42 protein-coding genes (1 of these 42 running past the window's edge) are annotated in these 57,671 nt (G+C 60.9%); 23 read left to right on the top strand and 19 right to left on the bottom strand.

The window, feature by feature from the left end:
• The 5 genes from ACP7D4_RS22645 to ACP7D4_RS22665 form a co-directional block, all read left to right on the top strand.
• Positions 1–644, top strand: a 644-nt coding sequence (locus tag ACP7D4_RS22645) for a transposase (RefSeq protein ID WP_426211441.1), incomplete at its 5' end; no start/stop codon positions are given.
• Positions 645–910: 266 nt separating this feature from the next.
• Positions 911–1,345, top strand: coding sequence for an EamA family transporter (locus tag ACP7D4_RS22650; protein ID WP_426106128.1), 435 nt, complete (start codon positions 911–913; stop codon positions 1,343–1,345).
• A 155-nt stretch (positions 1,346–1,500) separates the two neighbouring features.
• Positions 1,501–2,436, top strand: a complete 936-nt coding sequence (locus ACP7D4_RS22655) for a sterol desaturase family protein (protein WP_426211442.1) — start codon at positions 1,501–1,503, stop codon at positions 2,434–2,436.
• Positions 2,408–3,541 carry a sensor histidine kinase gene (locus ACP7D4_RS22660; protein ID WP_426211444.1) on the top strand — a complete coding sequence of 378 codons (1,134 nt, stop codon included), beginning with the start codon at positions 2,408–2,410 and terminating at the stop codon, positions 3,539–3,541. Before ACP7D4_RS22655 ends, ACP7D4_RS22660 begins: the two co-directional genes overlap by 29 nt.
• Complete coding sequence (locus tag ACP7D4_RS22665) at positions 3,538–4,350, top strand: LytR/AlgR family response regulator transcription factor (RefSeq protein WP_426211446.1); 813 nt, start codon at positions 3,538–3,540, stop codon at positions 4,348–4,350. The genes ACP7D4_RS22660 and ACP7D4_RS22665 overlap by 4 nt, the downstream gene beginning before the upstream one ends.
• Here the strand turns inward: ACP7D4_RS22665 and ACP7D4_RS22670 are convergent.
• Positions 4,337–5,257: a LysR family transcriptional regulator gene (locus ACP7D4_RS22670; protein WP_426211447.1), complete on the bottom strand. Its 921-nt coding sequence runs from the start codon at positions 5,255–5,257 to the stop codon at positions 4,337–4,339. The two genes, ACP7D4_RS22665 and ACP7D4_RS22670, sit on opposite strands and share 14 nt — an antisense overlap.
• Positions 5,258–5,383: 126 nt before the next feature.
• Between ACP7D4_RS22670 and ACP7D4_RS22675 the strand changes: the two genes are divergently transcribed.
• The 3 genes from ACP7D4_RS22675 (at position 5,384) to ACP7D4_RS22685 (ending at position 9,533) form a co-directional block, all read left to right on the top strand.
• Positions 5,384–6,781 (top strand): MFS transporter, encoded by a 1,398-nt coding sequence (locus tag ACP7D4_RS22675; RefSeq protein ID WP_426211449.1) that lies wholly within the window; start codon positions 5,384–5,386, stop codon positions 6,779–6,781.
• A gap of 112 nt (positions 6,782–6,893) precedes the next feature.
• A complete protein-coding gene (locus ACP7D4_RS22680; RefSeq protein ID WP_426211451.1) occupies positions 6,894–7,364 on the top strand; it encodes a YkvA family protein in 471 nt (156 codons plus the stop codon).
• Positions 7,365–7,517: 153 nt separating this feature from the next.
• Positions 7,518–9,533: a hybrid sensor histidine kinase/response regulator gene (locus tag ACP7D4_RS22685; protein ID WP_426211453.1), complete on the top strand. Its 2,016-nt coding sequence runs from the start codon at positions 7,518–7,520 to the stop codon at positions 9,531–9,533.
• 9 nt (positions 9,534–9,542) lie between these two features.
• Here ACP7D4_RS22685 and ACP7D4_RS22690 read toward each other — a convergent pair whose 3' ends face one another.
• Positions 9,543–10,439 (bottom strand): LysR family transcriptional regulator, encoded by an 897-nt coding sequence (locus ACP7D4_RS22690; RefSeq protein WP_426106119.1) that lies wholly within the window; start codon positions 10,437–10,439, stop codon positions 9,543–9,545.
• A gap of 469 nt (positions 10,440–10,908) precedes the next feature.
• Between ACP7D4_RS22690 and ACP7D4_RS22695 the strand changes: the two genes are divergently transcribed.
• The 3 genes from ACP7D4_RS22695 to ACP7D4_RS22705 all read left to right on the top strand — a co-directional run bounded on the left by ACP7D4_RS22695 (position 10,909) and on the right by ACP7D4_RS22705 (position 14,443).
• Positions 10,909–11,319, top strand: coding sequence for a hypothetical protein (locus tag ACP7D4_RS22695; RefSeq protein WP_426106610.1), 411 nt, complete (start codon positions 10,909–10,911; stop codon positions 11,317–11,319).
• Positions 11,320–11,332: 13 nt separating this feature from the next.
• Positions 11,333–12,820, top strand: coding sequence for an RAD55 family ATPase (locus ACP7D4_RS22700; protein WP_426106611.1), 1,488 nt, complete (start codon positions 11,333–11,335; stop codon positions 12,818–12,820).
• 78 nt (positions 12,821–12,898) lie between these two features.
• Complete coding sequence (locus ACP7D4_RS22705) at positions 12,899–14,443, top strand: diguanylate cyclase domain-containing protein (protein ID WP_426106613.1); 1,545 nt, start codon at positions 12,899–12,901, stop codon at positions 14,441–14,443.
• A 129-nt stretch (positions 14,444–14,572) separates the two neighbouring features.
• Here the strand turns inward: ACP7D4_RS22705 and ACP7D4_RS22710 are convergent, their stop codons facing one another.
• Positions 14,573–17,338 (bottom strand): TonB-dependent receptor, encoded by a 2,766-nt coding sequence (locus ACP7D4_RS22710; protein ID WP_426211454.1) that lies wholly within the window; start codon positions 17,336–17,338, stop codon positions 14,573–14,575.
• A 419-nt stretch (positions 17,339–17,757) separates the two neighbouring features.
• Between ACP7D4_RS22710 and ACP7D4_RS22715 the strand changes: the two genes are divergently transcribed.
• The 4 genes from ACP7D4_RS22715 to ACP7D4_RS22730 are packed head-to-tail and all read left to right on the top strand — an operon-like array spanning position 17,758 to position 24,735.
• The gene (locus ACP7D4_RS22715; RefSeq protein ID WP_426211455.1) at positions 17,758–18,678 is read left to right on the top strand and encodes a hypothetical protein; all 921 of its coding nucleotides are present in this window, start codon (positions 17,758–17,760) and stop codon (positions 18,676–18,678) included.
• A 2-nt stretch (positions 18,679–18,680) separates the two neighbouring features.
• Positions 18,681–20,336 (top strand): serine protease, encoded by a 1,656-nt coding sequence (locus ACP7D4_RS22720; RefSeq protein WP_426211456.1) that lies wholly within the window; start codon positions 18,681–18,683, stop codon positions 20,334–20,336.
• Positions 20,326–23,451: a TIR domain-containing protein gene (locus ACP7D4_RS22725; RefSeq protein ID WP_426211458.1), complete on the top strand. Its 3,126-nt coding sequence runs from the start codon at positions 20,326–20,328 to the stop codon at positions 23,449–23,451. Before ACP7D4_RS22720 ends, ACP7D4_RS22725 begins: the two co-directional genes overlap by 11 nt.
• A 36-nt stretch (positions 23,452–23,487) precedes the next feature.
• Positions 23,488–24,735 (top strand): tetratricopeptide repeat-containing protein, encoded by a 1,248-nt coding sequence (locus ACP7D4_RS22730; RefSeq protein WP_426211460.1) that lies wholly within the window; start codon positions 23,488–23,490, stop codon positions 24,733–24,735.
• Between the two features lie 58 nt (positions 24,736–24,793).
• Here ACP7D4_RS22730 and ACP7D4_RS22735 read toward each other — a convergent pair whose 3' ends face one another.
• From ACP7D4_RS22735 to ACP7D4_RS22755, 5 genes are all read right to left on the bottom strand, one after another.
• Positions 24,794–26,404 (bottom strand): response regulator, encoded by a 1,611-nt coding sequence (locus ACP7D4_RS22735; RefSeq protein WP_426211462.1) that lies wholly within the window; start codon positions 26,402–26,404, stop codon positions 24,794–24,796.
• 96 nt (positions 26,405–26,500) lie between these two features.
• A complete protein-coding gene (locus tag ACP7D4_RS22740) occupies positions 26,501–28,858 on the bottom strand; it encodes an ATP-binding protein (protein WP_426211464.1) in 2,358 nt (785 codons plus the stop codon).
• Entirely contained in the window at positions 28,855–31,143 is a 2,289-nt protein-coding gene (locus tag ACP7D4_RS22745; protein ID WP_426211466.1) for an ATP-binding protein, read from the bottom strand. Before ACP7D4_RS22745 ends, ACP7D4_RS22740 begins: the two co-directional genes overlap by 4 nt.
• Before the next feature lie 68 nt (positions 31,144–31,211).
• The gene (locus ACP7D4_RS22750; RefSeq protein ID WP_426211468.1) at positions 31,212–31,808 is read right to left on the bottom strand and encodes a biliverdin-producing heme oxygenase; all 597 of its coding nucleotides are present in this window, start codon (positions 31,806–31,808) and stop codon (positions 31,212–31,214) included.
• Positions 31,809–32,180: 372 nt separating this feature from the next.
• The gene (locus ACP7D4_RS22755) at positions 32,181–33,323 is read right to left on the bottom strand and encodes a GGDEF domain-containing protein (protein ID WP_426211470.1); all 1,143 of its coding nucleotides are present in this window, start codon (positions 33,321–33,323) and stop codon (positions 32,181–32,183) included.
• A gap of 382 nt (positions 33,324–33,705) precedes the next feature.
• Here ACP7D4_RS22755 and ACP7D4_RS22760 point away from each other — a divergent pair, with 382 nt between their 5' ends.
• Positions 33,706–34,158, top strand: coding sequence for a hypothetical protein (locus tag ACP7D4_RS22760; protein WP_426211472.1), 453 nt, complete (start codon positions 33,706–33,708; stop codon positions 34,156–34,158).
• A 731-nt stretch (positions 34,159–34,889) separates the two neighbouring features.
• Here ACP7D4_RS22760 and ACP7D4_RS22765 read toward each other — a convergent pair.
• Positions 34,890–35,318, bottom strand: a complete 429-nt coding sequence (locus ACP7D4_RS22765) for a beta-lactamase hydrolase domain-containing protein (protein WP_426106626.1) — start codon at positions 35,316–35,318, stop codon at positions 34,890–34,892.
• Between the two features lie 21 nt (positions 35,319–35,339).
• Positions 35,340–36,089, bottom strand: a complete 750-nt coding sequence (locus ACP7D4_RS22770) for an MBL fold metallo-hydrolase (RefSeq protein ID WP_426106627.1) — start codon at positions 36,087–36,089, stop codon at positions 35,340–35,342.
• 107 nt (positions 36,090–36,196) lie between these two features.
• On the opposite strand from ACP7D4_RS22770, the gene ACP7D4_RS22775 reads away from it, so the two are divergent.
• The 6 genes from ACP7D4_RS22775 to ACP7D4_RS22800 all read left to right on the top strand — a co-directional run bounded on the left by ACP7D4_RS22775 (position 36,197) and on the right by ACP7D4_RS22800 (position 39,056).
• On the top strand, positions 36,197–36,514 hold the full coding sequence (locus ACP7D4_RS22775; protein WP_426211474.1) for a metalloregulator ArsR/SmtB family transcription factor: 318 nt from the start codon (positions 36,197–36,199) through the stop codon (positions 36,512–36,514).
• A 9-nt stretch (positions 36,515–36,523) separates the two neighbouring features.
• Complete coding sequence (locus ACP7D4_RS22780) at positions 36,524–36,955, top strand: YeeE/YedE family protein (protein WP_426106630.1); 432 nt, start codon at positions 36,524–36,526, stop codon at positions 36,953–36,955.
• A gap of 11 nt (positions 36,956–36,966) precedes the next feature.
• Entirely contained in the window at positions 36,967–37,404 is a 438-nt protein-coding gene (locus ACP7D4_RS22785; protein WP_426211476.1) for a YeeE/YedE family protein, read from the top strand.
• Positions 37,405–37,420: 16 nt separating this feature from the next.
• The gene (locus tag ACP7D4_RS22790) at positions 37,421–38,230 is read left to right on the top strand and encodes a sulfite exporter TauE/SafE family protein (protein ID WP_426211477.1); all 810 of its coding nucleotides are present in this window, start codon (positions 37,421–37,423) and stop codon (positions 38,228–38,230) included.
• A gap of 89 nt (positions 38,231–38,319) precedes the next feature.
• A complete protein-coding gene (locus ACP7D4_RS22795) occupies positions 38,320–38,571 on the top strand; it encodes a hypothetical protein (protein ID WP_426106634.1) in 252 nt (83 codons plus the stop codon).
• Between the two features lie 95 nt (positions 38,572–38,666).
• Positions 38,667–39,056 carry a TlpA family protein disulfide reductase gene (locus ACP7D4_RS22800; protein WP_426106635.1) on the top strand — a complete coding sequence of 130 codons (390 nt, stop codon included), beginning with the start codon at positions 38,667–38,669 and terminating at the stop codon, positions 39,054–39,056.
• A gap of 279 nt (positions 39,057–39,335) precedes the next feature.
• On the opposite strand, the gene ACP7D4_RS22805 is transcribed toward ACP7D4_RS22800, so the two are convergent.
• Together ACP7D4_RS22805 and ACP7D4_RS22810 are read right to left on the bottom strand one after the other, a co-directional pair.
• Positions 39,336–40,013: a response regulator gene (locus tag ACP7D4_RS22805; protein WP_426106637.1), complete on the bottom strand. Its 678-nt coding sequence runs from the start codon at positions 40,011–40,013 to the stop codon at positions 39,336–39,338.
• 48 nt (positions 40,014–40,061) lie between these two features.
• On the bottom strand, positions 40,062–40,985 hold the full coding sequence (locus ACP7D4_RS22810; protein WP_426211479.1) for an alpha/beta fold hydrolase: 924 nt from the start codon (positions 40,983–40,985) through the stop codon (positions 40,062–40,064).
• Between the two features lie 111 nt (positions 40,986–41,096).
• Here ACP7D4_RS22810 and ACP7D4_RS22815 point away from each other — a divergent pair, with 111 nt between their 5' ends.
• Positions 41,097–42,029: a LysR family transcriptional regulator gene (locus ACP7D4_RS22815; RefSeq protein WP_426211481.1), complete on the top strand. Its 933-nt coding sequence runs from the start codon at positions 41,097–41,099 to the stop codon at positions 42,027–42,029.
• Between the two features lie 61 nt (positions 42,030–42,090).
• On the opposite strand, the gene ACP7D4_RS22820 is transcribed toward ACP7D4_RS22815, so the two are convergent.
• From ACP7D4_RS22820 to ACP7D4_RS22850, 7 genes are all read right to left on the bottom strand, one after another.
• On the bottom strand, positions 42,091–42,804 hold the full coding sequence (locus ACP7D4_RS22820) for a 4'-phosphopantetheinyl transferase family protein (RefSeq protein ID WP_426211482.1): 714 nt from the start codon (positions 42,802–42,804) through the stop codon (positions 42,091–42,093).
• Positions 42,804–43,571, bottom strand: a complete 768-nt coding sequence (locus tag ACP7D4_RS22825; RefSeq protein WP_426211483.1) for a thioesterase II family protein — start codon at positions 43,569–43,571, stop codon at positions 42,804–42,806. The genes ACP7D4_RS22820 and ACP7D4_RS22825 overlap by 1 nt, the downstream gene beginning before the upstream one ends.
• An 8-nt stretch (positions 43,572–43,579) precedes the next feature.
• A complete protein-coding gene (locus ACP7D4_RS22830) occupies positions 43,580–44,794 on the bottom strand; it encodes a hypothetical protein (protein WP_426106645.1) in 1,215 nt (404 codons plus the stop codon).
• 79 nt (positions 44,795–44,873) lie between these two features.
• On the bottom strand, positions 44,874–45,677 hold the full coding sequence (locus tag ACP7D4_RS22835) for an outer membrane lipoprotein-sorting protein (protein ID WP_426106647.1): 804 nt from the start codon (positions 45,675–45,677) through the stop codon (positions 44,874–44,876).
• Positions 45,678–45,710: 33 nt separating this feature from the next.
• Positions 45,711–48,080: an efflux RND transporter permease subunit gene (locus ACP7D4_RS22840; RefSeq protein WP_426211485.1), complete on the bottom strand. Its 2,370-nt coding sequence runs from the start codon at positions 48,078–48,080 to the stop codon at positions 45,711–45,713.
• Positions 48,081–48,130: 50 nt separating this feature from the next.
• Entirely contained in the window at positions 48,131–52,273 is a 4,143-nt protein-coding gene (locus tag ACP7D4_RS22845; protein WP_426211487.1) for a non-ribosomal peptide synthetase, read from the bottom strand.
• A gap of 44 nt (positions 52,274–52,317) precedes the next feature.
• A protein-coding gene (locus ACP7D4_RS22850) for an SDR family NAD(P)-dependent oxidoreductase (RefSeq protein WP_426211489.1) crosses the window boundary here: on the bottom strand, positions 52,318–57,671 show its 3' portion. Its footprint extends 1,189 nt past the window's final position; only the last 5,354 of its 6,543 coding nucleotides appear in the window; the start codon falls outside the window, past its right edge — the gene reads right to left on this strand; its stop codon occupies positions 52,318–52,320.

The following is a 57,671-nucleotide window of genomic DNA, read 5'->3' on the forward strand; positions in this document are numbered from 1 at the left end:
ACAGCATGCCGAACATTGACTTCATCTTCGGTTTCTCCTGCAACGTCAAGCTGCTTGCGATGGCTGAGCCAACAAGGCTTCGTGCCTGCGATCTTTGGGCACAGGTGCAAACACAGGACGTAGTGCCAAATGCGGTGCGCCTGTTCGATGAATTCAGTTACAAGGCTGGCTCATGGCCGAGGGCCTGGCGCGTGCTATTGAAGGCGGAGGTCATGGCGCCTGGCGAAAACACGCGTTTCATCGTAACGTCGCTCCCTGGACTTGATGCCGGCACGCTGTACGAAGACGTTTATTGCGCGCGTGGTCAATCCGAAAATTACATCAAGCACCTCAAGGGCGATCTGGCGTCAGACCGCACTTCCTACACGAGCTTTCTTGCCAACTGCATGCGTCTGCTTCTGCATGCCGCTGCTTATGTCCTACATCAACAGATGCGCACCGAAGCACTGCAGAATACGGAGCTGTCGCAGGCGCAACCGTCAACCGTGATCAAGAAACTGTTCAAAATTGCTGTGCAGGTCCGGCAATACAAGAATGAAATCGTTCTTCATCTACCAAGCTCGTGCGCTCTCAAACATCTCCTACAGACATTGACCGAGCGACTCTATCTGCCGACTCCGGCAAAGATCCTCAACTCGTCCTGAACAGGGCACGTCGGGTCTGCCGAGAATTGACCGCCCACCATCAACCGCTAACCCTCATGCCGCTTCATTCCTTTCCCGTTCGCTCGGGTAGGGCAGATTTCGTCCGAGACATCCGAACTACGGTCAGCGCCAAGCGATGCCGAAAAACCGTAAGCGCGATGGAGATTCATGCAACATTCGGGCTAGCCGAGGCCGGCCAGCAGTGGCGTTTCTAGCCAGAAGTGGCTATGCTGATAAAAAATCACCATAAACCAAAAGGAAACGTCATGGCCGCACCGGCTGGATGGTTGTACTGGGCGCTGTTGTCGGCCGTGTTCGCCGCGCTGACCGCCATCTTTGCCAAGATCGGCATCGAAGGCGTCGATTCCGACATGGCCACGCTGATTCGCACCGGCATTATCCTGATTGTCCTGTCCGCCTTCATTGCCTATGCGCGCAAATGGAGCAATCCCCTGGATCTGTCGCCCAGGACCTGGCTGTTCCTGGGCCTGTCGGGGCTGGCGACGGGCGCCTCCTGGGTCTGCTATTTCCGCGCGCTCAAGCTGGGCGAAGCGTCCAAGGTGGCCCCCGTCGACAAGCTGAGCCTGGTGCTGGTGGCCGTGTTTGCGTTTGCCTTTTTAGGCGAGCGTCCGTCGCTGCGCGAATGGCTGGGCATTGCGCTGGTGGCCGGTGGCGTGCTGCTGCTCGCGTGGAAACGCTGAGCAACGCTGAACAACGCGGAACAACGCGGAACATTGGCGCAAGCTGCGCCGCACCGGCAGCATTTCGCGCCGCTTGCACGCGTTTTGGCGCATGGCACTGGCGCACCAGCGCTACGCCGCTCACCATGTGACCTCTCATCCATACGCGAGTTCCCATGAATACTACCGATAAAATGTTGCTGCTGTGGGGCCCCAGCGCTGTGCTGATCATCGCCCTGGTCGAGGCTATTGTGCTGTCGCGCCGCGCGCGCTACGACTGGCGCGCGGCCGGCGTTTCGGCGCTCGATCTGGTGGTGCGCCTTGGCGTCGGCTTCCTGCTGCCGCTGTCGATCGCGACGCCCTTGATCCGCTGGGCCGTGGCGCACCGCTTCGCCACCATCGAACTGAACGGCGCCGCCACGCTGCTGCTGCTGTTGTTCCTCGGCCAGGAGTTCTGCTATTACTGGTTTCATCGCAGCGCGCACAGGGTGCGCTGGTTCTGGCTGAATCACTCGGTCCACCATTCCCCCAATCAATTGAACCTGTCGGCCGCCTTTCGCATCGGCCCGTTCGGCAAGCTGTCCGGCACCGCGCTGTTCTTCGTGCCGCTGATGTGGATTGGCTTTGACGTGCGCGCCGTCTTCACCCTGCTCATGCTCAACTTGCTGTACCAGTTCTGGATCCACGCGACCTGGATTCCCAAATTGGGCTGGCTGGAGGGTATTGTCAATACACCGTCAGCCCATCGCGTGCACCACGCCGCCAACGTGGAATATCTGGACGCCAATTTCGGCGGCGTGCTAATGGTGTTCGACCGCCTGTTCGGCACCTATGTCAAGGAGCGCGACGATCTGCCGTGCCGCTACGGCCTGGTGCAGCCGATCACCAGCTACAACCCCTTGATCGTCGAGTTTTCAGGCTGGGCCAGCCTGGTGCGCGATCTGTCAAGCTCGCGCAGCGTGGGCGCCGTGGCCGGCCACCTGTTCATGCCGCCGGGCTGGGCGCCCAACGGCCAGGGCAGCACAACGGCCCAGCTGCGCGCCCGCCATATCGATATCGATACCGATACCGATACCGATACCTATGCCGATGCCGATGCCGCCGGCGCCTGAGCCGATGGCGCTGCGCTCGCCGCTGATGGACTGGCTGTGGCGCGAGCTGCGCATCGGCATCCCGGTGCCGATCCTGTGCGCGGTTTTTTTCAGCGCCTTGTTCAACGAACCTTTCTTGACGACGCTGGTGCATGCGTTTTGCATTGGCCTGCTGATCCAGTTCCTGATCGAGGGGGGCCGCTACGGCATGTCGTGGCTGCTGCGCCGCTTCAATCCCGCCCATGTCGACGCCCGCAACCACTGGCCCGGCTGGCGCCTGATGGGGCCGTGGGTGGTAATCGCATCGGTGGCGGCTTACTTTCCCGGCCATCTCAGTGCCGACTTACTGCTTGGCATCGACCATGGCCAGGGCCGCCTGTTCCCCCATCCGCGCGCGTTGCGCCTGATCCTGGGCACGGTCATTGCCATATCGGGCTGCTGCGTCTACGTTCTCTACATGCGCGCACGCATCGCCATCCTCGACGCGCGCGCGCAACTGGCCATGCGCAGCGCCGCCGAAAACCAGCTCAAGCTGCTCGAGTCGCAGCTCGAACCGCATATGCTGTTCAACACCCTGGCCAACTTGCGCGTGCTGATCGGCATCGATCCACCGCAGGCGCAAGCCATGCTCGACCACTTGAGCGCCTTTCTGCGCGCCATGCTCGACGCTTCGCGCACCGGCTCCCATGCGCTGGGGGCCGAATTTGCGCGCACTGCAGATTACCTCGAGCTGATGCAAGTGCGCATGGGCGAGCGGCTGCAAAGCACGCTCGAGCTGCCCCCTGACCTTGCCGCCCTTCCAGTGCCGCCGCTACTGCTGCAACCCTTGGTCGAAAACGCAATCAAGCATGGCCTGGAACCGCAGGTCAGCAATGGCTTGATCCACGTTGGGGCCCGCCGCGACGGCGCCACGCTGGTGCTCACCGTGCGCGACAATGGCGTGGGGCTGGGCGGACAGGCGGGCGAGGGCAGCCGCTTTGGCCTGCAGCAGGTGCGCGAACGGCTCGCAGCGCTGTACGGCGCGGCGGCCTCGCTGCAATTGCACTCCCCACCCGAAGGCGGCGCGCTCGCCATCGTGCGCCTTCCCATTAAACCTGAAACAATGACAGCATCCGCACAACCTTGAACATCGCCACCGCCCTGATTGCCGAAGACGAACCCATGCTGGCCGCCAACCTGCAGGCTGAACTCGCCCGCGCCTGGCCGCAGTTGCACATCGCGGCCAATGTGCGCCATGGCGAAGCTGCGCTCGCGCGCGCGCTGGCCCTGCAGCCGGACGTGCTGTTCCTGGACATTCGCATGCCCGGCATGTCCGGCCTGGATGCGGCCCAAGCCCTGGCCGACGCCTGGCCGGCGGCCAAGCCGTTCCCGCTGCTGGTGTTCGTCACGGCCTACGACCAGTACGCGGTGCAAGCGTTCGAGCGCGCCGCCGTCGACTACGTATTAAAACCGGTGCTGCCGGCGCGCTTGCAAGATACCTGCCGGCGCTTGCAGGCGGCGCTGGCGCAACGTGCGCTGTGCGCCGCGCCCGCGCTCGACAGCGTGGTCGGCCAATTGCGCGCGCTGCTAGGCGAAGCGGCGCCGGCTGCGCCCGCCGCGCCTGCCGCGCCACTCTTGCGGGTGCTGCAGGTCAGTTCGGGCAACGCCATCACCATGGTGCCGATCGACGACGTGATCTACTTCGAGGTGGCCGACAAGTACATCCGCGTCATCACCGCCACGCAGGAACACCTGATCCGCGTGTCGCTGCGCGAGCTGCTGGCCCAGCTCGACCAGCAGCGTTTCTGGCAGATTCACCGCGGCACGGTGGTGCGCCGCGACGCCATCGCCAGCGCCGTGCGCGACGAAGCCGGCAAGCTGACGCTGCTGCTGCGCGGGCACCGGGACAAGCTGGGAGTAAGCCGCTTGTACGCGCCCCTGTTCAAGGGAATGTAGGTGGCGCCGGCGTCAAAGGCGCGGCGCAGCAGTCGGCAAGCAGCGCGCGCAGCCAGCGATGGGCCTGGTCGGCATCGAGCCTTGGATGCCACAGCAGCGAGACCGTCATGTCGGGCAGATCGACAGGCAAGGCAAAGCTGTGCATCCCATCGCGCAGCATGCCCGTATGGCGCGCCGGGACGGTAGCGACCAGGTCCGAGCCGCGCGCCAGCGCCAGCGCGCTGGAAAAGCCGCCCACGGTGGCCACCACGTCGCGCGCCAGGCCAAGGGCCGCCAGGGCCGCGTCGACGGCGCCCTTGTACTGGCCGCCCATGGACAGGCCCACGTGCCTGCCTTGCGCATAGCGCGCCGCGCTTAATTTCCCCTGGCACAGCGGGTGTCCCGCCCGCACCACGCCGATGAAGCGGTCGCTAAACAAGGCGCGGGTGCGCATGTGCGCTTCTGTCGTGTTGTCGATCACGCCCGTTTCGAGGTCAGCGGCGCCGTCGCGCAGGGCGGCGCCGTCCTTGTCCGGTTTTTGCACGAAACGCAGGTGCACGCCCGGCGCCTGTTCGCCAACGCGCTCGATCAGGGCGGGCCCGAAGTTTTCGGCAAAGCCATCGCGCGTGCGCAGCGTGAACGTGCGCACCAGTTGCCGCAAATCGAGCCTGGCCTCGGGGCGCAGCACCACCTTGGCCTCCTGCACCAGCTCGCTGACCTGCACCCGCAGTGCGAGCGCGCGCGGCGTGAGCACCATCGCGCGCCCCACGCGCACCAGCAGCGGGTCGCCCGTGCTCTCGCGCAGGCGCGCCAGCGCGCGGCTCATCGCGGACGGGCTCAGCCGCAAACGCCTGGCGGCGCCGGCGACGCTGCCTTCGGCGAGCACGGCGTCGAGCGTGATCAGTTGATTCAAGTCTGGCGTGGACATGGCGCCATTCTAGCGCGTTCGGCGTTTGACATGGCGTCCGCTGCACGTATCAAGTGTAAACGCTGCGTCTTCCGCTATGCCAAATGGGGGCGCATCATGTCTTCTCGCTCAACGAAAGGGACCATCATGAATCGCCCCGCCACCATTGACTTGCCCGCCGCCAACGGCGCCCTTGCCAGCTTGTCGCTGTGCGCACTGTTTGCTGCGCTTGGCGTAAGCTGCGCCAACGTCGCCTTGCCCACGCTCGCGCAAGCTTTTGACGCCTCGTTCCAGCAAGTCCAGTGGGTCGTGATCGCCTACTTGCTGGCCATGACAACGCTGATCGTCAGCGTCGCTCGCCTGGGCGACGTCGCCGGGCGCCGGCGCCTGCTGCTCGCGGGCATCGCGCTGTTCGCGGCGGCGTCCCTTGTTGTCGGCGTCGCGCCCACGCTATGGGTACTGATTGCCACCAGGGCAGGGCAAGGCCTGGGCGCGGCGATCATGATGGCGCTGACCATGGCCCTGGTGGGCGCAACGGTACCGCAGACACGCACCGGCATCGCGATGGGACTGCTTGGCGCCATGTCGGCTGCCGGCACAGCGCTCGGCCCCTCGCTAGGTGGCGTGCTGATCGGCACTCTGGGCTGGCGCGCCATCTTCCTCGTGAACCTGGCGCTGGCCCTGCTGACGCTGGCGTTGGCCGGCCGCTATCTGCCGCCCGACCGGCCCGACCCGGCCGGCGTCAAATTGCCTGTCGACGTTGCGGGCACGCTGCTGCTGGTCCTGGCGCTGGGCGCCTATGCGCTCGGCATGACGCTGGGACGCGGCACTTTCGGCCCGCTGAACGCGGCCTTGCTGCTGGCGGCGGCCTGCACCCTTGTGCTGTTTGTGCTGGCCGAGGGCAGGGCGGCCTCGCCTATGATTGCCCTGTCGATGTTGCGCGACAGGGCGCTGAGCGCCAGCCTGGCGGGCGGCGCGCTGGTATCGACGGTCATGATGGCCACGCTGGTGGTCGGGCCGTTTTATCTGTCGCGCGCGTTGGCACTCGATGCCGCGGCCGTGGGCCTGGTGATGGCGGTCGGCCCGGTTGCCGCCGCGCTGGCCGGCGTCCCCGCCGGGCGTCTGGCGGACCGGTTCGGCGCCGCGCGCATCGCCGTCGCCGGCCTTGCCGCCGGCTCGGTGGCGCTCTCGCTCATGCCGGCAAAGTTCGGCGTGCCCGGCTACCTGGGCGCCAGCGCCAGCATGACCGTCAGTTATGCGCTGTTCCAGACGGCCAACAACACGGCCGTGATGGCCAGCGCGTCGCCGCAACAGCGCGGCGTACTGTCCGGCCTGCTCAATTTGTCGCGCAATCTCGGCTTGATCACGGGCGCCAGCGTGATGGGCGCGCTGTTCGCCATCGGCGCGGCGTCGCCCAGCCTGCTGACCGCCCAGCCGGGCGCAATGGCGGCCGGCATGCGGCTCACGTTCGGCGTTGCTGCATTCCTGATCGTGCTTGCGCTGTCGATCAGTTGGGCCGGGCGGCGCGGACAAGTGGCACGCTGACAATTAGGCCGCATGGCATGCCAAGTTGCGCGAAAGCGGGCAAAAACCGGGCGTCAGGGGGCCGGGTATTGCGCTAACATGTCCGCTTCGTACAAAGCACCTCGAAAACACTATGGTTGACTTCAAGAAAAAAGATGCATCCCGTCCGGAAGCGGACACGCGCAGCCGGCGCATGCCATGGTCGCTGGGCAGCCGCTCCTATGGGAAATCGACCACCAAGGCTGCCGACTATATCCAGAGCAAGGAAAAGTTATCCGGGCTGATCGACCAGGCCAGCCTCAAGGCCACCGGCAGGCAGGGCAAGCTGAAAGATGTGTGGAGTTCGCTGCTGGCGTTTTTCAGGCTCGTGCGCGCCTACGGCAACGGATCGTACCGGCAGGTAGCGCCGCGCTCGCTGCTGATGATCGTCGCTTCCCTGGTCTACTTTGTCAGCCCGATCGACCTGATTCCCGACTTTATCTTCGGCATTGGCCTGATCGATGACGCCACCGTGCTGGCCTGGACGATCAAAGCGTGCGCGTCGGACCTGGCGGCATTCATCAACTGGGAAAAGTCGCGCGCGGCGCGCAAACCGCGCAGCTGATGCAACGTTGACAAAACGGTCAATACAAAATAGGAACACCGAGAGGAAAACAGGCATGCCATTCATGCCGCCGTGGCTGCCGCCAGAAGCGGCCGTCACTACCATCTGAGCCTGGCATGTCCGACAGCGAAAGGAGCCGCGCGGTGGTGGGACGTGACCGTTTCCCTGGTTGTTGGGCACAACGGTGAAGTGACCAGGATTTTATCGACCTCGCGCGACATCACCGAAGCGCGTTTTGCCAATGAAAAGGTACGCGCCAGCGAAGAACGGTTCCGTTCGCTCGTAACTGCGACGGCAGCGATCGTCTGGAGCACGTCCGGCACCGGAAAATTCGATGTCGAGCAGGCAGGCTGGGCCGGGTTCACGGGTCAACTGTTCGCATCGATGAAATACTTTGGCTGGCTCGAGGCGGTGCATCCGGACGACCGCGACCAAACCACCACTTCCTGGAATGCGGCTATTGCCTCGGGCGTGATGTACGAAACCGAGCACCGTTTGCGCCGTGCGGACGGCCAGTTCCGGCACATGAGCGTGCGCGCCATCCCGATCAGGGCGACGGACGACAATATCATCGAGTGGGTGGGCGTACACGCCGATATTCATGAGCTCAAGACGGCGCAATCGGTTCATCGGGACACGGAAGAACGTGTTCGCCTTGCAACCGAATCGGCCAAGCTGGGCTTGTGGGTATGGTATCCCGGCACCGACCGCGTCGTGTGGGAAAACACGCGCCCATACGACATCTTTGGCATTGCAGTGGACGCGCCACCGGTGGGCGCCCGGCAGTTCCTGACCGACTTCATTCACCCGGACTACATCGCCGAGTTTGGCCACGCCATCGCCAGCACGATCGAAACGGGCGCCCATTTCAACTTCGCGTGCCGCATCAAACGGGCCGACGGCGAACTACGCTGGGTCGAGTTTTTTGGCAACCGGCAGCCGCACGTGAATGGCGGGCCGATGCGTATTATCGGTACCGTGGCCGATATTACTGCCAGCAAGGATCGGGAGGAAGAACTGCGCTGCCTGGCAGCCAACCTGTCCGAGGCGGACCGCCGCAAAACCGAATTCCTGGCAACCCTGGCGCATGAATTGCGCAATCCGCTCGCCCCGATCCGTCACGGCTTGCAATTGCTGCGCATGCAAACGGAAAACGTCGACACCTTCAACCAGGTGCGCGACATGCTCGACCGCCAAGTCAATCAGATGGTGCACCTGGTCAACGATCTGCTCGATATTGCTCGCATTACCAACGGGAAGGTAGAGCTGCGAAAGCAGCACGCGCGTGTTGGCGATCTGGTGAAGATGGCCGTCGAGACCAGCCTGCCGCTCATCAGTTCCTTGGCGCACCGCCTGATCGTCGCCGTTCCCGATGAAGTGATCCACGTCTACGTTGATCCCGGCCGCGTTTCCCAGGTCATCAGCAACTTGCTCAACAACGCGGCCAAATACACCCCCAAAGGCGGCGTAATTGAAGTGAACGTCACGCGTGACGGGCACGACGTGGTAATTGCCGTGACCGATAACGGTATCGGCATCGCGCCCGAATCGATTGACGCAATCTTTGGCCTGTTTCGCCAGGTCGGGCATGACTTCGAACGCTCCCAGGGCGGCTTGGGGATTGGACTGTCACTGGTGCGACAGCTCGTCGAATTACACGGCGGAACCGCCTCGGCGACCAGCGCCGGCAAGGGCGCGGGCAGTACCTTTACGGTGCGGCTGGGATTGGCGGGCGACGTGCCGGCGCCGGCGCCGCTGGAGCCGAGTGTGACCGAGGCGCTTGCAGCACGCAAGCTGAAAATTATGGTGGCCGACGACAATGTCGATGCAGCCGAAATTCTTTCACTGCTGCTGGAGGTTTCCGGCCACGTTACGGCAGTGGTGCATAATGGCCATGCCGCGTTGAACCTCGCGCGTGACTTCCTTCCCGATGTCGCCTTGCTCGACATTGGCATGCCCGGCATGAATGGCTACGAAGTAGCCAAGGCGCTGCGCCAGATACCACCGCTGGCCAACATGACGCTCGTCGCGCTGACCGGATGGGGCGGCGAGCAAGACCGGGCCCTGTCGCGAGAAGCCGGCTTTGACCGGCACCTGATCAAGCCGGTCGACATGCAGGTCATCGACAGCTTATTGGCCGACGTCATCGCTGCGCGCCAGTCCGGATGAGGCGAGCGTTCAGCCTTCCTGGTGCCGGATCGCCTCGATCACAATGGACAACGCCCGTGACGACTGGCGCCGGCTCGGATAGTAAGCGTGCAGACCGGGGAACTTGGGGCACCACTGTTGCATCACGCTGATCAAGGCGCCGCTTTGCACATGCTCGGCGACCAGATCCTCGGTGACGAAGGCCAGGCCCGCGCCGGAAAGTGCCGCATTGACCATATGGTAGCCGCTGGTGAACATGGCTTGGCCGCGCGTGCGGACCTGGATCGCTTGTCCCTCATGCTGCAGCTCCCACGCATAAATGCCGCCGCTGCTGGCTAAGCGCAGCGTGATGCAATTTTGCTTCATCAACTCTTGCGCCGTGGTGGGGACCGCATGCCACTTGAAGTAGCCAGGGGAGGCGACGATCACGGTCGGCACGTCTGGCGTCAAGCGCACCGCGATCATGTCCTTTTCAACCTGGTCGCCGTAGCGCACGCCAATGTCGTAGCGCTCGGCGGCAATGTCCACCATCCGATAATCCGAATTCATTTCCAGGTGCAAGTCGGGGTAGAGCGGCAAGATTGGCGCGAGCCGCGGCCAGAGTACTTTGTCGATCACGTGATCGATGGCCGTGATCCGGACCGTGCCGGCGGGCTTGCCGCTAGCGTCGCTGATGGCGGCGATTTCAGCGTCGATTTCCTCCAGCCGGGGCGCGACGTTTTGCAGCAGGCGTTCGCCGGCCTCGGTTGGCGACACGCTGCGGGTGGTGCGCGTGAGCAGCCGCACACCGAGCCGTTCTTCGAGCGCGCGGATGATATGGCTGAGCGCCGATTGAGTCATGCCCAGCTTGGCGGCGGCGCGGGTGAAGCTGCGTTCGCGCGCCACGGCAATAAAGACAAGGATATCGTTGATGTTGTCGCGCGCCATGTCACCCACCCGAGCATAAAAGGATTCATGATACATGACGTGCAGTATATAAAGCCAAACTCCATTCATGACGCCCCGTCATTAGGCCATGCAATGCGCACCCGGTTTTGCCCCCCGCGCACGCGCTAACATGTTGCCTGTTCATCCGGGCCGACATCATGCCTAGTTCACTCCTGCAAGGGGCTGCAAGCCGTAACGGCCGAAATTTCCGGAATCAACTCAATTTCGTTCGTAGTACATTTCATTGTTGACCATACAACGCGACAAGCCCCATCCTGATCGGCCCGCCGACATTAGCAATGCGAAAAAACCAAAATATCTACACGTCTGTTCGCAAAAAGGGCCATACTGCAAGAAAAAGCAACTGATGCAACCGCATCACACACGCTTGCAGTTTTCGGTATTTCATACTTGCAACTGCTCCGCCAATAGCAACTCACATTCACTTCCCAAGTCATGGCGCTCCCTTATGGAAAACCAACCGGTCAGTTGGGTGATTAATTGTTACTCCGAGGAAGTAAAGCGGGGGCAAGACGCGTCGTGCACCGTTGAAACTATCGTGGCGGCATGGGAGGGTATAGACTCTGTCATGCGGCGAATAATCGGCAAGGGCGGCTTCAATGCGCTTTTTTTTCAAAGCATCGAAGTTACTGGGCAATCGTATCCTTGGCTTGCAACGCTTTCGCAAGACGGTCACCCTGATATGGATTTAATGGCTCTTCGCGCACTCCTCTTAAAACAGGACACGATTGACTTCGCAGCGGCAAGCGATGCTTTACTGTCATCATTTTTGAACAGGCTTGTGGACTTGATTGGCCTTTCGCTTACTGAACGGCTACTTCGGCCGGTACTAGACCCGCTACTAACAGTCAAGTTATGAAGGACACTTCGCTATGCGTACAAAAGTAAAAATCAAACGCCTTTTGACTGGTGTGCCGGGACTGGATGAATTGCTTGGTGGGGGGTTGCCTGAACTTTCCTTCAACCTGATTGCCGGTGAACCGGGATGCGGTAAGACAACGCTTGCCCACCAAATGATGTTTTCGTTGGCTACGACTGAACGTTCAGCTCTGTTTTTAACGATTTTAGGTGAGCCTCCGCTTAAAATGCTGCGTTATCAGCAGCAGTTCGATTTTTTCGATGATGATGCCATTAATAGCTCTGTTCGATTCGTCAATCTTTCTGATGAAACGCTGACTGGTGACCTCGATCTCGTGCTCGCTCGGATCATCGAGGAGGTCAAGAATCACAAGCCGGCTTTTGTTTTTGTAGACTCATTCCGCTCGGTAGTGCGGGCTGCAGCCCAGAACGATAACGTCCGAAATCAGTTAGAGCATTTCGTGCAGCAACTCGGAATGACGATGACAAGTTGGCAAGCAACCACCTTTTTAATCGGTGAATACGCGGAACCTGGCGATGTCAATCCGATATTTACGGTTGCGGACGGTTTAATCTGGCTGCGTCAGAGCAATCATGTTAATTCAATGGTACGTAAGGTTGAGATTGTGAAAATGCGTGGGCAGGCAACGATACCTGGCCAGCATTCGTTTCGCATCAATGAAGAAGGTATCAAAATTTTCGCGCCAGTGCGCATTTCAGAGATCGTGGATGAGATTGAATTGAGTCCTCGCCTGCTCTTTGGTATTGCGCGATTGGACGATATGCTGGGCGGCGGCCTACCACAGGGCTTCTCGCTACTGATCGCAGGGCCATCGGGTTCTGGAAAAAGTGTTTTGGCAGCGGCGTTTCTCGCTGAGGGCGCTCGAGTCGGAGAAACCGGTGTCATAGCAGCTTTCGAGCAACGTCCCGCTAAAAAATCGCGAAATCCTATTTTGGCGAAACTGGTCAATGATGGCTCTGTGACTGTGATAAATACGAGCAGTCCCGATCTTTCTGTCGATGAAATAATCGTCTTGTTGGTCAATGCAATTCGCCAGACCAAGGCGACGCGCGTTCTAATTGATTCACTCTCCGGTTTTGAACTTGCGTTGGCGCCGACTTTTCGAGAAGATTTTCGCGAATCGATGCTGCGTTTAGTGACAACGTTAGCGGATGCGCAGGTAACTGTCGTGATGACATGTGAACTTGAAGACCGCTATTCAGATTTGCGTTTTAGCCCGTACGGCACTGCATTTTTGACAGACGCCATTATCGTACAGCGGTACATTGAGGTCGAGAGCCGTTTGCGACGGCTGATGGCCGTTGTGAAAGTGCGTGCCAGCGAGCATTCTGATGAATTACGGGAATACACCATCGACAAAAATGGTGTTCAAATTGGTGACATGCTTATCGACCAAGAGGGATTGCTTGGTGGTAGACCGACAAAGAAACGCGAGGCAACGCCGTCGAGAAAAGTTTCAAAGTCTACAACTCGTACGTAAGCGTTCTACGGTGACACAAGTGCTACTTCGCGGGGGAGCTTACGTCATGTTCGATAACTACTTATTGCTCGAAAATTCATGAATAGCGAGCGTCAACTGGAGCTTGTCGAAGCCAACGAAAAATTGGTGATGGCCATGTTGCAGGCCCATTCTGAGCGCGACGCCAGCGAAAAAAGGTTGCGCGATATAACGTTCTCGGCCGGGCTTGACGCGCTGACAGGGTTGTCAAGCCGTGTTCTCCTCCTTGATCGGTTTCAACACGCAATTGTAAACGCAAAACGCCGGGGAGAACGACTAGCGCTTCTTTTTCTCGGCTTGGACAAATTCAAGCATATCAACGACACATTTGGACATGCAACAGGCGACCAGGTATTAAAGATCGCCGCGCGTTGCTTCACCGCTGCCAGCCGCAAGGCGGATACGGTCTGCAGGTACGGAGGTGCCGAATTTGTGATTCTTCTTGAAGAGATATCCGAAGTTTCGGACGTAGTCGCTGTCGTAGAACAGATTATTTCATCCCTTCGTGCACCGCACCGAGTTGGCACCTATGCCATTCGCCTCACAGCGAGCATTGGTATTAGTTTATACCCGGACAACGGAGATGAAGCAGAAATGCTTATCGCACTGGCCGAAAAAGCAATGTGTGCAGCCAAGCGTATTGGAAACGGCAGGTTCTTTTTTTGTGGGAAAACAATTTCGCACGAGATTCTGGGAACACACCTCGTACCACCGCTAATGCCACATAAAAATTTGTTGGCAGAAAAAGACCGACGAGAAAAGCTTCGCAGAAGTGCCGATGAACAGTTGGCCAATTCCACGCTAACTGCGCAGGAACTGCGGGCCGGCGCCGATCAGGCGCTGCGTCGGCAAACTGAGTTTCTAGCATTATTCGCGCATGAGTTGCGCAATCCTCTCAGTTCACTTCGCAACGTCTTGTCAGTGTTAAAGCAGGCACCGCCGGAAGCCGCAATCGGAATGAAAGTTCAGGATATCATTGACAGGCAAGTGGTTCACATGTCAACGCTGTTGGACGACGTTCTCGACATGTCGCGCATATCGACTGGAAAATTGCGTCTTAAGCGAACGCTTGTAGACATCTTAGAAGTGATTGCACAAGTCGTCGAAACAACTCATGCTTCTATCGACGAGCGTCGCCAGATACTATGTTGCGATCTGCCTGATTTTCCAGTGGAGATATTCGCAGACCCGACTCGCTTAAATCAAATTTTTGGAAATCTGCTTGATAACGCGTCGAAATATACCCCTAAGGATAAAACGATTGAATTGACAGTCGAGATAAACGAGACGTCGGTTATTGTAGAGATAACAGACACTGGAATTGGTATCACAGCTGAGGCATTGCCGAACGTTTTTAAATTGTTTGTTCAGGATTCTCACGCCACGCGCTTTGATGGCAAAGGGCTTGGTATCGGTTTGGCTCTTGTGAAGGAGCTAGTCGAAGCGCATGGCGGCAGCGTAACCGCAAATAGCGACGGAAGAGGACTTGGCAGCCAGTTTAGAGTCACTTTGCCGAGGCAGTTGGGAGTTAGTTGCAATAGTCAAATTGCCGACAAGGCTTTGTCGCGTTCCGAAAAAATCGAATTTTCCAAAAGAGAGTTGTAAGCCGGAACCGCTGGAAATTCCGACTTTTCAAACTTTAAATTAATAGAAAACTCACTTGGGGCTCTTTGTACTAGCGCTCAATTCCGCGAGCAGGATTGCAAGCGGCCCCCTTTGGCGCCCCTGCGTGGCTTACCGAAACGTGTAATTCGCGCTTGCGTACAGGCGCCGTCCGCGCGGATCGGTATTGCTTGGGTCGTAACCCGACAAAAAGTAATACGCCTGGTTCGAGTAGGGCGGCGCGCGGTCGAACACGTTTTGGACGCCGGCGCGCAGCTTGAGCATGCTGCTTGGCGCGTAAGCGAGCGACATGTCCCACAGCGCATAAGCGCGCACGCGGTTGGGCGCCACCACGCTGCCGTCGTCAGTATTGATGGCCGAATTCTGGTCGGTATAGGCCGACGAAAACGTGTTCGACAGGCTGGCCGACAGCGCGCCCCGTTCCCAGTCCGCGCTGACCGTGTGGCGCCAGCGCTGGACCACGCCGTCGGTGACGAACTTGCCCAGGTTGCTGATAAAGGCGTCGCCGGGGCCGGTCTGGATCTTGGAAGAGAGCGCGTAGGTGCCGTTCAGGCGGGCGCCAAAGCGGCCGGCGGCGGTGTCGATGCGGTGCAGGTCGAGCACCACATCGATGCCGCTGGCCACCTGGGCCCCGCGATTCTCCTTGTGCAGCTCGATGTAGTCGATGTAACCGTCTTCGTCGCGATGCACCAGGTTGCCGTACTTGGCCAGGTTGCCCAAAATGACGTCGTCGCCAATCTCGCTGATCAAGTCGGTGCGCTTGATGTGCCAGTAGTCCAGGCTGGCGTTCCAGTGCTTGCCCGGCTCGATCAAAAGCCCGGCCGAATACTGGCTGCTGCGTTCCGGCTTCAGGTTCGGATTGCTGTAGCGGCGCGTATCCCAGTTGTCGGCGCAGTCGGCGTAGTTGTTCTCAACCGTTGCGCAATACACCGGGTCGGGCAGGGTGGCGGTGGCGCTGTAGACGGTCGGACGGTGCAGTTCGGACATCGACGGCGCCCGAAAGCCGCGCCCGGCCGAGGCGCGCAGCATCACGGATTTGTTGGGTGTAAAGGCCAGTCCCAGTTTTGGACTGAGCGCGCCGCCCACCTGCTGGTAGTGGTCGTACCTGGCCGACAACTGGCCCTGCCAGCGCTTGCTGAACGGGGCCAGAATCTCGCCAAACAGCGCGCCAACCCGGCGCCGGTCGCTGGTGGCCTTGCCGCCTTCGGGGGCGCCGTCATTGTTGATGTTGTCGCTCATCAGCAGGGCCGACGGCGTAAAGTCGGTGCGCTCGCGCCGCACTTCGCCGCCCACCGCCACGCCCAGTTCGCCGCCTGGCAGTGTGGCCAAGGCGCGGGTGGCCTTGAAGTCGAGCGTGTCCATGGTGCCGCGCGCGCGGCGCACCACATCGTTGACCTGGATACTGTCCAGCAGCGCCACGCCTTGCGCACTGGACGGGCCAAACGGATTGACCAGGCCATCGGCAACGCCTTGCAGCAGCCGGTCGTACAAGACGTAACCGTGGGTATCCTTGTCCTTGACGGTGTTGACGCTGTGGTTGTAGCCGACGTCCACATCCCAGCCGGCGGCGCTGGCAGTCAAACCCACCACGTAGCGCTGGCTCTCGCTGGTCAGTTCGCTGGTGCGCCGGCCCGCGTCCGACAGGCGCATGCGCAGTTCGAGTTCGCCCGGAGTGTCGTCGTCGAGCTGGTCCAGTCCGGTGTTAGCCAGCGCCGGCACCTTTCGGTAATCGATGTAGCCGGTCACCCGCGCCGACGAGCCGACGTAGTTGGTGCGCGAACGGCTCAGCGCCACTTCGGCGTAGGCCTGGGCTGTCGCGCCCACCTTGAGCACGCCCCGGCCGAGCAGGTTTTGCTTGGTCGATTCGGGATACAGTTCCGTGTCGCCCATGTAATTGTAGGTGCAGCCATCGACCCCGCCCGTGCCGGCGGGCAGATACAGGTTCGCCGGCGGATTGCAGGCGGGAATCGACAGGTTGATCAGCCGGTTGGTGATGGGCCGGCCGTTCAGCTCAAAGCCGGTTTCCTGCAGGTGGTCGCGCTGGGTGGACGTCAGGCGAATATTCGCCGGGCTGGTAAAGCCGGACAGCAGGTGGCCCAGGCGCTGCGCAATGTCAAGTTCGCCGACGAAGCGGCGCTGCTCCGTGCCCAGGCGCGCGATGCGCTGCACGTCGGCGATGGCAAACACATTGTAGCCATCTTGTTCCAGGTTGCCGGCGCCCAGGCTGAGCGTTGCCGCGCGCTTGCCGGCGCCGCCTTCGCGCGTGCCCATGCCGTAGGCGCTGATCTGCACGCCGCGAAAATCCTTGCGGGTGATGAAATTGATCACGCCGCCGATCGCATCCGTGCCGTACAGCGCCGAGGCGCCGTCGAGCAGCACTTCCACGCGCTGTATGGCGGCGGCAGGAATATTGTTCAAGTCAACGCCGGTATCGTCCCCAGGGGAGGCGAAGTTGGCCATGCGCCGTCCATTGAGCAGCACCAGTGTCGACGAGGTGCCAATGCCGCGCAGGTTGGCGCTGTTAAAACCGCGCTGGTCGCCGCCCACATTGATGCTGGCGCCATCGGTCAGCCCGCTCACGTTCGACGAGATGCGCGCCATCAGTTCGGCAGCGGTGGTGACGCCGGCCTTGTCGATCTGGTCGCGCGTGACGATCTGAACCGGCAACGGCGTTTCGGACGCCAGCTGCTTGATGGCAGAACCGGTGATTTCCACCCGCTGCATGGTGCTCTCGTCAGCGCTCGCGCCGGACTGGGCCCACGCGGCGCCCTGCGCGAGCAGGCCGCCCATGGCGCCCGCGCCAAGCGCCAGGCGAACGGCCCTTCCCAGGCGCGTGCGGTTAAAAGGAAAGGTAGGGCTGTGGTAAGGCTTGCTCATCGTATATTTTTCCGGGAGTGAGGGCGCTAATCGCCTGGCATTTTTGCATAAGAATATTGCAAGATTGTATCTTTACTTATGTTCGCTCGGCAAACATTATCGACCGGCCAGCCATGCCGAGCCTTCCAATGCAATGCAAAAAAAATCGGGTTCAATCTGGCGCCTCTCCTCGCATCGCATTGCCATGGGCCAAGTTGGCCAACCTGGACTACTGAAAGCCACCAATTCTGGCCGCGACCGTAAGCTTTTAGCGACGCCCTCAAATTAGTTGCGCATTCGCAAACTAAGTCAGCTAGCATCTTTGCCATCCCACATGCTGATCAAGGAGAAACTTCATGCCAAAAAACCGGGCTGCAGTCGTATTCATACATGGTCTGTCCAAAAAACCTTCTCCCGCGGAATTAAAACGGATCTGGCTGTTGGGTCTGGAACGCGATAACCCGATGCCGTCCGCGTTCCCCGCGCCCAACCGCGGCGTCAAGCTCGGCAGCAATGGCGTTTCCACCAGCTTTTGCTATTACGCGGACGTGTTTTACGGCGACGACTACGAACAAGACTTCCACGCCTATTACGAACACGCCTCCGCGCAAAGCGAACTGGCCGTCGACGGTCTGGCCGAGGCCGACCCATTGTTCAAGAGCGCCAGCGGCGTCACGCCGCGCGAACAGGCCTTCTTGCAAGCCTTCGAAGCCCGGCTGGAAGCCAATCTGCACCTGAACGACCCGGCCGACGCCGCCCTCATCGCCAGCGGCGCCGCCGGGTACGAAGTGGCCGGCTTCCTGCCGCGCGCGGTGCGCCAGGCCGTCATCAAAAAAGCGGCGATGGAGGCTTATTACTATTTGTTCGACAAACAATACACGCGCCCCGACGGCGCCACCTTCCAGGTCCGCAGCGCCTTGCGCAACAAGCTGCTGCAAACGCTGGCGGCGGCCAGCGCCGAAGCGGAAAAAGTGATCCTGGTGTCGCACAGCATGGGAACCATGCTCGCCTACGACGTGCTGCGCAACTGCCCCGATTGCGTGCCGGTGGACACCTTGATCACCGCCGGCTCGCCGCTGGGCATTCGCGAAGTGCAGGATGAACTGATCGCCGTCGACGCCAAGCGGATCGACTTCCCCGACCAGAAACTGACGCACTGGATCAACATTTACGATCCGCTCGACCCGATTTGCGGCGCCGATCCGCGCTTTGCCAACGATTTCCTGGCCGTCAATGGCAAAGCGGTCACCGATATCCGCGAACCGAACTGGGGCAGCTGGCGCCACACCATCACGCACTATTTGGCGGGTTCAAAAATGCGCGCGGCAATCGCCGAGGCAGCCGGCATCAGCCGGGATTGAGCATGACGCCCCAGTTGCTGGTAACGTCGATCCTGACGGGGCATTGCCCGGACGTGCCCGTATGGGATTTGAGCAAGGCAGTGCGCACCATCGCCGACGGGATTGCAACCGAACCGGGCCGCTACGACGCCACCGGCGCCTGGAAGGCATGCAACGCCTTGAACCGCGAACGGCATTTCGCCCTCACGCTGCACATCGGCCAGGCGTGGTTTGCCTGCCGCGACTTTTCTGCGCTGCTGGCCAAGCATTATGCGCAAGCGCTGATCGAGCTGTCGCACTTGCAGCAGGCCGATGCGTTACTGGACCAGGCCATCGAGGCCGTGCAGCGCACTGCCGGCGCGCGCACGGTGCATGTGGAAGTGGCCGAATGCCGGGGGCAAAAGGCGCGCATCTGCAAGCAGGCGTACGTCGACGATGGCGATCCGGCGCGCCTGGTGCAAGCGTTTGACGCCTACCATCATGCCTACCTCGACAACCGCCTGACCAACTACTGGCACGGGGTGAACGCGCTTGCCTTGCTGGCGCGCGCCGAGCGCATCGGCATGACGGGCCTGGCGCCAGTTTCCTCGCGCGAGCTGGCCCGCCAACTGCTGTCCGACATGCAGCAGCGAGCCGTGGACAGCCCATGGAAAATGGCCAGCATGGCTGAAGTCTGCCTTGCCCTAGACGAACCGGACCATGCGGAACTGTGGCTCTACCGCCTGTTGCACGCCCCCCAGTGCAAGCCGTTCATGCTGGAGAGCCTGGCGCGCCAGTTGCGCGAGATCTGGGACGCCCGCGCGCTCGACGGCGGCGTGCAAGCGCAAGACCGGCTGGCCTCGATCATTGCCAGGCACCAGATGGCGCGCCTGTCCTTGCTGTCGCTCACGCCACCCGCCTCGCGCGCCGAGCAAAACGAACTCGAACGCAATTTTCAGGGAACGGGCGCGTTTTCCATCGACACCATCAAGCAAATTTTAAGCGCCTGCGCCTCGATCGGCTGCGTGTGCAACAGCCATGGCGTGCGCCTGGGCACCGGCTTTCTGCTCGATGGCGCCGCGCTGGGGCTGGGCGGCGCCGGCCCGGTCTTTGTCACCAATGCGCACGTGCTCAGCGATACCGTCCCGGGAGCAATCCGCCCAAGCGACGCGCTCGTCACGTTCGAGCTGGACTATCCTGCCGATGGCAAGCCGGTCTTTCACAAAATTGCCGAGATCCTGTTGACGTCGCCGCCCGGCCCCTTGGGCCAGCCAAGCCAGGCGGAGGGCTTGCTGGACGTGAGCGTGGCGCGCCTGGAACAGGCAACCGGCCATGGCGTGCTGCAAGTGAGCGCGCTCTTGCCGATCGTCGACGGCCAGGCCAAGGCCTACGTCATCGGCCATCCGCGCGGCAGCGGCCTGCAGATCGCCGTGCATGACAGTGAACTGCTGGCCGTCGACGACGCCAACCGCCTCGTGCATTACCGCACGCCGACCGATCCTGGCAGCTCCGGCAGCCCGGTATTTAATGAAAACTGGCGCCTCATCGCGCTGCATCATGGCGGTTCGTCCACGATGCCCAGGTTCCGCCCGGCCGGCACTGTGTACCAGGCCAACGAAGGCGTGACGATCCAGGCGATTCGCGCCGGCATTCGCCTGGCAAGCCTTGGTGCGGCAATGGCCGGTCCCGATGCCGCTTGAGCGCGCCGCGCCGCAAGCGGGCAAGGAGCGCAAGGAGCACAAGGAGCAACTCAGTTACTGCGCCTTTCTCAGCTACAGCCACGCCGACCACAAGCTGGCAAAAGCGCTGAGCCATGCACTGGAGCGCTATCAGCTGCCGGCCGGCGTGACGCCCGATGCCGACCTGTGCGTGCGGCCCGACCCAAGACGCATCGGCCGCGTGTTTCGCGATGAGGACGAATTGTCGGCCGGTGGCCAAATTTCCGAGGTGTTGACCGAGGCGCTGGCTAATTCAGCCCACCTGATCGTGCTGTGCAGCCCGCATGCCGCGCGTTCAGTCTGGGTCGACAAGGAGGTCAAGGCGTTTCGCCGCTTGCGCCCCGATGGCAAGATCTTGCCCGTCCTCGTCGGCGCACACGCCGCGTCCAGCGCCGAGGTGGCGCAATGGTTCGCGCCGGCGTTGCTCGATACTGGCGCCGCCGACGGCGACGGTCCGCTCGCGCCCGACGTGGCAAAGCATGGCTTGCGCACGGCAACGCTGCGCCTGATGGCGGCCTTGCTGCCGGGGCTGGACTACGACGACCTGGTCAACCGCGATGGTTTGCGCACGCGCCGGCGGCGCCAATTCTCCGCCGGCGGCGCTGCCGTGCTGCTGACGCTGTTTTCCACGCTGGCCTGGCTCGCCATCAGTGCCGCCAAAGAGGCGCAGCACGAAACGCGGGTGGCGCAGCAACGCGCATCCGAACAGATGGCGCTGCTGTCCCAGCAGGCACTCAAGGATGGCGCCGTGTCGCTGGCGGCGCGCATGGCCTTGCACGCGCTGCCGTCGGCCACCCAGGACAGGCCGCTGGTATGGCAGGCCGAAGTGGCGCTCAACAACGCCAACCAGCGCCTCACTGAAAGCTTGCACCTGTCCACGGGCAAGAGCGACACGCTGCTGGCGGTTCCGCGTCTGGATAAGCCGCAAGAGCTGTTGACGGTCAATGGTGCGGGCGAATTTGTGCGCTGGAATCTGGCCGGGGACAAGGCCGTGCCGGTTCTGTCAAGGTTAAAGCACGAAGGCAAGGCGGCGCTGCTGGAAGCGCGTCTGGTAGCCGGGCTCAACGGCGTTTTGGCCAGCGACAAGGCGGGCAATCTGTACTGGTGGGACATCGCTGCCAACACGCCGTCGAGAAGAAAAATAGCAGACGAGATCCGCAGCATCTCGCCCGACAGCAGCGGCCACCAGGCCGTGGTGTTGACTGCAGTGGGCAAGGCGCCCATGCCGACGGCAACGCTGGTGGCGCTCCCCAGCCTGGCCACGGAGCGCAACTTGCCAATCCCGGCCGGAATCGTGCCCCAGTTCGTGCACTTGAGCGCCCGGCAGGGTCGATTGAGCCTGGTTGGCAACGATGCGGGAGTCAACCATTACTTCACCTGGATCAGTGACCTGCAAGGCAAGGTGCGGCATCGCTTTCCCGATGCCGTCGAGATGGCGGTCAACAGTTTCATCTCGGAAGACGGCGACAAATTGTTCGTGTTCGATGCCGACGGCCAGGTCACGGTGTCGCAGGTGGCAAGCGGGCGCACGCTGTTCAAGAAAAACGTCGCGGAGATGCCTTACGGCGCCGGTTACGACGCGCGCCACAACTTGCTGGCCGTGGGCACGGACCAGGGCAAGATCTACGTCTGCGACCTGGACACCGGCCACACGCGCCAGATCGGCAATGATAATCCCGGCGCGCTGTTTGCGCTCAGCTTTAATGCGGACGCCAGCACGGTGTACGGCGCGGCGGTGCAGGGCAAAGTGGGTGCGTGGCGGGTGCACCCGCCCAACGCGCCAGCCATACTGCAGACCGACCCTTTTCACCGCATGACACTGGACTTGACGGGCGCCACAGTGCAGGTTGGCGTGGGTGCGGCGGGCGCGCCGTCGGTGCCGAACGTGGTCGGCACCGCGGACAACTGGACGCGGGCGCCCGCGTACAGCAACACAATGCAGCTCTCGGACGACGGCAGATTCCTGGCCATCGGATCGTCCGAAGGCCATGTCAGCGTGTTCGATGCCTCTGCCGGTGTTGCGCGCCTGATGGCAGGCGCGTGGCTGGGCGCATCCGATGTGATCCATATGCGCTTCGATGCACGCCGGCAGCGCCTGGTCGTCGGGCTGGACAATGGCGATGTGTATGGCTGGCACTTGGCGACCGCACAAGCGCCGATAAAATTGTTTCACGGCCCGGGACGGCCGGTCGGCATCGTTCCAGGCAGACACGGCTTGCTGGCAGGGTTTGCCGACGGGACCATCGTCTCTTTGGGCGACGAACCAGCGACGGCGCCTTTCATCGCGACCGGCAGGGCACTGTCCGCCTTGTCGGGCAGCGCCGACGGCGCCACCGTGCTTGCCGCTGACGAGCGCGGCGATGGCGCCCTGTATGCGACCGACAATGGAAAACTCATGCGGCGCCTGGTCGAACCTGACCGGGTCTATTCGGACCAAGGAATCCATGCTCAGGCGCTGCTGCGCCTTGATGGCGCCCAAGCCCTGATCATGGGAAGGGACGCTCGCTTGCGGCGATGGGACGCGCGCTCCGGCACGCTGCTGTCGAGTTTGTTGATCGATAAAGACGCCGCGCTCGGCCCGCTGGCATTCGGCCCGGGCGGACAGTTCGCTTACATCGAACGTGGGGTGGCTCACCTCGTCGATGCGCAGGGCCGCGCCGGCATCATCAGCGACAGTTACCTGATCGACCGGCTGCAAGTTGGCGCAGACGGCGAGAGCGTGTTCACCGTATCGCACGACGGCATGGTGCGGCAATGGGCCGGCGCCGGCCCCAGGCCGTATGCCTACACCGACCTGCGAGCCGAGCATGGTGCGAACATGCGCGGCAACGCACTGCTGGCCCATCCGGACAGAAAACGTTTTTTCGTCGTCAGCGGGGGCAGGGCATTCATGCTCCCGGTGCTGCCCCAGGGAGCCGCCCTGCGCGCGGCGGTACGCCAGCAATTGCCCGCAGCCGGGCGCGAGTTAAGCCGCGCCGATCTGGCGCGCTACCACGTGCAGCCGGACGCGCTGTTGCTGGGCGCGCCGGCCCCGGGCCGCATGGCCGCGATCGGCCACTGGCTGGCGGCGCGCCTCGGCGGCGAACACAAAAATTGAATTTTTCAGCTTGACAGCTCAGCATGGGAGAACGTGATGGCCGATGACCAACGCAAGGTGTGTTTCGTGGTGATGGGTTTTGGTAAAAAGACGGATTACGAATCAGGGCGCACGCTCGACATGGATGCCACCTACGAGGCCATCATCCGGCCGGCGGTGGTGGCGGCCGGCATGCGCTGCATCCGGGCCGATGAGATCACGCACTCCGGCCTGATCGACATGCCCATGTACGATATGCTGCTGCGCTCGGAACTGGTGATTGCCGATATTTCGACAGGCAATGTGAATGCGGTCTATGAGCTCGGCGTTCGGCACGCGCTCAGGCCGCACTCGACCATCATCATCAAGGAGTCGGCCGGCAGGCTCTCGTTCGACCTCAATCACGTCAGTACGCTGCACTATGAACACCTCGGCGCCGACATTGGCCACCGCGAAGCGCTGCGCGTGCGCCTGGCCCTGGGAAAGCTGATCGACGCCGTCATGGCCGAACACAAGGCCGACAGCCCGGTCTATACCTTTTTGCCAAGACTGCGCCAGCCCCGGTTAAACGACGACAAGTATGAAGCCTTGCTGAGCCAGGCTGAAACCATGCATGGGCAGTTGAGCGGGCACTTGAGCGCGGGCAACCAGGCCTTGCGCGCCAGCCGGTTTGGCGAGGCGGCCAACGCGTTCGCCGCCGCCGAACAGCTGAAACCGGGAGATCCGTCGATCGTGCAAAAACTGGCGCTAGCCACCTACAAGTCCCAGTTGCCATCGTCCGGCGCGGCATTATCGGCGGGCATTGCCGTGATCGCCGCGCTCGACCCCGACGGCTCGAACGATCCTGAAACGCTGGGAATTGCCGGCGCCATGCACAAACAGCGCTGGCAGCTGCAGCATGACCGGGCGGACCTGGAGACGGCCATTCGTTACTACGGCCGGGGGATCGTATTAAGGCGCGATTACTACAACGGCGAAAACCTTGCCACCTGTTATGATTTTCGCTCTGGCATCCAGAGCGATGCCGCGCAAAGCATGTATGACAGCATGTCGGCCACCAAGGTCCGGCAGGAATTGATCGAACAATTGACTGCGGCCATGGCGGCGCCGTCGTTTGAAGAGCGTTCGGACCGCAAGTGGATGCACGCGACGCTGGCCAATTGTTATTTCGCGCTGGGCCGCATCGACGAAGGCGCGCAACAGGAACACGCCTTTGTCCAGCAAGCGCCGGAACAATGGGAACGCGATTCCTTTGCTGCGGGCAAACAAGCGGCCTTGCATAGTGCCGCACGCACGACTGAGTAAATCGGTGCAGGCTCGGGCCCGTGGCGCCGGCCCGAGCGGGACGCACCCCAAGCCCGTTTCAAGGTGCTTGGGAGGCGACGCCGCGGTCATTGTCGTTTGTCCTGAACTGCCGCAGCATGGTGTCAATGGCGGCAAATTCAACCGGCTTGGTCAAATGGGCGTCAAAACCGGCTTCATTCGAGCGCCGCCGATCCTCTGCGCTGCCCCATCCGGTCAGCGCGATCAGGAAGGCTGCCTGTAACTGCGGCGCCGCGCGAAATTGCCGCGCCGCTTCGTAGCCGCTCATGCCAGGAAGGCCAATGTCCATGAAGACCACGTCAGGAAGGAAGTCGATAGCAACCATCAGCGCTTCCTCTCCACTAAAGGCCGAGCAGGTCTGATGCCCTGAAAGGTCGAGCATCATCGTCAGCATCGTGACGGCGTCGACGTTATCGTCCACAACGAGAACGCGGCGACGAGGCAACTGTGCCGGCATACCGACGGGCAGGGTGACAAACCGGTTGGGCGGCGCGGCAGCTATCGGCAATCGGATTGAAAAAGTGCTGCCAAGACCGGGACCGGCGCTTTCGGCAGCAATGCTTCCACCGTGCATTTCCACCAGTTGCCTGACCAGCGCCAGGCCAATGCCCAAGCCGCCCTGACCCCGGTCCAGTGTATTGTTGATCTGCGTGAACATGTCGAACACTTGATCGAGCATTTGCCGAGGAATTCCCAGGCCGGTATCGGCGACTTCAATCACAACGTTGGCGCCCTCCGACCGTGCGGAGAGCGCAATAGTGCTGCCATTTTCACTGTATTTTGCTGAATTACTCAGCAAGTTGCCAATCATCTGGACCAGCCTTGCGGGATCGGCCTCGATCCACAACGGCTGTTGCGGCAGGGTGACGTGCAAGGTGTGCTGAGCAGCGCAGATCAGTGGCTGGGCCGCCTCGGCAGCTTCTTCCATGACAACGTCCACCAGCACGCGTTGCAAACGCAGCAGCACCTTGCCGCTCGTGATGCGGGAAATATCGAGCAGGTCGTCGATCAGCCGCGTCACCTGGCACAGTTGTCGCTCCATGATATCGAGGATGCCATGCGACGAAGCGAAATCGTTCCTCAAGCGCAGCACTTGCAGGCCGCTCGCGATGGGCGCCAGCGGGTTGCGCAGTTCGTGCGCCAGTGTTGCAATAAATTCGTTTTTGCGGCGATCCGCATCCGACAGCGCTTTTTCAGAACGGGTCAACGCGGCATTGCGTCCAATGAGTTCACGCGCCATTGTCAGGCGCTCGACGGCGTTCTCGACAATGCGGGTGAGGGCGAGCGGCGTGAGTCCGTCTTTGGCAATGTAGTCCTGGGCTCCGGCGCGCAGCACCAGGCGTCCAACCTCGGGGCCGGTGCCTCCGGTCAGAACCACCACCGGGCAAATTGGCAAGCCGTCGGGGCCGGCCAGGGCCGCAAGCACGTCGAGTGCGTCCATATCGGGCAAGTTAAAGTCGAGCACCACGCAATCGGGCAAGGCCGGGCTACGCAAGACGGCGTCCACGCCCGCCCCCCCAGTTTGGCTCTCGGAAAAAATGTAGCGGCGCTCCATGCTGCCACGCAGCAGAAGGCGTCGGATCTCGCCGCAGTCGTCCGGGCTATCGTCAATGATGACGATGCGCCAGTCAGACGTGGGAAGGGCGGTCATGAACCAATGCCCGCGCCCGGCGCTGCACAACTTGCAGGAAGTCGCGTGTCCATGCAGGGCTTTGCCAACCAACCGTGCGAGGTGTCCATATCCATGTTATTGACGCGCCTCCCCATGGGGCACAGTAAAATAGAACGTTGTTCCGCTCCCAGGCAGCGAAGTGAGCCATATTTTTCCACCGTGTCGCTCTACCAGTTTGCGCACTACCGTCAAACCGGTACCGGCGCCGCCACCATACTCGTCGCGCCCATGCAGTCTTTTGAAAAGCTTGAAAATTTGGGAAAAATGCACGGCGGGGATACCGATGCCGTTGTCGGCTACGTAAAAAATCCTGTGCTGCTGCGAATTTTCCGGACAGCCCAGCCTTGGATGTGGTTCACCGACCTCAATGGTCCCAATCTCGATGCGCTTTGGAACGGTATCGGTAAAGCATAGTGCATTTGCAATGAGGTGAATATACACCTCTCTGCACCAGCCACGGTTGCCGTTTGCGATCGGCATCGGCCGGGGCAGGACAATCTCGACCTGCGCATCCGCGGGCCGAACCACCATCTCGACCGCCTCCGCGACAATCTCGTTGAAATCGACGCTTTCAAGCGTCAATGCCGCCTTCCCGATTCGGCCAAAGTGCAGGAGCGACTCGAGCAGGCTGTCCATGCGCACGGTCAGGCGCATCATCCGGTCGAGCTTGCCGCGGTCCTTGTGATCGGGCAGCACGGCGTCTTGCGCCAGTTGGAACGCGTATTGATGAATGCCACGCAAGGGTTCTTTCAGATCGTGGCTTGCGACATAGTTGAACGCATCGAGTTCTGCGTGGCTGTTGGCCAGTTCGGCGTTCAGCGACAAGCGCTGCTCGGCATTGTCAATCACCAGTTCGACCAACTGCTGCTGCAGCTTGGCCACTGCCTCGCACTCCACCGACGTCCATGGCAGCGAGCGTTCGCGCACCGATTCAACAAACAAGGCAAAACTGGCGCGCGGGGTCAGGCGGGTCCCGTTCGGGCCAGGCACCATGACTTTGTCGTGTGGATTGCCGGCCCAGTTCACGGTCTGGATCGTTTCCGGGCGAAACCACAGCAATAAGTCGCGCCCGCTGCGCGACAGCGGCACCGCCAACAAGCCGCTTGCCACGGCGGCAAAGGCGGCAGCCGCCGGGTAATCGCGCGCGAGGCTATCGGTGGCATACAGCTTTTTCGGATTCCCGAAGAACTGAAAATTGTTCAACCATTCACCGAGCTGCGTAAGCTGCGTGGTTTCAGGAGTCGTGCCAACACAGTACCATTGACCATCGTGGTACAGCGCGGCGCCGCTTGCTTGAACGCCGTTCATCAGGGAAATTGGGCCACCGGCCAGGGCGCCGAGCCCACCTTCGCGCGAAGCGACCGTCACCAGCTGGTGATGCACCGAGTCCAGTTGGAGACGGTAGGCCAGGTGTTCCCTGTCCTCGACGGCATTATGCTGAAGCGAGATGACCTGGGCTAAAAACTCGCATGCCGCCCGCACCTGGTAGGGCAGGTGCTTGGGCTCGTCGTAGTGGTGGCAGGTGATCAGGCCCCATAGCTGGCCCTCGCGGCGAATTGCCATGACGGCAGAGCCGCTTACCAACATATTTTGCAGGTATTCCGTGTACATAACCGACACGCCGCGCAGAAAACAGTACGTCATGTCGAGCGGGGCATTGGTATCGGGATGCAGCAGCGGGACCATTTCCGCCAGCGTACCAGCGCTGTTGGGAATCGGACGGAACCAGATCTTGCTGAACATGTCGCGCGCCGGTTTGGGAAAATCTTCTGCCGGAAAATGCATGCCGAGCCATGGCGCCAGATCGGCGCGTTTGCTCTCGGCGAAAATTTCGCCGTGGCCATCCTGATGAAACTTGTACACCATGACCCGGTGCATGCCCGTCATTTCGCGGATTTCATCGGCGGCCAGGGCGCAAAAATGCAATAGTGAATCGGCTGTCTGAAGCCGAGCAACGGTTTTTTTGACAAAGGCGTAATGGTCGAAGCTTCCAGCGGTGCTGCGGCTGGTTGTTTCACACTCGAGGATTGCAACGTCGTCGATCACATGGACCGTCACGTCGATCAGTCCGGCTTGGTCCGCTTGGCCCCGGTCGTCTTCCAGCGATAGCAAATACATTGGATTACCATCCAGCGCTTGCGCGGCGAGGAGAATGCGTAATTGCTCCTCGCCCTCGGCACCGATCACGGCACTAACCGGCTGGTTCAGGATAGACTCAAGGGCGTGTCCGAGCACGCCTTCGACATTGTCACTGGCTTGCACAATGCAAAGGTCCGCCAGCCGCAGTACCAGCAGGGCGCCGTGCGCCTGCACGCAGCCGGGAATGCGCACCGGTTCGCTGTCGCAGTTGTAAAAGTTCACGCCTTCCCGCTTGACACTATACGGTTGGGAAAGGAGAGTGGGCGTTGTCGCCTTGCTGTCGATCGTCGTCATTGGATGGGTGATGCTTTGCTTGGCAGTGTGAAATAGAAAGTCGATCCCTGGCCTGCCGAGGAATCGACCCAGACCTGTCCGCCATGTTGCTCAACGAGCTTGCGAACGATGGTCAACCCTGCACCGCTGCCGCCGCCGTAGCTGTCGTGGCCGTGCAGCCGCTTGAAGAGTTTGAAAATTTGCTGATGGTGCTTGGCCTGGATACCGATGCCGTTGTCGGCCACGTAGAAAATGGCCTGGCCCAGTATCTTCTGGGGGCAGTGCGGACGCGGGTGGCTGTCGTTTGGCGCGATGTAGCCGACTTCGAGGCGCTGGTTGGCAGTGTCGCTGTACTTGAGCCCATTGGACAGCAGATTGACAAAAATCTGCCGGCACCTGATCCGGTCGCACAGCACCGTCGGCAGCGGGCGCGGCACCGCCACTGCATGCTCCTTGTCGATGGTGCGTGAGCCAAGAAAATCCAGGGCCTCCGCCAGAATCTCGTTGAGGTCAACCTGTTCCAGCAAAAGATCGGTCCCGCCCACCCGCGAGAAGTGCAGCATCGAATCGAGCAAGCCATCCATGCGCACGGTGAGTCGTACCAAACCGTCGAGTTTGCGACGGCTTTCGTCATCGATTGATACAACATCTTCCAGCAATTGATGTGCGTAGCGATAAATGCCGCGCAAGGGCTCTTTTAAATCATGGCTGGCGACGTACACGAAAGCATCGAGGTCCGCGTTACTGCGCGCCAAGTCGGCATGCAGCACCGTACGCCGTCCGGTCTGTCCGGCCACCCACTCGGCGAGCATGAACCGCAGGCTGGCAGCAGCGTCGATTTCAACCAGTCGCCACGGCAGCGACTGCTGCAGCACCGATTCGGCAAAACGTTCAAAACTGCGGCGTGGGGTCAAGCGCGGACCGTTTGCGCCCGGCACGGTGGGCTTATCGTAGGGGTTGCCGCCCCAGTTCACGGTCTGGATCGTTTCTGGGCGAAACCACAGTATCAGGTCTTTTCTGTTGGCCGAAACTGGCACGGCAATCAAGCCGCTACCCACCTTGGCGAACCCGGCGGCAGGGGCGTACGCCTGGGCCAGCTTGGCCGTCACGTACAGGGGACGCGGGCACGCCGGGAGCATGACAGCGCTGAGCCAATTGCCCAGACCGTTCAGCTCATCGTCGGTAGGCGTATTGCCGATGCACCACCAGCGCTCGAGATAGTAGAGCGCGGCGCCGCCCGCATCGATCCCGTTCAACAGCGATGGCGTGCCGTTGATGAGGCCGGCCAGGCCACCGTCGCGTGCGGCCGCGGCCAACAACACTTGGTGCACGCCTTCCATTTTCAGGCGGTAAGCCAGGTGCTCCTTCTCTTCGGTCGCTTGCTGTTGCAGCGAGACCACCTGCGCCAGGAACTCGCAGGCGGCGCGGATGTGATACGGAATATGGCGCGGCCCGTCGTAGTGGTGGCAGGCAATCAAACCCCACAGTTTATCGTCGCGCCGGATAGCCAAGGTCAGCGCCGCCGTCACGCCCATGTTGCGCAAATACTCGGTGTACATGATGGAAACGCCGCGCAAGACACAGTGCGTCATGTTCAAAGGTGCGCAGGTATCCGGGTTGGCGAGCGGAACGAGCTCAGCGAGCGCACCGGAAACGTCCGACACAGGCCGTATCCACGTTTTGGTGAAGATGGCGCGCGCCGGTTTGGGAATGTCTTCGGCCGGATAGTGCAGACCGAGCCAAGATGGAATGTCATCGCGCCGGCTCTCTGCCAATACCTCGCCGTGCCCGTCGTTGTGAAACTTGTAGACCATGACTCGGTCCAGACCAGTGAGCCCCCGCACGTCGTTCGTGACCACATCGCAAAACTGTTGTAGCGAGCTCGCCGACTGCAACTTTGCCAAGGTCGTTTTGACCAGGGCGTAATAGTCGGGCTTGGGTTCGACGGTATGGCTGGTGGCTTCAAATTCCAGCACCGCCACGCCGTCGATGGTGTGCACGGCCACGTCGAGCACCGCGTCGCCAGTGCCCGTATGAGTGCTCGGCAACGTCATCAGATACACAGGATTGCAAAAAACTGCTTCTTGATCCAGCAAGCTGCGCAAGCGGGATTGGCCCTCGACACCGATCACGGTACAGATAGACTGCTCAAAGAGTTGCTCGGCAGACTGCCCCAATACAGCGGCGGCATTTTCGCTGGCCTGCACAATGCGCAAATCCGATAGCCGCAGCACAAGCAAGGCCCCATGGGCTTGCACGCAGCCCGGGGTTTGCACCGGTTCACTGTCGCAGCTGGCGATCGCCAACCCATCGCGCTTGGTGCTGTAGAGCTCGGGACGCCCGTCCAGGTTGACGGCGCCTGCAACGGTCTGAGTCATCGGCTTACTTCTTTCTCACACCACTGCTGGAGCGTGTCAAAGGTGGCGCGCGCGCTGGCGACAACAACGTCCTGCTCGCTTGACGTCAAGGAGAAATCGCTAATGGCAGTGCGAAACTGCTGCCACATTGCGCCAGTTTGCCCGCCATACCCGCAAAAAAACTTTGCGCCAGAGTCTTGTGCGACTCCCAGCTTTTGCTCCACGTACCGATTGATGATCACGCCGCCCAGCGTGGCGCCTTCAAGAACATACAAACACCCGAAACACTCGGCAGCGCTGCCAAGCGAAGGCAACTGCGTGCAAAGCGGTAAACGGGTGTCGGTTTGCTGCCCGAGTGCGATCAGATCGGCTTGCAAGAGGGGCGTTTTGCGTCGTGGCTCCACGGCAAGCCACGGGGCAATGAAGCCGCCATCGTCGAGCAGCCACTTTTCGATGGGTTGGTAGAACCCGTAAAATTGTTCGAGTCGACGCCTGTAGCGCTCAAGCGTCAAATCATCCTCCATTAACCGAAGCGTTCGCTCAACGGCATCATGCTCGGTACGTGTCTCACTACGCAATCGGGAAAGCAAAGGTGTTTGCAGAGTGGTACCCATTTGTCTAAAAGAAGCTTTCTAACAGAATATTCTGGCTGAATGGCAAGATGCTCGATGGGGTCATTTGCAATCAGAACCATACGCGCTTCCATTGCGAGCATGGCGTGCAATAGCAACTTCCGCCTCAGGTGCATGAGCAGATTATCTCTTCCATGGTGTAGCGTCATCGGTCGATGACCTTTAGGACGGCTTGAATGAATGTGGAGAGTAGACCGAGAGACGCCCGCTATGTCCGCAATTGTAGGGCTATCTAAATTTAATGGAGGAAACAGGGACAGCAGGGGTACGCAGCTCGCATTGACCACGATCATAGCGCATATCCCGGCAAAACCTAGGCAAATAAGGCAATTTTCTGCGGGTCATGGCAATCTGCTATCGCCTCACGGACGACGGAACCCGTTGCCATTGGTCGCGTCCCTTGGCCTTGGCAGCATACAGCGCGCCGTCGGCGCAGCTGATGAACGCCTTCACATCGGCCAGGTCCGAGGTGAGAGGAACTTGCGTGGCAATCCCGATACTGGAGGTCACGCGACGTTGTTGTCCTTGCGCGACGGGCGGCAGGTCGCGGATGCCTTGGCACAAGGCCGTAGCGATATGTTCGGCCGCCTTGGCATCGGCATTGACCAGCAGAATCGCAAATTCGTCGCCACCGATGCGCGCCACACTATCGCCGGCGCGGCGCCCGTTATGGGCCAGGAATACCCCCACCGCAGCCAGGCAGGCGTCCCCGGCAGGATGCCCGAAAGTGTCATTGACGTACTTGAAGTGGTCGAGATCGACGAGCAGCAGCGACAGCGGATAGTGCAAACGGTGCGCGCGCCGCCATTCGAGCTCCAGGTGCGTATCGAAGTAATTGCGGTTGTTCAGTCCGGTAACCGCGTCGGTAAAACTGATCTGTTCGAGTTCGCGCGAGCGCTGTTCCAGCAACAGCGTGGTACTGACCGCCACAATATAGTCTTGCTGTCGCCGGTACGCCGCAGGCAGCACATAGACCAGAAAACCAATCGACAGTGCACCCCAGGTCCACTCGACGGAGTTTCCGGACAACAGCATTGTCACCCCGGCCGGCAGCAGCAGAATGAGCGGGAAAAAGATGCGTAGGGTGGTGATGAACGCGACGGCAAACGTGCCGCTGCCAGCCATGCCGGTGACCACCAACACCGTCGCGATGCGGATGGGTTCAAGCTCGGGCGCCAGCAAGGACCAGATCGTCATCGTGCTCCAGTGCGTTGCGCTGCTCAGCACCGTGAAAATGAGCGTACGCTCCAAAAATTGCGCTTGCCCCGCAACACGCTTGCGCATCCTGCCATACACGAACAAACGCAGGCTGGTGGTCACCCCGAGAATGGCCAGATTAATCCAGAAAAAATGCGGCGCAAGGCGGATAAAATCGGCCCGCACCACCAGCAGAGTCCAGATCACGGGATAGGCGACCAGGCTGATCAGATTCTGGCTACCCAAGTCGAACAAAATGCGTTCGCGCAGTTCCGACTGATTCACTTGATGCTGTGTCATTGAAAGACCAATAGGGTGAAATGACGCTGGGCCGGGTTAATGCGCACGGCGATAAAGCGGTTAGCTTATCAGTAGAATGGACGATTATTAGTGAATGCAGGAAATTGTGTTGCTTCTTGGGCAGGATAGGGGCACTGGCGCCAGCAGGGACCCGGGCCGTGGCGCAAGCGCAGGCGTGCAGGCGGGTGTACCTACTTTTGCGGCAACCGGCGTCCCGTGTGGTGACCCCGACCGCGGTGTGACCCGCCTATTGGGCGCGCGCCGAGCCCGGTACCGCGAAGACGGCGGTGGACAAGGTCAACAAGGCGCCGCCAGTGCTAAGCTGACGCCATGTCAGAGCACCCGGACAATTGGTCCGCTAGAGATTACAAGGGAAGAGCACGTGAGCGAACAACGTTACAGCCGCATTAATTATCAAGGCGCGACGTGGGCGGCCGCCGGCTACACTGCCATCGTATTCGTCTTCGCTTTTGCTGTGGGTACAATCCGCGTAACCCAAATAATGCCGCGAATCGGGGCAATACCGGCCGTACTTCTGGAAGCACCGATCGTGCTCGCGGTAAGTTGGAGAGTTTCCCTTTGGTGCAATCGGCGATTCCGTCTCGGCTGCGAACCCCGTACGCGAACGCTGATGGGCGTGCTTGCCTTCATGCTTCTCATGCTGCTTGAGTTGAGCTTTTCCGTCTTCATCTTTGGCGAGACCGTTGGCCACTACTTGGTGCGAACAGCGTCAATATCCGGCGCTATCGGTCTGGCCACGCAAGTCTGCTTCGCAGCCATCCCATGGATCCAATGCCGCTTAAGCTCCGGAACGGTCCGGCATAGTTCGCCGTAGCCTTTACTGCAACGTCTACAATGGGCCGAAGGGCTGCGTTTCGCACGCCGCTATTATTTCAGCTTTTCATGGTGAGCCATCCACCTGCGTTCCACTATGCAGCCTGTTCCGATGTTTGCCTTAGCACGGCATCGTAGGGTATCAGGTGCAGTGGAACGCAAAACCGGGTTAAGCATTCGCATGGTCAACGTTTCCTGCGATGAACCGCCCCGCCAGCATGGCCGACACCCTTACCGACTTATTAAAAAGCTAGACTTTGCGACGAGCGATGACTGTTGCGAAGCGCTTGAGAGAGTTGACTGTGGCGCCTCGAAGTCATGAAATACTTCCTCAAGGATGTCCCACTCCGCTAACGCTTCGTTTAATTCGTCGGCGCCGAATAGGTAGTAGCAGGCCGGGTCGAACCTATCCAGAAACGTCGTTCCTTCAGGCGGCATTCCGGGCAACAAATTGACAGCCTAAAAACTCCCATTTACGTCAAAAACGATGTTGCCAAAACGCTCGAAATCGAGCATTCTTGCAACCCAGTTTGCGCCCCTGAAATCGGTGGTCAAAGTGGCGCCATTACGCCGGAAATGGGTGGCGCCTTAATGCCGGAAATTGACACCAACCATGTACATGTCGTATCCGGCGACTGGGCTGTTGTTCTGCAGCAGCTTAGCGCCCGCTTCGAGCATTTTAGTTTTCGGCGTTTTTTCGGCACCGGGCGGAACGCTAGGTGGCGCCACTGCTCAGGTAGCGGAAACTTCTCTGATGAACGCGGCAAAATTGTCAGAGTCTTCCAGATTGAACCCAACACTGCGCGCCTCATCGAACGTTCGCTCGGCTGTCCATTTCTTTTGCCTTGCATGGCTCAGCATGAGCAGCAACGCGGCCCGTGCTCCGGTAGCGCAGTGCAGCAGATGAGGCCCAGGGGTGCGCGCCATCGCACGTTCTAATTCATCGATTTGACGAGCTGCTAATGCGGCTTTGTTGACTGGAATGTTGACGTAACCAAGGCCGTTGGAACTCGTCGTCTCCTCATTCGACGTGTTGCTTTCTCCTGGCATGCGCAGGTCGATTACAGTCTTAATACCCAACTGCTTTGCCTCATGAAAATCCTGCGCAGCTGGCTGAGAGCCAATATAAATACCATCTTCAACTTGTTTAAAGTTCGCCATGTTCTTCCCCTTTTTAGTCAGTTAGCCTTGTGGGCTTTCGGTCATTTGCTTGCAATATTTGGCCAAGTCTTCTGGAATATGCGAGGGGCATACACCGCATTGGCGGTTACCTGGGACCGCGTAATCGATGAATTTTGGATACGGTAAATTCAAATCACGCATGATGTCCTCGAATTCCGCGAGAGTCTTTCCTTCACCCAGACGTGGGTTCCGGCGCTTTTCCTGGGCGATTGATGAGACAAACCGCTCTTTGTAGTCGTGCGCCGGATACACCAACGTCTCATCGGGCAACGTGAACAGCTTGTCGTTCACACTTCTGTAAAGCGCATCTGCATCACCATTTTGAAAATCTGTCCGGCCGCAGCCTTCAATAAGGAGGGCGTCGCCAGTGAAAACGCGGTCATTGAACAGGTAGGCAAAGTGGCCGTCGGTATGCCCTGGCGTATGCAAGGGATGCAGGACGACGCTACCGATACGTAACGGAATGCCTTCTTCGATACCGACATCAGCGCAGGGGAGCTGGTCAAAGGCCGGGGCAGCAATCTTGCTACCGACGGACCGCTTCATTTCAAGTGCGGCGGTGATATGGTCGGCATGGATATGCGTGTCAACCGTGTATGCCAACTTGAGGCCTAGCCGATGCACTTCCGCCAAGTCACGATCCATCGCTGCGATAACAGGATCGATCAGTATTGCCAACCCCGAGTCTTGATCCCCAAGTAGATATGTGTAGGTGCTCGACAACGGTTCATACAATTGCTTAAAAATCATGATCTCTCCATCTCCAAGTAGCTGACGTTTCTGATACAGTCATCATATACCAATTTATATTTCATTGTATGATATAGTGTGCGCATGACGTTACTGGAACCAGATTGATGATCACGCCAAAGCAACCTGCACTACTTCAACTTGAAGCTGCCGCCGGGCAAGCAAGCAAGCTTCTTAAAGCTCTGTCTAATCCTGATCGCCTGCTGTTGCTATGCCAAATGACCCAAGGTGAGTTTTCGGTGCGCGAGCTTGAGCTTTTGACCGGAATAGCACAGCCAACGTTGTCGCAACAACTTACAGTGCTCCGAGATGAGCATTTGGTGACTACGCGGCGCGATGGCAAACAAATTTTCTACACTATTGTCAGCAAAGAAGCGTTAGCTGTGCTGCAGGTGCTGTATCAACTGTACTGCCCACAAGACTAGGATCCATCCATGACAATTGACTGGAATAACTTCACGCCTTGGGCGTCACTTGCAGGTGGTGTGATGATCGGGCTGGCCTCAGCGCTCTTTTTACTTTTCAACGGCAAAATTGCCGGGATCAGCGGAATCGTCGGCGGTTTGCTTCAATCGAAACGAGGTGATGTTTTTTTGCGCATCGCGTTTGTGATGGGGATTGTGATCGCGCCGCTGGCGTTTAGTGTGGTGCGCCCCTTACCTGACGTCGACATCGAGGCTGGCTACCCTCTGCTCGTGATCGCTGGACTGTTAGTCGGCTTAGGCACCCGTTATGGCTCAGGCTGTACGAGCGGCCATGGTGTATGCGGGCTGTCCAGGCGCTCACCCCGGTCCATCGTTGCTACTGTTGCGTTCATGTTTGCCGGGTTTGCGACAGTCTTTATTGCACGCCACGTGCTCGGTTAAAGGGAGTATTTATGACGATCGTTTCAGCTCTGTTGTCTGGCTTGTTGTTCGGAATTGGCCTCATCGTTTCCGGTATGACTGATCCATCCAAGGTAACTGGGTTTCTGGACCTGGCAGGAAAATGGGATCCGTCACTTGCATTCGTGATGGGCGGAGCGATCATTATTGGTTCGCTGTTGTTCCCATTTGCAACCAAACGAGAAAGGTCAGTGTTGGGAAGCCCCATGCAGCTGCCGACCGCTACAACGATCGACCGTCGCCTGGTCTTGGGCGGATTGACATTTGGCGTCGGTTGGGGACTAGCCGGCTATTGCCCGGGACCCGCACTGGCATCGCTTACGCACAGCGGTGCAAAGCCCTGGGTATTTGTTTTCGCGATGCTAGCGGGCATGGCGTTGTTTGAGCTGACCGAAAGGTTAAACAATAAGGCTAAATCGAAGGCCGCGTAGCGAACAGGGGAAGCAAATGGTGCTTAGTCTTGCTTTAGGCGTCGTGGTGGGCGTCATCATGGGATTGACTGGAGCCGGAGGCGGCATTCTGGCCGTTCCGCTGCTTGTCTTTGGCGTCCAATTGTCGGTCGCCCAAGCCGGGCCTATTGGTCTTCTCGCAGTCGGAATTTCGGCTACGCTTGGCGCCCTGATTGGCTTAAAGAACGGCATTGTTCGTTATCGCGCGGCCATGCTCATCGCCGGAACTGGAATTTTGTTAGCTCCGCTTGGGGTGTGGCTGGCCCAACGACTCGATACAAGCGTACTGGGTGTTCTCTTTGCCGCTGTACTGGCATGGGTGGCATACAAGACATTGAAAGAAGCGAGGGCCCTTGGCGCAGGTGGTGAGCAAATTCATCTAGCGCCACCTTGCCTGCGGGACACGCAGAACGGCAGATTCGTTTGGACATCCAAATGCGCCCAAGTGCTGACGTTCTCAGGTGCGATTGCAGGCTTTCTCTCTGGGCTGTTAGGCGTTGGCGGCGGTTTCGTAATGGTGCCTGCCCTGCAACGGTACACCGATCTGACGACACGATCCGTAGTCGCCACTTCTTTGGCCGTTATCGCCCTTGTCTCGCTCGCTGGAGTAGGCAGCAGCATCGCAACAGGGCAGCTAGACCTCGCAGTGGCACTGCCATTCGCTGCGGGGGCGGCGGTGGGAATGGGCGCAGGGACAGTGCTGTCTACAAGGCTGTCGCAAAAAAGCTTGAAACTTTCATTCGCAATTATTTGCGCTGTAGTCTCTGTAGGCATGGTTGTAAAGTCAGTTGCCGCCATGACTGGGTAAACAACTGGTGCGCGGGGCAGCTAGGCATTTCCATAATTGCTCACTTATATCCATACTAAGCGCTCGTAGTTGATTTTTGGAGTAATTTTTTGGATGCAATTCAGTTAGGGCCGCTTGTCGTGCCCATGCAGGTAGCCTTACTGGTCGTGAGTGTATTGCTCGCAAATGCAGTTGCCTGGTTTCATCGGTCCCGCGGTCATGATACTGGCACCATTCTGTGGAAGATGACGTTGATTGGTTTTGCCGTGGCGAGGCTTATCTTCGTGTTCCGCCATAACGATATTTATTTCAAAGATTTCATGTCGATTATCGATTTCCGCGACGGGGATTTGATAGCTTAGCCGGTTTTTCCGCTGCAATCATTGTCGGGGTCGAGTTGACCAGGCGCAGCCCGATACTGCGTACGCCACTGACAATTACAGCATTATTTGGGTCCGTGGCCTTCTACGGAGGCGCGTTGATTAATCAAGCACTCTGGCCTCCAGAGGCACCTATTCCGGCGGTAGAAGTCCGTCGGCTTGACGGATCGACACTGTTACTTAGCAGTTTCGTCGGTCGTCCAATAGTCGTCAATATGTGGGCTACCTGGTGCCCGTCATGCCGCAGGGAGATGCCCGTTTTGAAGTCTGCGCAGCAGGCACATCCGGAAATCGAATTTGTGTTTGTAAATCAAGGTGAGTCAGCGGAGACCGTGGAATGCTACCTTGCAACTCAGGGATTACAAATGCGAAACGTAGTTATCGATCCCGCCAAGCAGCTCAGTGCTCGAACGGGGTCTTCCGGTTACCCGACTACCCTTTTTTATGATGCAAAAGGTCGGGGGTAAGGCATCAAGACCGTCAATCAAGTGACCAATACTTTTTTGGTAGGCAGAGTCGGCGTTCTCTGCCATATGGATCGGCATGAATGGCACAGCATTCGACCTCGCGCTGAGCCTTTCCTTGAATTCACCTCCGCTTGAAACTCGGTGCTTGCTGGCCATGTGTTATGCGCGGCCACTCGTCTATTCTTGTAATTCATTCCTGTCCTTTCCTTATTGTAAATGCTCGGCTCATTTAATGAACTTCTCAGGCTCTTTCGCGGTTGGCCGCGCTATCGCAGCCGACTAATTCGGTCGCCGGCTTCCTTCGGGCGCCACGCGCAGTTTCGAGACAATCGCGCTCAAATGCGTGCGCGAACGGCCCGTCACCGAAAAATTGTCGAACAACTGGCTCACCATGTTGCGCACATGGCCTTCGCCAATGCCAAGCTCGGCCGCAATATACTTGTTGGGGCGGCCGTCGACCACGAGGTCGAGCACTTGCTGCTGGCGTTGCGTGAGCCAGTTGAAACTATTGCGGCCCACTACAGTGTCGGGTGAGGGTGAGGGTGCGGGTTCGCGCTCGGCCTGCATGATCGGAAAGAACTGGCCGCCAAGCAAGACAATCTTGACCGCGGTAACGATATCGTCGATCTTCGAATTTTTTTGCAAATAGCCCGAGGCGCCGTAGCGCTGGCACTCACGGCAGCGCTGGTAATCGAACTGGTCGGCCATGACGATGGCCGGCAAACTGTAGGCCACCTGCAATTGCCTGATCGTCTCCAGCGCGCTCTCGCCAGCCAGGTTCAGATCGATGATCGCCAACGCGTACGTCTTGTTCTGCGGATCCTGCTCCAGGCAGCGCCGCATGGCGGCAAAGGAGACGGCCTCCACCACGGCGTAGCCAGGGAAGGAATTCTCCAGGATCACCTGCAAGGCTTTGATCACCAACGGGTGATCGTCAACAATGATAATTTTTTTCATATTTTTTTTCGATAGCTCAATGCGCATTCTTTGGCGCGGGAACACGGTTCAGGCGGCGGCGTCCCAATCGATTTCGCGGATGAGCGCGGTGACCAGTTCGGGCGTCTCCAGCGCCGACATATGGCCGGAGGCGGGCGCTTCCACGAAACGCGCGCCGGGAATCAGGGCCGCAGCCCGTTTTAGGTCGGCAATACTGAGGCTGACATCGTCGCTGCCGCCAACAACGGTGGTGGGCACGGCGATCTGATGCAACCACGGTAATGCATTGTGCCGGTCCCAAATGACGGTGCGGGCGGCGCTTGCCATATCCTTGGCCGTGGTTGTGGCAAGGTTGGCCTTGAATTCGGCAATGCTTTGTGCATAACGACGGTGGGAGGGCGGCGCAAAAAACGACTTGGCCACGCCGCTGGCGAAAAACCGGGTGCTGCCGAACAGGCGCGCCGCGATGACGATCATGCGCTCGGCCATCCCCGGTCCGCCCGGCCGCGTTTCGTACGGCGTGTTCAGGGCGATCAGCGCCACCAGACGCTGCGGATGCAGGCGCGCCAGCTGGCTGCCGATCAGGCCACCCCACGATGTGCCCACAAAACCGGCGCGCGCAATGTTCAACTGGCCGAGCACCTCGAGCAGGGCCTCGGCGTGGGTCTCGATGGTGGCGCCGCTCGCCTGCGGACCGCTTGCACCGTGGCCGAAGCCGTCGATGAAGACCATGCGACATTCATGGCTCAGTGCGATCGCCTGGCGCCGATACAAGCTGTGGTCGGTAAATAGCGAGGGCCAAAACACTAGCGTGCGCGCGCCGGTGCCGATCTGGTAGACGGCAAGCCGGCCAACGGCGGTGTCGACCATGGCGGGGCTGCCAAAGTCTTCATCGGGCGCGCCGGCAGCGTGGTCGCGCGCGTCGGCAGGGCGGGGCGGGGCCAGCGGCGCGGCAAGGTTGGCGGGACGGTCCAGGATACTTGGTTGACGCATGGTAGTGTTTTCTCGGTCGGTATGTGCAGTACATACACTATCATTGGCGCTGGCTCTCAACAAGTAGCCAGTGTGATACATTGTGTATCTTTTTAGAATACAAACCACGCCATGGATAGTCCGAACGATGCATTTCGCTACCTGTCGACGCTTGCGGCCATCGTCGAGGCGGGCAACTTTTCGCGCGCTGCCGACGACCTCGGCGTCAATCGCGCGGCCATCAGCAAGCGCGTTTTGCAGATCGAGGCGGCGCTGGGCACGCCGGTGTTTTCGCGCAGCACCCGCAAGATGGAACTCACGCCGGCCGGCCGGGTGCTGCTCGACTGTTACCGGCGCGCCAGCGAAGCGCTTGACACCGGTATCGAGGAAGCGCGCGGCACCATGACCATTGTGGCCGGCAAGGTGAGCGTGAGTTGCGCGCCGTCGCTTGCCACCCACGTGGTGGGCCCGTCGCTGCACGCGTTCGCCACGCAGTTTCCCAAGATCCGGATCCACCTGCAGTCGCTGGCCGACGAGATCGAACGCGACGACGCCGACATCCAGCTGCGTATCACCCATCGCCCGCCGCCCGACAGCGCGGTGCGCAAGCTGGCGCGCGTGAACTGGACTTTGTGCGCCAGCGAAGAGTACCTGCACCGCTTTGGCGTGCCCGAGCACCCGGACGATTTACGCCAGCACAAGTTCATCATGCCGCAAAGTTACCAGCGCCTGAGCACCTTCGAGCATCGCGACAGTGGCGCGCTCGAGTCGCTCGCGCCGCAGGTGAGCTTGACGTCGAACATCCAGGAAACCATTTTCGGCCTGGTGCAGCGCGGCGCCGGCATCGGCCTGCTGCCCAGCTATCTGCTTGCCTTCCAGTCCAGCCACCGCCCGCTCAGGAGCTTGCTGCCCGCCTGGCAGTTGCTGGGGCGCCCGCCCGAAACCCTGTACGCGATCCATGCGCCGGCCAAACTGCTGCGCGCCAGCACCCGCGCCGTGCTCGACCATTTAACGGCGCTGGCGGCCAACCTGGGCGGGCAAGCGTCTTTCAAGGACCAAGCTTGACGCCCGAATCTACCCCGTACTTGCGCGGGTTGCACGCTTTCCAGCACACGTTTTCGCGCCGCTAAACCAGCTCGAACGTCTCCACCTGCAGCACCTGGCGCCGCACGGCCAGCGCGCCTTCAATGCCCAGCTTGCGCAGCGCGTCAATCGGCCGGATGGTCCATTCGGCGGTGGCGCGCGCGTCGGCGCTGTCGCCAAGCAGCAGGGGCTGGGCGTCGCCCCCCAAAGAGACTTCGTAACTGCCCAGCGGACGCGCCAGGCCTTGTTGCAAGGCCTTGCTGTAGGCTTCCTTGCGGCACCAGCCGCGCACGAACGCGGCGCGCCGCTCGCCCGTGACATGGCTGATCAGGGCGTGGTATTCGCGCGCCGAAAAGCCGCGCCGGGCAATGGCCAGAAAATTCACGTCGCTGGCGATATGCTCGATGTCGACGCCGTTTTCATGTTCGCAGCCGACGGCCACTGCCATGTGGGCGCCGCTGTGGCTAAGGTTAAAGCGGATCGCGCGTGCATTGGCCGCTGCGGCAACGTACGGCTTGCCGTGCGGCCCCTGTTGCAGGGGCACATCGCCGGGGGGCATGTCCAGGTAGCCGCCCAGAATGCGGCGCAAGGCGGCCCGGGCGGCCACGTAGCGCGTGCGGTGCAGCGGAAAATACAAGCCGGCCGCGTGATGCAGTTCTTGCGCCGACAGGGCCTTGGCGCAGGCCGCGCCATCCTCCGGCCGGCCCAGCCACAGGTGCACGCTCTCGCTTGACAGCAAGGGGTAGGGGGCCGCCATCAGGACGGCAGTTCGGCCAGCACCGCCGCCTCGATGAGCCGGTTGATCAGCGCCACCAGCGCAGCGCCGTGCTCGTTGAGATAAAAGTGGCCGCCGTCAAAAATGTGCAGCTCGCCCGCGCCGGCAAAGACGCGGCGCCAGGCCAGCATGTCGTCATGCTCGAGCGCGTCATCATGGCTGCCGCCGCACAGCGTGAGCGTGGTGGGAAGTACGGTACCGGCGTGGCCCACGTAATTGGCCAACAGTTTGAAGTCCGCGCGCATGGCCGGCATCAAGAGCGCCATCAGTTCGCGGCTCTGCAAGATCCGTTGCGGGGTGCCGTTCAGGCTTGCCAGGCGCGCGATGAACTGGGCGTCCGGCAATGCATGGATCGGCGCTTCGGCCCGGGGCAAAAACGGCGCCGGGCTGGCCGAGGCGATGAAATGCAGCGGCAACGGCAAGCCATCCCGGTGCAGCCTGCTGGCCAGCTCAAAGGCCACCTTGCTGCCCATGCTGTGGCCAAAAAACACGTATGGCTTGTCCAGCAGCGGCGCAATATGCGCGAACAGGGAATCGACCAGCTCGGCCATATTGTCGCAGGGCGCATCAGCCAGGCGGGTTCCGCGCGCCGGCATCTGCACCGTGACCAGCTCGGCCTGCGGGTGCAACTGGTCGAGCCAGCCATGGTAAGTCGCCGAACCGCCGCCGGCAAAGGGAAAACAAAATACCCGCATCGCCGCGCCGGGATCCGGGCGGGGTACGTCAAACACCATCTCGCTGCTTGCCATGGGCATCCTCAAAACGAACTTTTCAGCTTGACCGTCAGGTAGCTGTCGTCGCGGTAGCTGTAAAACAGGTCGCGCTTGGTTTCTTTGGAAAATGCCTGGCCTTCGAGCGACAGCGTCACGCCATCGCGCAGGCGGGTGGCCATCTCGAAGCGGTACGACTTGGCGCCCGTGCCATGGTGCGCATACGTGCCCAGCAAGTAGGTGGTTTGCGCCACGTTGTTGGCCACGTAGCGCACCGCCAGGAACAAGTCTTTTGAAAACGGCATGGTGGCGCGGTCGCCCCGGTCGTCATACAGGTATTCGGCCAGCAAGCCCACGTCGGCTGGGGCGCCAAAGGCACCCACGTAGGTGTATTCGACGCCGGCAACGGCCGAGCGGTAATTGGGCTGCGCCCGGCTGACATGGTTGATGGCTTCAAACTTGACCAGCAAGCTGTCAGTCGTCATTTGGGCGTCGATGCCGGTTTGTTTGATCTGCTCGTAATAGGGCGCCAGCACCAGCGGGCGGCCCGCCGCAAACACGGGCAGCAGCAGCGGTTCGCGCCCGGTGCCGACAAAGTGCGACAGGCCAAGGTCCCACTTGCCGATGGTTTTGGCGTAGCGCGCAGCCAGGTCCACATGGTGCTTCTCGTGCGTCGATTCATACGTGGCCAGGCTGGCGTCGATGTTGTAAGCCGGTTTCAGGCGTCCGCGCTCGCCCACGAACACGCGCTCGCGGAACATCGGCAGCACGTACAGGCTGAAGTTGCCCAGCTCGCTGTGGTACGACGCCTTGAGCGTCATTTGCCCCAGCTTGACGTGCTGGTCGATGTTGGGCGTCAGGTCGGTCTGGTTGAGCACGTCGACCAGGTGCCAGGATTCGGTCACGCCCCAAAATTCGGTGTGCATGCCGGCCAGCAAGCTAAAATTGCCGGCGCTGCGGCGCCACGACAGTTCGTTGAAGTCGATCCGGTTGCGGTGATTGTCGCGCTGGTCGGCGGTGGCGCGCGCGTCCACCAGGTAACTGCCGGCGCCGCCGGGCAAGTCATCGCCGTATTTGAGGTGCAGCTCCGCCGTGGCGCCGCCGCGGTAATTGGTCGCGCTCGGATTAGCCGAGTCGCCCTTGAAAAAGGTGCGGTATTCGCCGCTAATGTCGCCTTGCAAGGTTTGCGCCGCCGCGCCGCGCGGCATCTGCGCGGTCAGCGCGACCGTGCCAAGGATGCAAAATTTTACTATGCCGTTCATACTCATGGACGTTTATCTATTCTTGTAGAAAATTTAGGTGCAGCACGGCCGCCAATGGGGCGTGCTGGCGACTGCCGTGTTATTCCATCAGCTTCGATTCGGCCAGGTCGGCCTTGGTTAGTCCCGTGCCGAACTTGTAGTCTTTCCACAGCAGCACGGTGCTGCGACCGGTCTGGTGATTGACCATCGTCATCTTGCCTGCGCGCCAGAAGCGCTCGTTGTACAGCTTGTAGTCGTCAAAGCTGAGCGTTTTGAGCAGCGCGCCCTTGCGGTCGAAATAATCGATCTTGCGTGGACGGAAAATTTTCTTGTCGACCCACTCGTGCAGCAGGCTATAGCCGGAATCGGAATAGGCCGGCGTATTGGCCACCTTGAAGCATTCGACGCCGTTCAGCGGTTCGGTGCCGAGGTAGCGGTAGGTGTACTTTTCCGGCACCCAGGTCGAAATATCCTCGTAGGCAAATTCGCTGCCCACGAACGGGCCCGACTTGCTGCGCGTGGAAATGCGCTTGACGCGCTTGATCGCAGGCATGTACAGCCACTGGTCGTCCGGCGTCAAGCCATGCGAATGGATCAAAATGGCGGTGCCGGCCACGTCGCCGGGCGTGTCGAAGACATTGATCGAATGGTCGCCGTCGTCAGGGATTTCAAGCGCCTTGGTGTGGAACTTGCGCGTGGACGATTGAGCATCGGCCGATTTCAGGATCATCTCGGCGCTGGCGACGAAATCGCGGTAGCCGCTGTCGAGGCGCTTGGTCTCGATGGCGATCGCGTGGCCCTTCTTGACCGGGTCGGCAATGGCGTCGATCTCGGCGACCGACGCATACGCGTGTCCAATGCTCAAACTGAGCAGCAGCGCGGAAAACAAACTCTTTTTTTGCATATTGTGCCTCTTTGGTAAGGTAAATGGGGTGGTTCAGCCTGGGACAGCGTCGGCAAAGGCGACGCCTGCGCGCGCCTTTTTGGCAGCGGCGCGCTTGAGCATGGCGTTGTCGATAATCAGCAGCAGGGCAGGCGTGAGCAAAATATCGTGGATCAGCGAGCAACCGATCACCAGCGCGGTCAGGATGCCCATGCCGGCGTTGATCTGGAAGCTCGAAAAGCCCAGCACGCCAAAACCGGCCGCCAGCACTGCCAGCGACACCACGATCGGCACGCCCACGTTGGTAAAGGCAAAGCGCACTGCCTCGTCCGGGTTCAAACCCATCTCCTTGCGCGCCTGCAGGTAGCGCAGCACAAAGTGGATGGTGTCGTCGACGATCATGCCGAACGTCATGGCCGTCATCACCGACAGCGCCAGGCCGATCTGGCCCACTAGGTAGCCCCACAGCCCGAACGCCATGACAGCCGGCAGCAAATTGGGTAGCAGGCTGATGATGCCGTACTTCACCGAGCGAAACACCACCATCAGCACCGCGCCGATCAGCACAAAGGCGAGCAGGGTGCCGCTGACCATGCTTTCGGTATTGCGCATGCCGATATTGGCGAACATGGTCGTCAAGCCGGTGCCGTCGGCGGTCTTCATGCCGCCGCCGTTGGCGTGCAGCCACGCTTGCGCCCGGTTCTCGAAAGCGATCACTTCATTGCTCGACAGGTTCTTCAAGGTCGCCGTGACGCGGGTGGCGGTCTTGTCGAGGTTGATGCGGTCGCGCAAGTCCAGACCGTACGGCAGCGACATTTCATACAGCAACAAGTATTGCGCGGCCAGGTCGGCGCTTTGCGGCAGCGTGAACGCGGCTGGATCGTCGCCGTGCATATTCATGTTCAAGCGCTTGTAGATGTCGGTGATGGTATTGACATGCAGCACTTCCGGTTGTTGGCGCAGCCAGATCGTGAACTTGTCCAGGCTTGCCAGGTAAGCCGGGTCGCTGATACCGGCGTCAGTCTTGGCGCCCAGCGAATAGTCGATGTAGTAGATGCCCGTCAGGTGGCTGGCGGTGAAATCGGTATCGGTGCGGAACTGCACGCTTTTGTCGAAGTACTTCACGAATTCATCGTTGAAGACATTCTTGAATACGCCTGCCGAGGCGATCACGGTCAGCACCAGCACGTACGCCACCACCACTTTCGGCTTGGCGATGATGAATTCGGCAACGCGGTCCACGATCTTTTGCATAACGCCCTTGTTATCCTTGCCTTCCTTGACAGCGTAGGCTTTCGGCACCGGGAACAGCATCATGAAAGCGGGCAGGAACGTCACCGAAAAGACAAACGCGCCGATCACGCCCAGGCTGGTCATATTGCCCAGGTCGCGGAATGGTGGCGCTTCGCTAAAGTTCATCGACAGGAAACCGACCACCGTCGTCAGGCTGGTCAAAAACAGCGCGTAAAAAATCATGCTCATGCCGGCGACCATGGCTTCTTGCTTGCCCAAGCCTTTTTTCAGGAAGCGGCCGTAAGCCAGCAGCAAATGCAGGCAGTTGCAGATCGAAATGGCCAGGATGATGTTCGGTGCGTTGATGCTCACGGGATTGAGCAGCACGCCCATCCAGCCCGACATGCCCATGCTGACCAAAATCGAAAACGTCAGTACCAGGAAGGCGGCCAGGCTGGCCACGTAGGAGCGCAGCATCAGCGCCATCAGCACCAGGCACAGCACCAGCATGGCCGGCACCAGGGTCGACAAATCCTTTTGCGACGATTCGCCGAAGGCATTGTCCATCATCACCACGCCGGTCAGGTAGACGTCGACATCGGGATGCTCGCGCGTGATGGTGGCGGCCAGTTCGCGCACCTTGGCGACGATTTTCGGCACGCTCGACAACTCCTCACCCTTGGGAATGTTGAAGGTGACGTTCACCCCGGTGACCTTGCCGTCCGGCGAAATAGCGCGGTTGACCAGCAACGGCTCGTTGGTGGCGATATGGCGGATGTAGTCGATCTTCTTGGCATCGAGCTGTTTGACGTCGAGCACCAGGTCGTCGACCATGACGTCGTCGCCATCGGCGTGGCTGTGCTTGAAGTTGGTGATCGAATCGACGCGGCGCGAATACGGCAGCTTCCACGACTGTTCGGTGAGATTCGACACGATGGTCAAAAATTCCTTGTTGAACACGCCGTTCTTCGGGGCCAGCACGAACAGCACATTGTTCGACTTGGTATAGGTCTTTTCAATGTTGTCCAGTGACGTTACCTGGGGATTTTCTTTGCTGAAATAGATCCGCAAGTCCGTCTTGAACGACAGTTTGGTGATGCCAAACGAAATGACGGCCAGCGCCAACAGTGAAAGGAAGATCACCAGGAAACGGTTCCTGGTGATCCATTCGATATACGCTCTGATTAACATTGTGATTTTCCAGTTAAAACTTCAATAAATGCGTTTTGCTTGCGATGGCGTCACAGTGCTGCCAGCGCCGTTTGTACAAAGCCCGACAGCGACATTGCGTGTTCGTTCGACAGCATGGTGATGTGGTCGCCCTCGACCACGCTGACCGCCACCGGCCCGAGCGCATAGCGCTGCCAGCCGAGCGACGAGCTGGCCAGGTCGGCGCCCGCATCGTCAAAGGCGCTGTAGTCGTAATGGGGATTCGGCGCGCGCGCGCGCAGCAGCGCAACCCGCACCGGCAGCGGCGTGCCGCTGGCCCGATAGCGGATCTTGGCGTTGATCTTGAACACTTCCAGCAAGCCGCGAATCTGGCCGACGGGCGCCTCGGGCGGCACCATCTCCACCTGTTCCAGCGCCGCCTTGAGCAGCAGCAGCTGGCCCTCGTTGTCGGCCTGCGCCAGCGCCGCCTCGTCAATGGCGATGGCTTTGCCCGTCATGTGGGCGATGGTGCCCACCAGCACGCCAATCCATCCCGCGTCGGACAGGGCAATTTCCTGCTCCTTGGCAAAGTAATCCGGCGCCGGCGCATCGAGCACCAGCAAGATGTCCACCGCGTCGCCCTGGGCCAGCAGTTTTTGCACGATGACGTAAGCGATCATGCTGCCCACGCAATGCCCGCCGATCCGGTACGGGCCTTCCGGCCGGACCGATTTGATGGCCGCGATGGCCGCTTCCGCCATCGCTTCGACCGAGTCGAGCGGCGCGCTCACGCCGTCCAGGCCCTTCGCCTCGATCGCATAAAACGGTTGCTGCTCGCCGAGTGCTTGCGCCAGCGGGTAGTAATACAGCACGTTGCCCCCGCCCCCAGGGATGCAAAACAGCGGCGCCAGTGCGCCTTTTTCCTGGATTGCGACCAGCGAACTCCAGCTGGCCGCATTGTCGTGGGCGTCGATCGCTTGCGCGAGCTGGGCAATGGTGGGGCCTTTGATCAAGCTCGACAGCGGCATTTTCTGCCCCATCGTGATCTCGATCGCGGCCATCAGGCGCACCGCCATCAGCGAGTGGCCGCCCAGTTCAAAGAAATTATCCTTGACCGAAATGGTGTCCAGCAGCATCAGCTCGCGCCACAGCACCAGCAGCTTGCGTTCGGTGTCGTTGCGCGGCGGGATGATCTCGGCGTGCGACTGGCGCCGCGCCGCGTGCTGCGGCAGCGCCTTGCTGTCGACCTTGCCGTTCGGGCTGAGCGGAATTTCGTCCAGGAACATCACGGCGGCAGGCACGCAGTACTCCGGCATTTTGGTGCGCGCCGCGTCCAGGATCGCTTTTTCCTGCTGCACGCCGGCCTGGCTAATGTCTTCCAGGCGCACGTAGGCCACCAGGTAAGCATCGCCCGCATTGTCCTTGCGCATCATGACCACGGCCTCGCGCACCGCCGGGTGGCTGCACAACACCGCTTCCACTTCGCCCAGTTCAATCCGAAAGCCGCGCAGCTTGACCTGGTGGTCGATGCGTTGCAGGTAGTCGATATTGCCGTCGGGCAGGTAGCGCACCAGGTCGCCCGACTTGTACAGGCGCGTGCCAGGCTCCGTTGAAAACGGGTCCGGCACGAATTTTTCGCGCGTCAGCTCGTCGCGCTTGTGGTAACCACGCGCCAGGCCCACGCCGCCGATATGCAGTTCGCCCGGCACGCCTTGCGGCACCGGCTGCATGTAATGGTCCAGCACATGGATGCGCATATTGGCGATCGGTTTGCCGATCGGCACCACGTTGACCTGGTAATCGGCGCGGCACTGCCAGTAGGTGACGTCGATCGCCGCCTCGGTCGGACCGTACAGATTGTGCAGCTGCGCATCGAGTTTCTTGAAAAAGCGCGACTGCAATTCAAAGCTGAGCGCTTCGCCGCTGCAGATCACGCGTTTGACGCCCGTGCACAAGTGCGCTTCCTGGTCGGCGACAAACATGCTGAGCATGGACGGCACGAAGTGCAAGGTCGTGATGGCGGCGCTGCGGATGATGTCGACCAGGTACTTGCTGTCCTTGTGGCCGTCGGGCCGGGCCACGACCAGGCGCGCGCCGCACAGCAGCGGCCAGAAAAATTCCCAGACCGATACGTCAAAGCTGAACGGCGTCTTTTGCAGCACGGCGTCGCTCTCGTCGAGCGCATAGTGCTGCTGCATCCACAGCAGGCGGTTGCAAATGCCCGCGTGGGTATTGACGACGCCTTTCGGGTTGCCGGTCGAGCCGGACGTATAGATCATGTAGGCGGCGTCTTGCGCCGTCACGGCGGCCTGCGGATTGGTGCTGGCGAACTGGTCCAGGTCGAGCGTTTCAACGATGATGTTCTCAGTGCGCGCAGGGGGAATCAGGTGCGCCACGTCGGCAGCGGTGAGCAGCAGGCCGGCGTCGATATCGCCCAGCATGAAGGCCAGGCGCGCGACGGGGTAGGCCGGGTCCAGCGGCACGTAGGCGCCGCCTGCCTTGATGATGGCCAGCAGCGACACCACCATGTCGACCGAGCGGTTCATGCACACGCCAACGATGCTGTTGGCCTTGACGCCGCGCCCGATCAGGTAATGCGCAAGCCGGTTGGCGCGCTCGTTCAAGGCGTGATAGCTGAGCGTTTCCTGCTCGAACACCAGCGCGTAGCGTTCCGGGCTGAGCAATACCTGCTGCTCGATGAGCTGGTGCAGCGTGCTGTGGGCCGGGTAATGCACCTCGGTTGCGTTGAGCGCATACAGCTGGCGGTGGCGTTCCTCGACCGGCAAGATCGGCAGCAGCTGCACCGGGCAGTCGACCGACTCGACCAGGGCAGCGAGCATGACGCGCAAGCTGCTCTCGAGCTGGACCATGTCGGCGTCGCCAAACAGGTCGGTGTTGTACTTGAAAATGCCGTAAAAGCTGCCGTGGGTGTCGACAATTTCCAGCTCGAGCTCGAATTGGCCTTCCTGCTGGTTGACCGGATACTGCGACACGTCCAGGCCCGCCCAGCGGATGGTCGGCCCGGCCTGGCCCGGCACCCAGGCCGCGTTCAAGCCCTGGTCTTGCTGCGGCTTTTGAAACACGAACGACACCTGCGCCAGCGGCGCGTAGCTCGGGTCGCGCTTGGGCTTGAGCTTTTCGATCAGGCACGAAAATGGATAGTCCTGGTGTTCGAGCGCGTCGAGCACCGTGTTGTTGACCTGCTCGAGCAGCGTAGCAAAGCTCGGGTTGCCGGCCAGGTCGGCGCGCAGCACGACCGGATTGACAAAGTAGCCGATCGTGCGTGCAAAGTCGGCCTGGCTGCGCCCGGACGTGGGCGAGACGACGACAATGTCATCCTTGCCCGAATAGCGGTTCAGCAGCACGTAATAGGCGCTGAGCAGCAAGGTGTTGGGCGTCACGCCGCGCGTTCTGGCCAGCGCGTTCAGCTGGGCCGACAGCTCGGCCGGCAGCTGGAAATAGTGACTGGCGCCGTTGAAGCTCTGGACTGCCGGGCGTGCCTTGCTGGTGTGCAGGTTGATCGGGTGGATCTCGCCCTTGAGCTTGTCGGTCCAGTAGTGTTCCAGCGCCCGGCCCTGTGCGCTGTCGAGTAACTGTTCCTGGCGCGCGCTGAAGTCCTGGTAGCGCGCGCTGGGGATGGTCGCGGGGATCGGCTGGCCGGCCACGATGGCCTGGTAGATGTCACTCAGTTCTTCCATCAGGATCCACAGCGACCAGGCGTCGAAGGCGATATGGTGGACGGTAAACAAAAACACGCATGCGCGCGGCGCCACCTGGTACAGGCTGGCGCGCAGCACCGGCAGCTGGTCGAGCTGGAAGGGGCGCTGGTAGTCGCGCGCCATGGCCGCGGCCAGTTCGGCTTCGGACCAGGCGCTGGCATCGATGTGCTCGATGGCGACCTGGCCCATGGCGTGCACTATCTGCACCGGAACGCCATCCTCGATGCCGTAGGTGGTGCGCAAACTGGCGTGGCGCGTGATGCAGGCGTTCAGCGCGCGGTTGAACGCCACGCTGTCAAAGTCGCTGTGAATGGCGCTGTGAATGCGGATCGCGCTGGCGATGTTGTAGGCCGCCGACTGCGGTTCTTTCTGGTACAAAAACCACAGCGACTCCTGGCCCTTGGACATGGGAGCGCTTTTCTTCAGGCCGTTCAACTTGCGCTGCAATAACTCCGCCAGCAGCTTTTTCTTGTTTTCCTTCGCAACTTCCGAAGTGATCTCGCTTAAGTGTTCCACGTATTTTCCTCAGACTTCCATTTTTTTCGGTCGGTGTGACGGTCTTATTCGCTCACGGCCAGTGCACTGTTAAGCAGCTTGTCGAGCTCTTCTTCCGAGAGCGTGTCCAGGTTGTTGAGCTGGTCGATCAGCGCGCTCGCCTCTAACATTCCCACGTCGGAGGTTTCCACTGCCACCGGCGCCAGCGCTTCTTGCTGCGGCTGCAGGGTGGCCAGCTTGTGCGTGATGCTGGCGGCGATCTTGTCGATGCTGTTGCCCTTCATCAGCTCCAGGATCGAAATTTCGACCTTGAATTCGCCGCGCACCTTCATCTGCAAGTCCATTGCCATCAGGGAATCGAGGCCGAACTTGCTGATCGGGGTGCTCTGGTCAATCATTTCCAGCGGCAGCTTGAGCGTGGCGGCAATCTGCAGCTTGAAGTGGGCGGCCACCGCTTCGCAGGTGCCCTGTTCGCCCAGTTTTTGCAGCAGTTCAGGCCAGCTGGCTTGTTCGCCATCGCCCTCGGTGCCGTCGCCGGCCAGCAATTCGGCATACCGCGCCGCGCTACTTGCCGGCTCGTACTGGCGCCACAGCTGCCAGTCGACATCGAACACACCGACCTGCGCCACGGGCGAGCGCAGCACCGCCGACAGCGCTTCGAGCGCTTGCTCCGGTGTAAAGGAATGAATGCCCATGTGCGCCAAATGCTGCAGCACGCTGGTATTGCTGGCAGCCATGCCCACTTCGGCCAGCGCACCCCAGTTGACTGACGTTGCCGCCATGCCCAGCGCGTGACGATGGTGCGCCAGCGCATCGAGGAAGGTATTGGCGGCCACGTAATTGCCCTGGTTGCGGTTGCCGATCAGCGAAGAAATCGACGAATACAGCACGAAGCAATCGAGCGCCAGCGGCAGCGACAATTGGTGCAGGTGCCAGGCGCCCAGCGCCTTGGGCCGCATGACCTTGTCCAGGCTGGCGTTGTCGATATCGAGCAGGTTCTGATCGTCGAGCACGCCTGCGGCATGGAAAATGCCCTTGAGCGGCGGCATCGTGGCGGCGATGTCGGCAAACATGCCGGCCAGCTGGGCGGCGTCGCCAACATCGGCGGCGACCGATTTCACGTGCACGCCAAGCACGGCCAGTTCGGTCAGCGCTTGCTTGGCCTGCGCGCTAGCCGCACCACTGCGTCCCACCAGCACCAGGTTTTCGGCCCCTTGCGAAGCGAGCCACACGGCCATGCTCAAGCCAAAGCCGCCAAAGCCGCCCGTAATGAGGTAGCTGGCGTCAGGCTTGATGCGCACGCTGGCACTGGCCTTGTTGACCAGAGGCAGGGCGCCGGCGGCGTGGAACGACAACATCAGCGGGCGCGCGCTGCGCTCGAACTGACGGGCCGGGAAGGCAGCCAGCGGCACCGGTTTGCCATCGATGGCGCGCAAACCGGGATCGGCCAGCAGCAGGGCCACTTTTGCCAGCAGGGCACGGGCGCGCGCCAGGTCGCCGTCGAGCAGCGTGTCGCCCAGAATCGACATGGCCATCTTGTTCGGCCCCACCGGCGCGGCAACGCTGGCGGCGTCCGTGCACAGGTGGACATACTTGCCGCCGGCGGCCAGCAGCTGGTCGATGACCAGGCAGTCGACCTTGCCGGCGGCATTGAAGACGACGTCGAAGCCGGCGCCCATGCACACTGCCTTGAGCTGTACTGACAAAGCGGGCGAATCGAGGTTGAATACCGGCCCGGCTGGCGCCAGTAGGCTGTCTTCGCTGTGTCCCTTGGCACACACCAGGGTCAGCGCGCAGCCGCGCTGGCGGGCCAGACGATGCGCCGCTTGTCCGGGAGCCGTGTCGGCGCCCAGGATCAGCACGCGCTGTTGCACCTGGATATTGGCGAATTCGATCAATGCGCTGTAGGCGGCGGCAAATGCGGTTATGGCTGGCGCGGCCGTGCGCGCATCCCACTGCTGGGGCAGACGCAGCGCCAGGAACTGGTCGGTATCGAGGCACACAAAGCGCGCCAGGCGGCCGTGGTATTTCAGCATCAGCGAGTCGCCCACCTGGTAGCGGGTGACCTCTTTGCCGATGGCGGTGACGCGGGCGCACACTTCGCGCTGGCCGAGCAGCGGCAACGTGTCGCCGTCCAGCAGGCAACTGTCGATCTCGCATTCAATCTCGTTCGCTTCCGGCGCGCTGCGCTCGGTTGCCTGGAACTGGCAAGGGCGCTCGGCGGCCTCGCCTTGCTGGGCCAGCTCGAAAGCGCTCGCCGCTTCGGCCTGAATGTGCGTCTGCGGCTGATAGGTCGCGGCCAGTGACTGATTCACCAGCCGCTGCACGTAGCGCAGTTCGCCGCGCAGGGCCAGTTCCTGTTCCGCGCCCTCCTGGCGGCATTCGCGCACCACGGCGTCGGCCTGCTGGCACGAGATGGCATCGAGGTCGATCAAGGTGCAGGCCAGCGCCGGCAATTCAACGGCGGCAACCCGGCCCAGGCCCGTCAGCGAACTTTGCTGGACGCCATCGACCTTGTCGGCGGCGAGCACTTTGGCCGCTTGCCGGGTCAGTACGAACAGGCGGGTGGCGCGCTTGGCGCTGAGCGCGTCGGCGTGCTTGACGAGCGTGAGCAGCGCCTTGGTGGCGCCCAGGCCGGCCAGATCAACGCTGGCTTGCTGCATGCCCCAGCCAAAGACCAGTTGCATGTTTTCACGGGCTGGCTCGGCCGCCAGTTCGGCGAACAGGCGTTCGACATGCTGCGGCTGGTCCGGGTTGATGCCAATGGCGTTGTCGCCGTATTCCTGGTAACTGTCGTTCTGGTACACCGTACTGACCAGGTCGCCATGTTGTTCGACGAACGCTGCCAGCAGGCAGTCGCTTTCCTGGTCCGAGTTCAAAAACAGCACGGTGCGCGTTGGCGTGGCTGCGGCTGGCGTGTCGCCCAATGGCGCCTCGCGCCAGACGCTCTGGTAGGTCCAATGGTCCAGGTTGGCGATCTTGTTCTTGCCTTCAGCGCGCAGCGACTGGCAGCGCAAATTCTTAATTTCCACCATCACGTTGCCGTCATCGTCCATCAAGGTCAGGTCGCCCAGGATTTCCTTGTCCCCGATGGCGTGCAGCACGCCGTGGCAATGGAAGCTGCTGCCGAGGCGCCCGTACTGGCGCAATTGCTCGATTTCAACTGGCACATACACTTGTTTGACATGCGCGCCGGCGGCCGGCAGGGCCGAAATGAGCGCCTGGAAACAGGCGTCGAGCAAGGTCGGGTGCAGCTGGAACTGGTCCACCTGCGCGGCCAAGCCCGCGTGCCCCACGATGCGGGCCAGCACTTCCCCGTCCTGGCGCCACAGTTGTTCAATGCCCTGGAAGTAGGGGCCGTACTGCAGGCCGCGCGCGGTCAGTTCGGCATACACTTCAGCGGCCGGCAGCAACCGGTGGCAACGCTGCTTGATCGGGCTCAGGTCAACCGTATCCTGGTGGCGCAGCGTCAGCGGGGCGATGCTGCCGCTGGCGTGCAGCACGCTTTGCTTGCGGTCGTGGGCCGGGAAACTGTGAATGGCAAAGCGGCCGTTTTCGCCGCAGGCGGTCTGCAGTTCGGTTTCAAAGTCAGCGTCGAGCACCAGGGCGCTGTGCAGCGTCAGGCCACTGATCAGGCAAGCGTCGGAACCGGTGAGGGTTTTGCTGGCGGCCAGCGCCGCTTCCACGTAGGAGGCGCCAGCCAGCACGACCAGGCCTTCCACGCGGTGGTCCGGCAGGTAGTCGAAATAATTGCGGTTGAGCTGGCTGATCCAGGCCGGCGCCGGGCCATCCTGGCGCGCGCCCAGCATGGCCAGCGCGATCGGCTGGCCGACGCGGTCGGCAGCAGCCAGTTCGGAATCGTTCCAATAGCGTTCACGCTGCCACGGATAGTTGGGCAGGCGCACAAATTGCGGCGCCTGGCGCACGAAATCCCCGGCGTCCACAGGCGCTTGTGCGCCCGGAACAAAGTGCTCGGCCGCCACGGCGGTCCAGTCGAGCGCATAGCCGCGTGCATACAATTGTGCCAGGCAATGCTTGATGGCGTCCTGTTCGGCCACCTTGCGGTTGAGCGACGCTGCCGTGAAGCCGTCGACCTTTTTCTTGTCGAAGCATTCTTTGATCGAGGCCGACAGCACCGGGTGGGGGCCGATTTCCAGGAAATCGGTAAAGCCGGCATCGATCATGTTTTCCAGCGCGCGGTAAAAGTACACCGGATCGCGCACGTTCTTGCACCAGTATTCGGCGTCGAAGGCAACGCCGGTCACTTGCTTGCCGGTAGCGGTGGAGTAAGTCGTCATGGCCGGCAGGAATGGCGTGAGCGGCGCCAGGCTGCTGCGAATTTCGTCCAGCAGCGGATCCATGGTCGGGCTGTGATACGCCACTTCGACTTGCAGCAGGCGGTTGAACACGCCGCGCTCGGTCAGGTCGGCCGCGATGCTGGCCAGCGCCGTCTCGTCGCCGGCCAGCGTGATCGAGGTCGGCGCGTTGATCGCCGCAATCGACACCTTGCCGTCGTGACGGGCGACAACGGCGACGGCATCCGCTTCGGTCAGGCTGACCGCCAGCATGGCGCCCTGGTGCGCCGCCTTTTTCTGGATCCGGCTGCGGTGATAGCTGACCAGCAGTGCCTGTTCGAGCGGCAAAATGCCTGCCACGTAAGAGGTGGTCACTTCGCCCACGCTGTGACCGATTACGGCGGCCGGGGTGACCCCCCACGACTTCCACAGTTCCACCAGCGCCACCTGCAAGACAAAGTTGGCCGGCTGCGCGACCTGGGTTTCGCCGATGATCGAGGTCGCTTCAGGTTTGCGCAGTTCGTCGATGATGGACCAGCCCGCGATGGTCTGGAACAGCGCGTCGCAACGCTCGACCATCGCCAGGAACACCGGCTCGGTCTGCATCAATTCGCGGCCCATGCCCCACCATTGCGGACCCATACCGGTAAAGACAAACGCGAGCTTGTTGCGCGGATCGTTCACTTGCGAGGACAGCACGCCGCTGCCTTCCTGCTGTTGCTCGACAAAATGGGCCAGCCGGGTGCGCACTTGCGCCAGGTCGGCGCCATTGATGACCAGGCGGTGCGTCAGGTGGGCGCGCCGGGCGCCGCACGAGTAGCTCAGGTCGGCCAGCGACAGGGATGGATTTGCTGTGACCGGCAGATAGCTGGCGGCCAGCGCCTGCAGGGCCGGGCGGCTTTTGGCGGACAGGGCCACCACATGCTGTTTGGCGGCCCTGACCAGCTCTTTGTCTTCGCCCGGCAGAACGCGCGGGGCGGCGCCGCCATGGCTTTCCAGGATCGCGCAGGCATTGGTGCCGCCGTAACCGAAGGAATTGATGCCCGAATAAATGGGCTGGGAACCGGGGGCGAGCGGCTCGACCTGGCGCGGAATATGGATGTTGAGCGCCTCGAACGGGATTT

Source organism: Massilia sp. TWP1-3-3, from assembly GCF_049897805.1.
Classification (GTDB): domain Bacteria; phylum Pseudomonadota; class Gammaproteobacteria; order Burkholderiales; family Burkholderiaceae_D; genus Telluria_A.

What these genes read in the sequence shown, in the direction of transcription:
- ACP7D4_RS22650 (WP_426106128.1), top strand. Translation starts at nt 911, where the DNA reads ATGGCCGCACCGGCTGGATGGTTGTACTGGGCGCTGTTGTCGGCCGTG.
- ACP7D4_RS22655 (WP_426211442.1), top strand. Translation starts at nt 1,501, where the DNA reads ATGAATACTACCGATAAAATGTTGCTGCTGTGGGGCCCCAGCGCTGTG.
- ACP7D4_RS22660 (WP_426211444.1), top strand. Translation starts at nt 2,408, where the DNA reads ATGCCGATGCCGATGCCGCCGGCGCCTGAGCCGATGGCGCTGCGCTCG.
- ACP7D4_RS22670 (WP_426211447.1), bottom strand. Translation starts at nt 5,257, where the DNA reads ATGTCCACGCCAGACTTGAATCAACTGATCACGCTCGACGCCGTGCTC.
- ACP7D4_RS22675 (WP_426211449.1), top strand. Translation starts at nt 5,384, where the DNA reads ATGAATCGCCCCGCCACCATTGACTTGCCCGCCGCCAACGGCGCCCTT.
- ACP7D4_RS22680 (WP_426211451.1), top strand. Translation starts at nt 6,894, where the DNA reads ATGGTTGACTTCAAGAAAAAAGATGCATCCCGTCCGGAAGCGGACACG.
- ACP7D4_RS22690 (WP_426106119.1), bottom strand. Translation starts at nt 10,439, where the DNA reads ATGGCGCGCGACAACATCAACGATATCCTTGTCTTTATTGCCGTGGCG.
- ACP7D4_RS22695 (WP_426106610.1), top strand. Translation starts at nt 10,909, where the DNA reads ATGGAAAACCAACCGGTCAGTTGGGTGATTAATTGTTACTCCGAGGAA.
- ACP7D4_RS22700 (WP_426106611.1), top strand. Translation starts at nt 11,333, where the DNA reads ATGCGTACAAAAGTAAAAATCAAACGCCTTTTGACTGGTGTGCCGGGA.
- ACP7D4_RS22705 (WP_426106613.1), top strand. Translation starts at nt 12,899, where the DNA reads ATGAATAGCGAGCGTCAACTGGAGCTTGTCGAAGCCAACGAAAAATTG.
- ACP7D4_RS22710 (WP_426211454.1), bottom strand. Translation starts at nt 17,338, where the DNA reads ATGAGCAAGCCTTACCACAGCCCTACCTTTCCTTTTAACCGCACGCGC.
- ACP7D4_RS22720 (WP_426211456.1), top strand. Translation starts at nt 18,681, where the DNA reads ATGACGCCCCAGTTGCTGGTAACGTCGATCCTGACGGGGCATTGCCCG.
- ACP7D4_RS22725 (WP_426211458.1), top strand. Translation starts at nt 20,326, where the DNA reads ATGCCGCTTGAGCGCGCCGCGCCGCAAGCGGGCAAGGAGCGCAAGGAG.
- ACP7D4_RS22730 (WP_426211460.1), top strand. Translation starts at nt 23,488, where the DNA reads ATGGCCGATGACCAACGCAAGGTGTGTTTCGTGGTGATGGGTTTTGGT.
- ACP7D4_RS22735 (WP_426211462.1), bottom strand. Translation starts at nt 26,404, where the DNA reads ATGACCGCCCTTCCCACGTCTGACTGGCGCATCGTCATCATTGACGAT.
- ACP7D4_RS22740 (WP_426211464.1), bottom strand. Translation starts at nt 28,858, where the DNA reads ATGACGACGATCGACAGCAAGGCGACAACGCCCACTCTCCTTTCCCAA.
- ACP7D4_RS22750 (WP_426211468.1), bottom strand. Translation starts at nt 31,808, where the DNA reads ATGGGTACCACTCTGCAAACACCTTTGCTTTCCCGATTGCGTAGTGAG.
- ACP7D4_RS22755 (WP_426211470.1), bottom strand. Translation starts at nt 33,323, where the DNA reads ATGACACAGCATCAAGTGAATCAGTCGGAACTGCGCGAACGCATTTTG.
- ACP7D4_RS22765 (WP_426106626.1), bottom strand. Translation starts at nt 35,318, where the DNA reads ATGGCGAACTTTAAACAAGTTGAAGATGGTATTTATATTGGCTCTCAG.
- ACP7D4_RS22770 (WP_426106627.1), bottom strand. Translation starts at nt 36,089, where the DNA reads ATGATTTTTAAGCAATTGTATGAACCGTTGTCGAGCACCTACACATAT.
- ACP7D4_RS22775 (WP_426211474.1), top strand. Translation starts at nt 36,197, where the DNA reads ATGATCACGCCAAAGCAACCTGCACTACTTCAACTTGAAGCTGCCGCC.
- ACP7D4_RS22780 (WP_426106630.1), top strand. Translation starts at nt 36,524, where the DNA reads ATGACAATTGACTGGAATAACTTCACGCCTTGGGCGTCACTTGCAGGT.
- ACP7D4_RS22785 (WP_426211476.1), top strand. Translation starts at nt 36,967, where the DNA reads ATGACGATCGTTTCAGCTCTGTTGTCTGGCTTGTTGTTCGGAATTGGC.
- ACP7D4_RS22790 (WP_426211477.1), top strand. Translation starts at nt 37,421, where the DNA reads ATGGTGCTTAGTCTTGCTTTAGGCGTCGTGGTGGGCGTCATCATGGGA.
- ACP7D4_RS22805 (WP_426106637.1), bottom strand. Translation starts at nt 40,013, where the DNA reads ATGAAAAAAATTATCATTGTTGACGATCACCCGTTGGTGATCAAAGCC.
- ACP7D4_RS22810 (WP_426211479.1), bottom strand. Translation starts at nt 40,985, where the DNA reads ATGCGTCAACCAAGTATCCTGGACCGTCCCGCCAACCTTGCCGCGCCG.
- ACP7D4_RS22815 (WP_426211481.1), top strand. Translation starts at nt 41,097, where the DNA reads ATGGATAGTCCGAACGATGCATTTCGCTACCTGTCGACGCTTGCGGCC.
- ACP7D4_RS22820 (WP_426211482.1), bottom strand. Translation starts at nt 42,804, where the DNA reads ATGGCGGCCCCCTACCCCTTGCTGTCAAGCGAGAGCGTGCACCTGTGG.
- ACP7D4_RS22825 (WP_426211483.1), bottom strand. Translation starts at nt 43,571, where the DNA reads ATGGCAAGCAGCGAGATGGTGTTTGACGTACCCCGCCCGGATCCCGGC.
- ACP7D4_RS22830 (WP_426106645.1), bottom strand. Translation starts at nt 44,794, where the DNA reads ATGAACGGCATAGTAAAATTTTGCATCCTTGGCACGGTCGCGCTGACC.
- ACP7D4_RS22835 (WP_426106647.1), bottom strand. Translation starts at nt 45,677, where the DNA reads ATGCAAAAAAAGAGTTTGTTTTCCGCGCTGCTGCTCAGTTTGAGCATT.
- ACP7D4_RS22840 (WP_426211485.1), bottom strand. Translation starts at nt 48,080, where the DNA reads ATGTTAATCAGAGCGTATATCGAATGGATCACCAGGAACCGTTTCCTG.